This window comes from Burkholderia arboris (assembly GCF_038723655.1).
GTDB lineage: Bacteria > Pseudomonadota > Gammaproteobacteria > Burkholderiales > Burkholderiaceae > Burkholderia > Burkholderia arboris.
On record NZ_CP109821.1, the window covers coordinates 1,981,785 to 2,039,455 of the forward strand.

The following is a 57,671-nucleotide window of genomic DNA, read 5'->3' on the forward strand; positions in this document are numbered from 1 at the left end:
GCGCGCGACGCCCATGGCGCGTTCGTCGCTGCCGGCCCACACCGCGCCGCCGAGCCCGTACGGCGAATCGTTCGCGATGCGCACGGCTTCGTCTTCATCGCGATACGTGATGATCGACAGCACCGGCCCGAAGATTTCTTCCTGCGCGATCGTCGATTTCGGATCGACGCGGCCGAACACCGTCGGTTTCACGAAGAAGCCCTTCGCGAGTCCTTCCGGCAAACCGGTGCCGCCCGTCACGAGCTCCGCGCCTTCGTCGATCCCGCGCTGGATGTACGCCTGCACGCGTTGCTGCTGGACGGCCGACGCGAGTGCGCCGAGACGGGTTGCGTCCTGCCGCGGATCGCCCGCGACGTACGTTTCGGCCGCCGCCTTCGCGATCTCGCGCGCTTCGTCGTAGCGTGCTTCCGGCACCAGCATGCGCGTGTGCGCGGAGCAGGTCTGCCCCGCGTTCAGGTAGCACGCGTTGACCGTGCCCTTCACCGCCGTCGCGAAATCGGCGTCGTCGAGGATCACCGACGCCGACTTGCCGCCCAGCTCCAGCGCGACGCGCTTGACGCCCGCGGCCGCCAGTTCGGCCACGCGCTTGCCCGCGCGCGTCGAGCCCGTGAACGACACCATGTCGACGTCCGGATCGGTGGCCAGCACTTCGCCGACGACAGGCCCGTACCCGCACACGAGGTTGAACACGCCGGCCGGCAACCCGGCTTCGTGTATCGCTTCGGCGAGCATGAACGCGTTGAGCGGTGCGACTTCGGACGGCTTCAGGACGACCGTGCAGCCGGCCGCGAGCGCCGGCGCGACCTTCAGCGTGACCTGGTTCAGCGGGTAGTTCCACGGCGTGATCGCCGCGACGACGCCGACCGGCTCGCGCACCACGAGCGAGTTGCCGACCTGCGCCTCGAATTCGAACGATTCGGCGAGTTTCGCGTACGCCTTCCAGTTGTAGATCGGGCCGCCGACCTGGATCGCGCGCGACAGCTTGATCGGCATCCCGACTTCGCCGGTGATCGATTGCGCAAGCTCCTCGCTGCGCGCCTGCAGATGCTCGACGATCTTGCGCAGATAGCCCGCGCGCGTCGCGGCCGGCGTGGCGGCCCATGCGTCGAAGGCTGCGCGCGCCGCACGGATCGCGTCCTGCGCGTCGGATGCGACACCCTCCGGAATTCGCCCGATCACGGCCTCGGTGCCCGAGTCGATCACGTCGATCGTGCCGGTGCCGGCCGGTTTGCGCCATGCGCCGTCGATGTAGAACTGGTCGTAGATTTTCATCGCTTTCCGCCTCCAGGGAAGCCGACATTCTAGCGAGCGTTTCGGTTTCCCGGTGTGACGATTGACAGCCTTTCGAAAGGACCCGGACGCCGTCGGGCCGCCGCTTCGCCGCCGGTCGCGCGCGCCGGCACGGCATTCGCGTCCCGCCGCCGCGTCAGCATCTGCCCGGGTGCGCGGCCGGGCCCGCATCGTGCTATGTTTTTATTATCGGCACCGGGCCATTGCGGCCGGCGCCGCCCGGAATCGACGCATCTCGTGAGCGCTGCCATGTCCGACGCACCCCATACCCTCGGCTCGCAAGACCGCCTGGAGCTGCTTTGCTGGCTCACCTGCGGCAATCTCGGCGCGTTTTACCTCAACGAATCGTGGCCGGACGCCACGTTCCAGGTTCAGGCCGCGCACCGCTGGCTCGACCGCCATCACCGTCAGGCCGACTGGCTCGCGGTCGCGAAGCTCGCAGCGCTCGCGCAGGACATCGCGAAGCGGCATGCGGGGTTCGTCGACGCGTCGTGGGCGCGCGACGCAGTCGAGGAAATCGTCGATACCGACGATCTCGACTATCGCGCGAAACTCGTGCAATGGGTGTACGAAGACTGCTGCAAGGCGCTCGCGGACAAGCGGCTGGCCGATTGAGGATCGAGCCGTCCACGGCCCCGCGTGCGCGCGGGTCGCGGCATCGCTTGGCACGATGCCGCTTCGGCTGATACCGATGTAACGGCCTGAATGGCCGACGGGGGCAGTCCACGCGCGCCGCCCCCGGTGTGCCGGCACGCGCGATGCGTGCCGCGGTGCTTACAGCAGCGACTTCGCCTGTGTCAGCACCTTGTCGCAGATCTGCTTGGTCACCTGCTGCTTCAGGCCACCGCCGCTCAGGTCGAGCTTGCCGCCGTTGCCGGCGTCGAGGATCCCGCTCGCACCGCTCGTATAGCCGCTGTCCGACGACGCATTGCCGCCGAGCTTGCCCATCAGCGCGTCCTTCACCGACGCTGCGCCACCGCCGGACGCGCCGCCGAGATAGTTGTTCTGGATGCAGAACTGCAGCAGGCCCGCGACGTTGCCGGTACTGCCCGGCGTCAGCGACGCGCCGCCGCCGCCCGTCAGCGCACCGCCGAGGCCGCCGAGGTTGCCGAGCGCCCCGCCCGCGCTGCCGCCCGAATCGCCGCCGCCGCCGACCTGCTTCAGGACATCGCCAAGCTGCGCATGGGCCACCGAAAACGGTGCGAGCAATCCGATCAGCGCGCCGGCAACGGTCGCGCGGTATAGACGTGCATTCATGTGAAGCCTCCCGGTTGTGACTGCGTGAGTACCGCGAATTACCGCGAATCGAATCCAAGGATACTCAATCAACCGGGGCATGACAGCCTTCGCAGGCGGCCTGAAACGTCAGGCATCGTGATATCGCGGCGATTTGACAATGCTTGACGGCGTGCCGGCCGGCAACGCGGGCTCGAAATGCGATCGAATGCGCGCGCTTGCTCGCCATTCCGTGTCGCCGGCACGCACGAAGCGTCATAGAATCGTCGTCGCCGGCCGTTCGGCCGCTCCGGCCCCGTCTAACCTCGAACATGAAGGATGCTCGCGTGGCGCTCGCCCATCGATTTCTGCTGATCGCCGGTGCATCGGCCGCACTGATCGCCGGCTCCGGTGCCGCCGGTGCGGCGCCCCCGGCAGCGGCGACCGCATGCGCGTCGCCTGCGTTCGACCGCTATCCGGCACCCGCCGCCAGCCCGCCGCGCAAGCCGGCGGCGGCGCCCCGGCTCGCCGGCAAGGAAGCACGCCTGTACCGCACCGTCATTCGCGACGCATTCACGCAACCGGTCAATTTTGCCGGTCACTATCGCGTGGCGATCTGGGGTTGCGGAACGGATTGCCGGAATTTCGCGATCGTCGACAAATACACGGGCGCGACGTACACGATGCCCGGCGTGACCGCCATCTCGGGGGTGATGGGCAACGACGACGAGCGCGTCGACTTCCGTCCAGGCAGCACGCTGCTGATCGTCGCCGGCTGCTTCAACGACGCTTGCGACGACAGCAACGCGAAGGCGGCCCGGTTCTTCTACGAATGGACCGGCACCCGGCTGCGTCCGGCCGGCACCTGCCCGCTGGCGATCGCCCCCGTCGAATAGGCGGCCGGTTCGCAACGCGCATGCGACGACGATTCCCCCAGCGGCGCGCGACGCCGACGACGTTCGAGCGGATCCACGCTCGAACGCAAGCGGTTTCGCGTAACCAAGACCGTGTCATGCACGGCACGGCCGCGTTCGTATTTCGGCGCCTTCGTTCGCATGCCCCCGTTTCCGCGCGCTGACGCATCCTATCCTGCACGCATGTCCTTTGTTTTTGACGGAGCTCACGATGCGGACGACACGGGCAGCAGGCAGCGGATCGGTCGCGAACGCAAGTTCGAGTTCGAGCGAATCCGACGTCGATTCAAACCTGTCGACACAGGCCCAGCTGGGTGGCCGTGCGACGTTTGCCGATCAGCGCTTCGAAGCGCTGAACCGCCCGCAGAGCACGCGACAGGCCATCGAACAGCGCGGCTATACGCGCACCCTCGCCGGACTCGATGCGTTGCGTGCCGACGCCGACGGCACGAAGCTCGCGGACAAGGCGTTCGTGGCCAAGTTCGCGATGGATCAACTCTACTCCGCGGGCCTGAAACCCAAGCTCGGCGGCAGCCTCGCCAGCCACCTTCACGGCGCGCCGAAGGAGCCGAAGGACGTCGACATCGAAATGCAATCGGCCGCAGAACTCGACGCCGCGATCAAGCACCTGTCCGGCCGCTTCCACTACGAGGGCGAATCGATCAAGGTACGTGCGCACCAGGACGATATCGAAGAAGGCGTCGGCGCCCTACTCGACGTCAAGCTGGAGCGATCGGACAACCGCACGTCGTCGACGCACGTCGGCATCGATCTCGTCAACGAGAACATACCGGCATTCAACCGCGAGGTGGTCGCCCCCGAACGGACCGGCAGCCCCGCCGTCGGCACGGCCGACACCTTCCGCCTGGTCGTCAACGCCATCGATCGCCACCTGAACAAGCCGAATACCTCGGAAGCCAAACGCGACGCATCCACCGTCCATCATCTGCTGAAGAGCAAGGGCTACCGCGTGACCGACGCATCGCACTGGCAGGCGATCCACGACGGGGTCGCGTCAAGGATACGGGATCCTCGCGATGTGGCGGTTTATATGGGCGAATTGCGCGCGATGCTGACGGAATACGCCGACGAGCGCGGCAACCGTTCGAAGCATCACAAGACGCGCAAGAAAACCGACGGCTGCACGACGATGTAACGCGCGTCGAGCCGGCGCGGAAAAACACCGCATCGTGTGTGAATGCAGGCCGCCGGCTCGTCCGAATGCCTTGCTCGCGGTGACGGGCGCATGCGCGAGTGCCATGCCGATGGTCGTGGCCTGGAGAGCCCGTCGACGGATTGCGCTATCGTTCGGGTTTCACTCACACGGCGCGCCCCACACGCGATGTCCATCCGCCTCAGTTTCGACGACGGCCCGGGCCCGTCGACGCCGGCCTTGCTCGACGTGCTGCACGCTGCCTCGTGCACGGCAACCTTCTTCCTGCTCGGCAAGCACCTGGCGGTGGCGCTCGACGTCGCAGCGAGAATGGCGCGCGAAGGTCATCTGCTTGGCAATCACACGCATTCGCACGCGAGGCCGGGCGTACTCGCGGATCGCGCACTGATCGAAGAAATCGAAGCAACCGACGCGCTGATTCGCGACGCGTATCGCCGGGCCGGCAGGCCCGCGCCGGACGACATCCCGCTGCGCCTGCCTTACGGGCTGCAGCCGGAAGACCATCGCGCCGGCGTCCTTGCGCGCCTGCAACGCGAACACACCGGCTGGACCGCGATCCTGGATGACTGGCAGCGGCCGGCGCCGTCGCCGCAGGCGCTGTGCGACGCGATGTGCGCGCATGTCGATGCCAGCTTGGCGCAGCATCGCGACGTGCTGTTCTGCATGCACGACGGATCGCGGCATGGCGCAGCGCGGCCGAACACGGTCGAAGCCGTGCGCCTGTTCCTGAACCGGCAGCGCTGACGCGGCAACCGGCTAGCTTGCGGGCACCGCTGCGTCCAGCAACTGGCGCCAGCCGCCGAGGAATCCGATGCCGGGCCCCGGCATCCACAGGCCGCGCTGCGCTGCTTCGAGATGAATCAGCGTCTGATCCGCGCAGAACAGCAGCATCAGCGCGTCGTGGTTGTCGCGCATCCAGTCCGGCGCAGCGTCGGGCCGCGTCGCCGCATAGGCGTGCAGGCCGGCGTCCCATCGCCGCCGGTCGAATACGAAACGATCGTCGCGGCCCGCATCGCGCGACAGCGCGAACAACGCAAAGGCCGCCTCGAGCCATTGCGCACCCTGCCCCACATCGTCGAAATCCAGCACGCCGTTCACCGCGTTGCCGACATACAGCAGGTTGCCCGCGTGATAGTCGCCGTGCAGCCAATGCACCGGCCCCGTCAGCCACGGCGACGCCGCGTCGAGATGCATGCCGATTCGACGGATCACCGTGTCGTAGTCGCGGCGCGGATCGCCCGGCAACGACGGCATCGCCCGCGCCGCGACGCGCGCATGACGCGCCGACAACCACGCCAGCGGCACCGATTCGCTGGCGGGTACGGCCGCCAGCGCCGCATGCAGATGCGCCAGCGTGCGCATCGCATCGATCGCCCCCGCGTGCGCGTCGTGCGGCAGGCCGGGATTGCCGTCGATATGCTCGAACAGATGCAGCCAGCTTCCGTCGGGAAGCTGCACGCCGGATTGCGCATCGACGGTCGGCCGCAGACGCGGCAACACCGGCAATATCTGCGCGTTGCACGAACGGCCGAGATCGCCGAGTATCGACGCCTCGCGCTCCACCTGCCTGGCCGGCTTGCCGGACCACGACACGCGCAGCACCGTGCGCCCCGCATCGCACTCGACGAGGTACGTTTTGTTAGTATGGCCCGACGCCAGCGCCTGCATGCGCGCCGGCCCGATGTTCCAGTACCGGTAAAGCCACGGTTCCAGCGTTTTCACGTCACTCCTACTCGTTGCATTGACCATGTCAGAGCGTCCTTCGGCCCGCATGCGGGACATCAATATCGATTGGCTGACCCGCGCGGCCGAATTCGATCATCTGTTCCAGACCCGCTGGCTCGGCGAGCGCTTCTTTCACCTGCCGGGCGACATGCTCGCGCTCCAGGAACTGATCTGGCGCGAGCGCCCCGACTGCATCGTGCAGACCGGCATCGCGGCGGGCGGCGGTGTCGTGTTCTCCGCGTCGATGCTGGAACTCGCGGGCGGCAATGGCCGCGTCGTCGCGATCGAGCCGCGCCTGCGCGACGAAGTCAGGCAGCGCCTGCAAGCGCACCGGCTCGCCCATCGCATGACGCTGATCGAAGGCGAATCGTGCGCGGCCGACACGCTCGCATCGGTGCGCGCGCAGATCGGCGACGGCGCGCGCGTGATGGCGATCCTCGACCTCACGCATACGCATGCGCACGTGCTGCGCGAACTCGAATGCTATGCACCGCTCGTGACGCCCGGCAGCTACGCGATCGTGATGGATACCATCATGGAGTACCTGCCCGAGTCGATGTTCGACGGCAAGCCGTATGGCCGCGGCAACAACCCGGCCACGGCCGCACACGAGTTTCTCTCCCGCGACGACCGGTTCGAAGTCGACCACGACATCGAGGACCGCGTGCTCATGACGCTGTCGCCAGGCGGCTTCCTGAAGCGAGTGCGCTGATCAGCCGGGCAGCCTGCGCCGAGCCGTCTTGCGCGTAGCTGTCGCGGATCCGCGCCGCGTGCTCGCGCAGCGAACCGGGACGCAACAGGCGCTCGAGCGCCTCGGCGATCTCCGCGACGCCCGCCTGCTGCAGGTCGAGCACGCACCCCGCGCCGGCCCGCTCGACGAAGTGCGCCGAATGAAACTGGTCGTTGCAGAACGGCGACAGCAGCATCGGCACGCCGGACGCGAGCGACTCCATCACCGAATTCGCGCCGCCGTGGCTGACGAATGCATGCGTGCGCCGCAGCAGCGCCAGTTGCGGCGCATAGCGCACCGCGATCACGCGTGCGTCGCCGGCCGGCAGCCGATCCGAATCGACCAGTTCGCCCACCGACAGCACCAGTTGCGCCGACGTCGCGCGCGTCGCGTCGATCACCTTCGCGAACAGATCCGGGTGGTAATAAAGCTGGCTGCCGAGCGACATGTAGACGAGCGGGCGATCTGCGTCGATACGTTCCCACGGAAACGCCGTCTCGTCGCCGCGCGGGCCCGACGGCATCGCGGGGCCGACCAGTTCGACACCGGGCGGCGGCGTACCCACCAGCGCATCGGTCGTGAACGCGAGCGTCAGGTGCGGCGACAGCACGTCACAGCCGCGAAAGCGCGCATCGAGCCCGTAGCGCGCGAACAGGCTTGCGCGTTCCGGCGCGAGCCATCGCACCGTGCGCAGCAGTTCCGAATCGAGATCGTCCGGCAGCACCGGATTCAGCGAATTCGACATCGATACCCACGGCAGCCCTTCCAGCTCGGCGGCGATCGCGGCCGCATACAGCAACGGATCGATCACGACCACGTCGGGCCGCCAGTCTCGCAGCACCGCGCGGATGCCGTCCACCTGCGACGGGGCAAGATCGATCAGCAGCGTGCGGATCCAGTGCCGCAGCCAGTCCGCATCGCGAATGTTCGCGGCGAAGCTCGCGCCGCGCGACAGGTCGTGGCGTTCGGGCGTTTCGCGCGGCCCGACGAACGCGAAATCGCCGGCGCCGTCGAGCTGGGCACTGATGTCGGCCGGCGCGTAGAACGCGACGTCGCAGCCGGCCGCGCGCAGATGCTGGGCCGGGCCGATGCACGGATTGACGTGGCCCTTCTCGGGCACCACGCAGAACAGGATGCGTTTCATGAGCAGCTCAGGTCGGTCGATGCGCGGCATCGAGGTGAAGGTGCGCGAGATGATCGAGGATCAGTGTCAGCGTCGTCCACAGCACGCGTTCGGTATCGGCCTGCAGCGTGGGGACGGCAAGGCCCAGCGTGTCGGCCAGCGCCTGCGTGCGGTCGCGATCGAGCAGCGACGCGAGGTCCATCGCCGGTGCGAGCCGCCCGCGCTTGGGGCCGTGCACGAGACGGTCCGGCAGGTTCAGGCGCGCGCCGAGATCGCGCAGGCATTGCTTGTTCGGGTCGGGCGCGATGCTCGTCAGATGCGCGACGACCGCCGTATCGACGAACGGCGGATGCAGGTCGACCGACGCTGCGTCGAACAGCGCATGACACAACGGCAGATAGTTGGCCGACCGGTCGCGGCGCAACACCTGATCCGCCCCGTCGCCGGTAATCGCGACCTCGATGCCGTCCGCCGCCATCGCCTCGGCCAGCAACAGCTTCGCGACCGGATGGAGGTTGAACATCGGCTCCTCGACCGCGTGGGTCGTTCTAGGCAGCGCCGCGACGAAATCGGCCTCGTTCGCACGCACGATCTTCACGTTCGCCTGCATCTGCGTGGCGAGTTCGAGCGCTGCGTCGAGTTCGCAGTAATCGGGCATGTCGGTCGCAAGGATGTAGGCCGTCACGTGCGGCAGTGCGCCGAGTTCGCGCAGCAACGCAAGCAGCAGCGCCGAATCGAGCCCGCCGCTCAGCGCCAGCGCGACGCGCTTGCCGCTGTCGAGCGCGCGTTGCAGCGATGCGTGCAGCACGGTGTCCAGATCGGCGTGCTGCGGCCGTTCGGGTGCCGGCTGCACCGTCAAGCCTTGCGGCGAACGGATCAGCGCGTGACCGGGCGGCACCGCGAACACGTCGCGCAGCACGGTGCGGCCAACGAGGCGCTCGCCGCTCAGGTAGCCCGCGATGGCGGCCGTGTCCGGCGCACCGGCCGGTTGCCCCGACGCACGCAGCACGGCACGGATGCCGGACGCCGACGCGCCGCTGCGCGGATGGTAGTGCAGACGATCGAAACCGAACGGGTCGCGGGTGCCGACGATCATGGATAACGAGCCTTCAAGGTGTCCACTTCAATGCGTTTCAGGATGCGATGCGGCGCGACGGGTGCGCTGCCGCCCTGGCAATGCAGGCACGCTTCGAGCGGCGCCTCGCGTTGCAGATACGCGAGCATCGCGTCGAGCAGGCCCGCGTCGTCGCTCAGCGGCAGGCCGTCGGCCTGGAAATCCTTCTCGCCCTTGTAGAGCGTATGGAAATGCGCGGGACGCGTGCACGTGTAGAACATGCCGTCGCGAATCATATGGCAGCGCTCGCGGATCCAGCAATCGTGATAAAGGCGCTGCGCTTCATTGCGGTCCGTGCCGGGCTGCGCCCGATTCATCGTCGTGAATACGTCCTGCACCTTCCAGTTCAGGCGCACGTCGAAACGCGCGGCCTGGCGCTCGACATACGCGATCAGGTCGGGCGAAAGCGCCGGCTTCGGATAGCGCGAGATCGTCAGCGCATCCACCGCCTGCCAGAACGCGTCCGGCATCTCGCCGAGCTTCAGCCCGTTCGTCGTGACGGAGATCACCGGCGCGATGCCCGTCGCGCGCACGCGTTCGATCAGTTCGACGAGAGCCGGATGCAGCAACGGTTCGCCACCGACCAGCTTGAACATGCGCGGGCTCAATACCTTCGCGGCCATGCGCAAATCGGCCTCGATCGATTCGGGGCTCGCGTGCCACTCGGGCAGCAACGGCGACAGCGAGCAGCATTCCGCGCAGGTCAGGTTGCAGTGATCGACGATATGCGCTTCCAGCGAGCGTGTCCGGATGCGGCCATTTTCGACGCGGTAGTCGCGATCGAGCGGCGGCGGAAAGACATGCTGCCGCTCGCCGGACGGCGGCGGATTCGGGATCGTGTTCGGATTCGCACTCACTTCAGGTCTCACTTCAGGTTCCTGCTTCGACGCAACGGGAAAAGAAATCGACCAGACGGTCGCGCGCGTCCACCATCGCGGACGCCATCGTCACCGCGCCATTCAGGTGCGACGCGGAGCGCGACGGATCGTCGAGCCAGCCTTGCACGATCCAGAGCTTGAGCGCGTGCTGCAGGCACGCGGCATCGACCGCCCATGCGATGCGGGCGGGATTCACCGAACGCACCCCCTGGTATCCGCGCACGAACGCTTCCGCCAGCTGCGGCGCTTCCAGCGGCAGATGATTCAGGCACCGCACCAGTTCGTATTCGCGCGGTGCGCCGATCGACGCTTCCCAATCGAGGATCAGCGGCGGCAGCGTGCCCGTGAACAGATAGTTGAACTGGTTGTAGTCGTTGTGGATCGGGTGCTGCGGATCGTCGGCGGGAAACCTTTCGATGCTGCCGGGGTAGTAGCGGTCGAGCATGCGCAGCGCGAGGTCGACGTAGTGGTACAGGTTCGCGGCGCTGTCGTTCGAGCGTGCGCGATTCAGTGCGTCGAGCAGGCTGCGGCGTACTTCATCTGCGTCGATCGCAGTCAACCGCGCACGGATCGTGTCGAGCGATGGCAGATGCAGCTGTTCGAGGCTCAGGTGCAACGCGGCCAGGCTGGCGCCGAGCGCATCCCATTCAGCCGGCGAAAACGTGTCGTACGTTCTGAACTGCCCGGCTTCCCAGCGCGTCAGCATCGCGTGCGAACCCTGCCCCGTCCATAGCGGTTCGCCGGATGTCGTGCGCTTCAGCGTCTGCACGTGGAACCGTGCGTCGACGTGCGTTTCAAGGTGCGCCAGGACGGCGGCCTCCTTGATCGCGCGTGCATGGTGTTCGGACGCGTAGAGCTTGACCGCCACACCACCGCCTCCGTCATTCGGCAGATGCCACACGCGTTCGCTGACCCGGCGCGGCGCGGCGCTGCGGCCAAGCGCATAGGCATCGCGAATCTCGTCGAAGGTGACGGCGAGCGAGCCCATTCAGATATGCTCCGCCGGCCCGTGCCGATACGGATGACCGGTCAGGAACGTGTTGTGCCCGACATAGCGCAGCTTGTACATCGCAGGCCGGAACAGCACCGAAGGATCGTTGTTCGCGATGCCGAGCAGCGGATACAGGTCCTGTCGCACGAAGAACGCGTTGTTGCCCATGTCGTCGCAGCAGACGAGTTCGTAACCCTTCTGCCGGCCGAGACGAACGAGCGATTCGAGGCTCGCGCCGTAATAGGTCGAGCCGTCCCATTCGTGGTCCGGATTGAAGCACATGACCCAGCGCTCGGGCGGCGTGTAGTACGGGTTGTACTCGATCACGACGATGCGCGGCTTGAACGCCTGCAGGCCGCGCCAGACCCAGTAGTCGTTGCCGTCGATATCGATCGACAGCAGGTCGAAGTCGAGCGGCGTATTCGCATCGGCGAGCAGTTGATCGACCGTGTCGGGCTGGATGCGGTCGTGGTGCAGGCGCACGCGCTCCGCGCCTGCGTAGTGCGCGGCAAGCTTGCCGAACCGGTATGCGCTGCCTTCCACCAGCACGCCGGCCCAATCCTGCTCGCGCAGCAGCCGCGCGGTGTTGCTGTTGCGCAGCCCGTCGCTCGCGCCGATATCGACGCAGAAGCGGTTGGTCGGCACGATCCGCTCCATCAGGCGCGACAGGATGCTTTCCTCGGTGCCCTGCGCATACAGGCTTTGCGCAAGGCCGGACAGGTCGAGCGGGAGAGGATGGTCCGGCATTGAGGAGCGGCTCCGGGTCGAAATGGGGAATGATGATTGGCGTTCGGTGGGTAATTTACCCGAAGTCGATTGAGCAGACGAAACGGGAATGCGCGATGCGGGCGGGCATCGCCGCAAGCGGAAATGAAAAAGCCCGCCAAGTACAACTTGGCGGGCTCCCGGATACATCGGCTCAGGTACGACTCAGGACACTTATTCCTGCCCCTGACTCGTCAGGAACTCCTCGTAATTGCCGCCGAAGTCGAACAGGTTGCCGTCCGTCTTCACTTCGATGATCCGGTTCGCCAGCCCGCTCACGAATTCGCGGTCGTGCGACACGAAGATCAGCGTGCCTTCGAACTGCTCGAGCGCGATCTGCAGCGACTCGATCGACTCCATGTCCATGTGGTTGGTCGGCTCGTCCATCAGCAGCACGTTGTGGCGGCCGAGCATCAGCTTGCCCCAGATCATGCGGCCCTTCTCGCCGCCCGACAGCACCTTCACCGACTTCCTGATGTCGTCCGACGAGAACAGCAGGCGGCCCAGCGTGCCGCGCACCATCGTTTCGTCGTCGCCGTCCTTGCGGTACTGGTCGATCCAGTCCATCAGCGTGATGTCGTTCGGGAACTCCTCGTACGTGTCCTGCGGCATGTAGCCGACATTCGCGTTCTCGGACCACTTCACCGTGCCGTGCTCCAGCGCGAGCGCGCCGAGCAGCGAACGCAGCAGCGTCGTCTTGCCCGCACCGTTCTCGCCGATGATCGCGATGCGCTCGCCCGGCTGAACCGACAGGTTGAAGTTCTGGAAGATCGTGCGCTCGTACTTCTTCGTGATGTCTTCAGCGACCACCGCGACGTTGTGCAGCTTCTTCTCGAACTCGAAACGGATGAACGGATTCTGGCGCGACGACGGCTTGAATTCCTCGATCTTGATCTTGTCGATCTGCTTCGCGCGGCTCGTTGCCTGGCGGGCCTTCGACTTGTTCGCCGAGAAGCGGCGCACGAAGTCCTGCAGTTCGGCGACCCGCTCCTTCGCACGCGTATTCGCCGCGGCCTGGCGCTCGCGCGCCTGCGCCGATGCGAGCATGTAGTCGTCGTAGTTGCCCGGCCAAACCTTCAGCGTGCCGAAGTCCATGTCGGCCATGTGCGTGCACACCGAGTTCAGGAAGTGACGATCGTGCGAGATGATGATCATCGTCGAGTTGTACTCGTTGAGCGTTTGCTCGAGCCAACGAATCGAGTTGATGTCGAGGTTGTTGGTCGGCTCGTCGAGCAGCAGCACGTCCGGCTTCGAGAACAGCGCCTGCGCGAGCAGCACGCGCAGCTTCCAGCCCGGCGCGACGTCGCTCATCGTGCCGCTGTGGAACTTCTCCTCGATGCCGATGCCGAGCAGCAGCGCGCCCGCGCGTGCCTCGGCGTCGTAACCGCCGTATTCGGCGAACTTGCCTTCGAGTTCGGCGGCGTGCATGTAGTCGTCGTCGGTGGCTTCCGGGTTCGCATAGATCGCGTCGCGCTCGGTCATGGCGGCCCACATTTCGGTGTGGCCCATCATCACGACGTCCAGCACGCGCACGTCTTCGTACGCGAACTGGTCCTGGCGCAGCTTGCCCAGGCGGACGTTCGGCTCCAGCGCGACGTTGCCGGCGCTCGGCTCGAGGTCGCTGCCGAGGATCTTCATGAACGTCGACTTGCCACAGCCGTTTGCGCCGATCAGACCGTAGCGGTTGCCCTCGCCGAATTTGACCGAGATATTCTCGAACAGGGGCTTTGGCCCGAATTGCATCGTGATGTTGGCAGTAGAAAGCACGGCAGGTCCCGTTAAGAGAGAAATCGACGGAAAACCGTGTATTTTAGCAGGTGTCGGAGAAACTGCCGACCGCACCGCCCGGGCAACGTATTCCAGGCCATCTGGCCCTCCGCCCGGCGGCCCGCCAACACGACGACACGCGCCCCATCGCCGCCTACCGGAATCCCGCATGCCAGCCAGCCCGCTTCGCGAACAACTCGTCGGCGCATGGCGCCTCGTATCCTACGAAGTCCGCCCGCGCGACGGCAGCCCGGCCGTCTATCCGCTCGGCCGCGATGCGCGTGGCTGGATTCTCTATACGTCGGACGGCTATATGTCCGCCCAGCTGATGGCCGCCGGCCGGCCGCCCTACGCGGACGGCGACCCGCACCACGGTACCGACGAAGCGTGCGCGGCGGCCGCCCGCGGCTACATCGCCTATTCCGGCCCCTTTCAGGTAGCCGACGACGGCACGCTGACCCACGAAATGGACGTCAGCCTGTTCCCGAACTGGGTCGGCAACGTCCAGCAGCGGGTCGCCGTGCTCGACGGCGATCGCCTGCAGCTCGGCCCCGCCGCACCGGTCCGGCTCGACGGCCGGGAGGTCGACGTCCTGCTGCTGTGGGTGCGCGCGGGCCGCTGACGCCCGTCACTTGCCGGCCTTCGCGGCCGCCTTTTGTGCTGCCTTCGCGTTGATCTGCCCGAACAGCTCCGAGCACGGCACGTCGCGGTTGTTGCTCGGCGCGATCAGCGGAATCAGCGCCGCGAACGGGTTGATCAGCCCGAGCCCGACCATCGCGCCTGCGCGCAGCGCGAGCGCGCCCGCGTCGACGCCGACCTTCGGGTTCTTGAACGTGCCCTTCGCATACAGCGGCGAGCGCAGCGAGAAGATCCGGAAACCCTTCGTATGCGGATGGATCTTCAGGTCGAGCGATTCGTCGCGCAGGTTGATCGGCCCGTCGACGTTGATCAGCGCGTCGTCGGTGTCGAGCGCGAACACCTTCGGATTGAGCATGCCGTTGGTCGCGACGAAGTCGATCGCCGCGCAGTTGATCTTCACGTCGTTGTTGCCGAACAGCTTCTCGTAGACGACGTTGGCGACGTTCAGCCCCGCCGCTTCCATCAGCAGGCGGCTGATGCGGCCGTCCGTCACGAGCGCCTTCACTTCGCCGGTCGAGGTCGCGGCGAGCGCGGCCGGCGAGTTGCCGGTGGCCGACAGCGACGCGTCGCCGTTGATTTCGCCGAGCGCCGACTGCATGACCTTCTGCGTCGGGAACAGTTGCTTGAGCTTCAGGTGCCGCGCGGCCACCGTGAAGCGGCCCTTCAGCGGCGTGCCGCTGCCGTCGAGATGCGCGGTCGTCGCGAGCGTGCCGCCCGCGACGCCGAACTGCAGCGGTTCGAGCGACAGCACGCCGTCCTGCATCACGATGTGCGTGTACAGGTTCGTGATCGGCAGGTTCGAACTCTTGACCAGCTTGCGGCCCGTGAACTTGACGTCCGCGTCGAGCGCGCGCCAGCGGTCGGTACGGAACGTCTCGACCGGCAGCACGCGGTCCGGCGGCTGGCGCGTCGTGTCGCCGCGCTTGGCCTTGCTTGCGGCCGTATCGGCGCCGATCACCGGGGCAAGATCGGAGAACTGCAGCAGGTTCGACACGAGTTCGCCCGACAGCTTCGGCCGCGGTTCGCGCTGCGCATACGTGAGCGTGCCGCCGAGATCGCTGCCGCCGACGCGGCCGTTGAAATTCTCGTAGCGGAACGTGCTCGCGTGCGGCTTGAAGTTGCCGATCAACCACCCTTCGGTCGCATAAGGCGGCGTATCGGGCAGCGTGATGCCGGTGAGCTGGTAAAGGTGCGACATCGACGTGCCCTGCAGCCACAGCCGCAGGTCGAGCGCCGCGAGATGCGTCGGATCGGTCAGCGTACCGACGATCGCGAGCCGCGTGTCGCCGGCCTTCACGTCGGCCTGCAGCGGGAACGGCCGCGACGTATCCTGGATCGCGAGCACGCCGCCGAGCTTGCCGGTCCCGTTGATCGGCACGTTCTTGTAGCGGCCGTCGACCTTCAGCCCGAACGCATAGGTCGGACCGGACGGCTTCGCAGGCGCGGCAGCGCCGCTTGCGCCGGCAGCCGTCGATGCGGAAGCAACCGAAGAAGCGGACGAACCAGGCGAACCGGGAGCCGCCGACGCAACCGAGGTTGCAGCCGATGCGCCCGACGACGCTGCCGCGCTCGCCGCCTGCGCCGCGGAAGCACTCGACGCGGCTTCCGCATTGGCCTTCGCGCTCAACTGCGCGGCGCCGCGCTTGCCGACACGCTGCGCCGATGCCTCGCGCGACGTCTGCTCCTGTTCCTTCAGCACGTCGCCGAGCGGAATCGGCTGGCCGAGCGTATCGATCGCGACGGTCAGGTCGGCCTTCGCGATCGCATCGCGATACGTGACGGTGCCCTTCGCGAAGCCGAAGCTGTCGAGCCGCACCTTCCACGGCGACGGCTGCGACGATTGCTTGAACTGGAAGGTCCACGTGTTGCGTCCGTCGGCGAGACGCTCGAGGTCGACGGCCGGATTCACGACGTCGATCGACGGGATGACGATTTCATGCGCGAGCAACGGCAGGATCGCGAGATCGAAGTGCGCGGCATCGAGCGTGACGAACTTGGGCGTCTTCGCCCAGTCGGGGTTGCCGATCTCGAGCTGGGTGGCCGAAAAGCTCGGCCAGGGCACCCATGCGCGCCAGCCGGTCTCGCCGTCGGGGCGGCGCCAGCCGACCTTGAGATCGCCGTTGATCGCGAACGGGCGGCCGAGTGCGGCACTCACCTGTTCGTTGACCCACGGCTTCGCGCGGTTCCAGTCGAACGTGAAGAGAAAGACGCCGGCCGCCGCGATGAGCACCGCGACGATACCGACAATCCATGCAGCCGATTTGCCGATGGCTCGGGTTAGCGTCATGGCGGTTCCGTTGTTGTTCTGAAATGTTGCCGCACCATGTCGGGCCGCTTGCGTGGACGAACGGCACACGACACCCGCGGCTTTTCAATCGGTATTATGACGCACGCCATGGCGACCTCTCGGCGCTATTAACGCTTTTTTTCATTTGTGACATGACAGCCCCCACCGGCCTCATCGATGCGCAGCGCATTACCCGCCGCGACGCCAGCAATGGCAAGACCCTGCTCGCTCCGACCGATTTCAGCCTCGCAGCGGGATCGCGAATTGCTATCACCGGACCGTCAGGGTCAGGCAAGAGCGTGCTGCTGCGCGCGCTCGCGCTGCTCGACCCGCTCGACGGCGGTCGCATCCTGTGGCGCGGCCGCGGGATCCGGCGCAGCGCGATCCCGCGCTACCGGCGCAGCGTCGCGTACGTGCGCCAGCGCCCCGCTCAGATGGACGGCACCGTCGAATCGCAGTTGCGCTATCCGTATTCGCTCGCGATCTATCGCGACGTGTCGTTCGATCGCGCGCGGGCCGAAGCACTCGCCGCGCAAGCGGGCCGCGGTTCCGACTTTCTCGACAAACGCGCGAGCGACCTGTCGGGCGGCGAAGCGCAGATCGCCGCGCTGCTGCGCGTGCTGCAGCTCGATCCCGACGTACTGCTGCTCGACGAGCCGACCTCCGCACTCGATCCCGAATCGGCGCGTGCGATCGAGACGCTCGTCGGTGCGTGGTTCGACGCGGCGCCCGACGCCCGGGCGTACATGTGGATCTCGCACGACCCGGCCCAGGCCGCGCGAATCGGCACGATGCGGCTCGTGATGCAGGCCGGCGTCATGCATGTCGCGAACCCGATGGAGGCTGCGCAATGAGCCCGGCACTGCAGGACCTGAGCCTCGTCGACGTCGGCATCGCCGCCGCGCTCGTCGCCGTCAACGGCGCGCTTTCGGCGGCCTTGTCGCTCGGTCTCGGCCGCAAGCTTGCGCTCGCGGCCGTGCGTACCGTCGTGCAGCTGCTCGCGATCGGCTACGTGCTCGGCTGGGTGTTCGGCCATCCGCACTGGTACGTCGTGTTGCCGCTCACCGCGCTGATGACGCTGATCGCCGGTTTCGCCGGCGCGGGGCGCGGCAAGCGCACCTATCGCGGCCAGCGCATCGACAGCATCGCGTCGATCTGGTTCAGCAGCTGGTTCGTCGCGGCAGTCGGCCTGTTCGTCGTGATCCGCATCCATCCGTGGTTCGCGCCGCAATACGCGATTCCGATCCTCGGGATGATTCTCGGTAATACGCTGACGGGCGTGTCGCTCGGCGTCGAGCGGATGATGGAAGAACTCACGGCGCGCCGCGACCGCGTCGAAACGGCGCTCGCACTCGGCGCGACGCGCTGGGAAGCCGCACAGGACGCCGCGCGGCAGGCCGTGCGCGCGGGCATGCTGCCGACGCTGAACCAGATGGCCGTCGTCGGCGTCGTGAGCCTGCCGGGGATGATGACGGGCCAGGTACTGGCCGGCCAGTCACCGTTGCAGGCCGTGCGCTACCAGATCGTGATCATGTTCCTGATCGCCGCGGCGTCCGCGCTCGGCACCGTCGGCGCGGTGCTGATGACCTATCGCCGGCTGTTCTCGGCGGATCACCGCTTTCTCGCATCGCGGCTCGAAGAGCGCGCGCACTGACACGCGGCGGCGGTGCGCGGCGTGCGCTCAGTGCGCTCAGTGCGCTCAGTGCGCGCTGCGTCGCTTGCCGATCGCCTGCCGTAACGCGGCCGCGATGTCGGCGCCGGGTGCGAGCCCGTCGACCGACGCGACGAGCCGCACCGCGCGCGGTGTCGTCACATAGGCCTGTGCACCGACATAGCCGCCGCTGCCTGCCGAACGCGTCGTCACGACGAGCGCCTGCGGCGCACGTGCGCCGAGGTCCGCCGTAAACGCATCGGCGATCGTGCCGTCGCGCGCATGCAGCACGCCCGTCACGTAATCGTCGGTATCGAAGCCGGGCGCGGCATGCGCGGTCGAATACACGCGCACCGCGTAGCTGCCGGTCGAGCACGGTTCGAGTGCGCCGCTCGATACGACCGCCACCTGCTGCCGCGTCGGCAGCTCGACCTTCTTCACGAAACCGCAATCGTCAGCCGCGTGCGCGTGCACGGCGACGAATGCAATCGCAGACAGCAGCGCGCGCATTCGGAATTTCATCGGGATGGGGTGACGGAAAGGAAAGAATGCGGACGAGCATAACGTGACGTCTGCATGACGTCACGCACCGCTGCCGCACGGCAGCGGCACCGTCCCGCGAAGAAGGCGGCGGGAAAATCTCGCGATGGCGGCGCGCATCGCTCACGTGCCGCCCTGCTCGCCCCGCCTGCCGAATCCGTTGCGCGCGCACCGGACCCAACGCCGGCCCGCGCGCGCCGCTCAGCGCTTGATCGACACCGTCACCTTGGTGCCGTCGCTCATCGTCACGGACTTCGACCCGCCATTGGTCGGGATCGACACCCACTTGACCTGGCTCACCGACACGACGTCCGGGCATTGCAGCGACTTGCCGCCGGCCGTCACGCTGCGCGTGCCCTTCGGCGCGGCCGCCTGGAAGCTCATCTGCACGTTGGCGACGCCCTTCGCATCGACCGACGGCGCGAGCCGCACCTGGGTCTGGCGCACCATCGCGCCGTTCGCGTCGCGCGGCAGGTTGTCCGCGTTCGGACAGCCGTCCGGCATCGCGACCGCGCCGCTCGGCGGCACCGATTTCCAGTTGAAATCGTCCGTCTCGCCCGAGCGGATCTTGCGGGTCTCCTGCGTATTGCCGTAGGTCTTCGAGTCGACCTTGACGGTGTATTCGAGCTGTCCCGTACCGCCGCCCTTCAGGCTGCCCTTGACCGGCGGCGCCGCGAATACGCTCGCGCTGACGCACGCCGCCGCGAACACGACCGACCACGATGCGGCGACCGACAAGCTGCGTTGGCTCATGCTGACCTCCTTGTAATGCGGCGGCACGCGCGTGCCGCGCGGTTTTCGATGCATGATGCGCTGCCAGTCTACCGCCAAGCGGGATGCAATGCGCCGCAAACGCATCGGGTGTTACCCCGCTTGCGTTCGCGGCGTCGCAACCTTACGCGAGTGACGGCTTCAGAAACCGCTCAGCACGAGCTTGCCGATCGAGCGTCCGGCCTCGAGCAACTGGTGCGCGCGCCGTACGTTCGCCGCATTGATCGTGCCGAGCTGTTCGCCAAGCGTCGTACGCAGCGTGCCGCCGTCGACGAGCCGCGCGACTTCGCCGAGGATCCGGTGCTGCTCGATCATGTCCGGCGTCTCGAACATGGCTCGCGTGAACATGAATTCCCAGTGAAACGCGGCGCTCTTCGCCTTCAGCAATTCGACCGGCACCGGTTTCCCGTTCTCGACGATCGTGCAAATGCCGCCCTGCGGCCGGATTACTTCCGCCGCGGCAGGAAAATGACGGTCCGTGTCGTTGAAGATCAACACATAGTCGACGTTCGGATGGCCGGCCTCGCGCAGTTGCGCCGGCAGGTCGCCGAAATGGTCGACCACCGCATCCGCACCGAGCGAACGCACCCAGTCGGCCGACGCCGGCCGCGACGCGGTCGCGATCACGTACAGCTTGCCGAGCGTCTTCGCGAGCTGGATCGCGATCGACCCCACGCCGCCCGCACCACCGATGATCAACACCGACTTGCCGGCGTCCGCGCCCTGCGGCGACACGTGCAGCCGGTCGAACAGTGCTTCCCACGCGGTCAGCGCCGTCAGCGGCAGCGCGGCCGACGCCGCGAAATCGAGCGTGCGCGGCTTCAACGCGGCGATCCGTTCGTCGACCGTGTGGAATTCGCTGTTCGCGCCGGGCCGCGTGATGCTGCCCGCATAGAACACTTCGTCGCCGGGCCGGAACAGCGTCACGTCGGCGCCGACCGCGACCACCGTGCCGGCCGCATCCCAGCCAAGCACGCGCGGCGTCTCCTCGACCTGCGGCTTCGGCGCGCGCACCTTGGTGTCCACCGGGTTCACGGAAATCGCCTCGACCTTCACGAGCAGATCGCGCGGGCCCGGCGCGGGCTGCGGCAGTTCCACGTCGAGCAAGGCTTGCGGGTCGTCGATCGGCAGATAGCGGGTCAGTCCAACGGCTTTCATCTCGATACTCCTTTCAGGGAATCCGGGCGGGCCGCGGCGCAGCCCCATGAACGTCATCGTAGGCAACCCGATCCTTCGAGAAAACCGCTATATTTCCTGAAACATTTTCAGGAATTTCAGAACAATGGTGCCCGATCCGATTCCGGTTCCCGACAAGCCGCTCGATCTGCTCGACGTCGCGCTGTTCGTTCGCGCGGCGCTGCTCGCGAACGTCACCGCGGCCGGGCGCGAGTTCGGCGTGTCGGCCGCGGTTGCCAGCGCGCGCATCGCGCAGCTCGAACGCCAGCTCGGCGCACGGTTGCTGCACCGCACCACACGCCGCATCAGCCTCACGCAGGACGGCGAAGTCTTCATGGCACGCGCCGACGCGCTGCTGTCGGCCGCCGACGCCGCGCGCGCGTCGGTCGGGCACGGCCGCAGCGAGCCGTACGGGCGGCTGAAGGTGTCGATGTCGTCGTCGTTCGGCCGCCAGCACGTCGCGCCGGTGATTCCCGCATTCCTGCGCCGCTACCCGTCGGTGTCGCTCGACCTGCGGCTGTCCGACGAGATCGTCGATCTCGTCGACGACGGCTACGACGTCGCGATCCGCCTCGGCGCGCTGAAGGACTCGACGCTCGTCGCGCGCAAGCTCGCTGCAAACCGCCGTGTGCTGTGCTGCTCGCCCGCCTATCTCGCCGAACGCGGCACGCCGCGCCATCCGGCCGACCTGACCCAGCACGAGTGCGTGATCCTCGGCGACCAGCGCGACTGGTCGTTCACGACGCCGCAAGGTCCGCTGACCGTGCGGGTCGGCGGCCGGCTCGTCGCGAGCAACGGCGAGGCGATCCGCGAAGCGCTCGTCGACGGCTTCGGGATCGCGATCAAGTCGACCTGGGACGTCGGACCGCTGCTCGCGAGCGGCGCGCTCGTCACCGTGCTCGACGATTACCCGTTCGCGGAAGCGGTCGCGATCTGGGGCGTCTATCCGAGCCGCGCGCATGTGCCGCTGAAAACGCTCGCGTTCATTTCATTCCTTGCCGAGCATTTCGGCGATCCCCCGTACTGGGATCGCGCGAACGGATGACAACCGCCGCACCGCGCACGGTTTCGATCCGGCCCGGTCGCCATGCGCGGCCAACCGGCTACAATGGCGCGTTCGCGACGCAATGGCCCGCAGCCGGACGGGGCCCGCGTTCGCAGGCGGCCGCCCGTTGGCCGCGCATGCCATTCATTCGCCTCCCAACCATCCCGTCATGACCCACAATCTCGTCATCCAGAGTCTTGCGCCGCTGTCGGACGCCCATCACAAACCGCTGCTCGCGCTGTCGCGCGGCACCCGCATCGTGCAGACCGACGATCACGCGCTGCGCATCGAAAACGCGAATCCGGCACAGCGCCTCGACATCGACGCGTACTGCGGCACGCATGCGCTCGATTTCGCGTTCGTCGAAGCCGGCCGCACGCTCGGTGATTTCGGGCTCGCCGTGATGGACATGGATTCGACGCTGATCACGATCGAGTGCATCGACGAAATCGCCGATTTCTGCGGGCTGAAAACGCAGGTCGCGGAGATCACCGAAGCATCGATGCGCGGCGAGATCCGCGATTTCAACGAAAGCCTCACGCGCCGCGTCGCGCTGCTGGCCGGGCTCGACGCGCAGGCGCTCGAACGCGTGTACGAGGAACGGCTGCAGCTGTCGCCGGGCGCCGAGACGATGCTGGCCGGCGTGAAGGCGGCCGGCATGAAGACGCTGCTCGTGTCGGGCGGCTTCACGTTCTTCACCGAGCGGCTGAAGGCGCGCCTCGGCCTCGACTACGCGCATGCGAACACGCTCGAGATCGTCGACGGCAAGCTCACCGGCAAGGTGCTCGGCGAGATCGTCAACGCGGACGTGAAGGCGCGCCTGCTACGCGAGACGTGCGCGTCGCTCGGCCTCGAGCCGAATCGCGCGATCGCGATGGGAGACGGGTCGAACGACCTGAAGATGATGGCCGAAGCCGGGCTGTCCGTTGCGTTCCACGCGAAGCCGGTCGTGCGCGACGCGGCGACGGTCGCGTTCGACCATGTCGGCCTCGACGGGCTGCTGCGGCTGTTCTGATCCCGCTGCACCGCTCATGAAAAACGCCGGCGCGATTCAACATCGCGCCGGCGTTTTGTTTTTACGCGAGGCCTTCGCGGCCTGCGATCAACCGAGTACGTCCTGCATCGCGCGTTCGATGTCCGCGCGCAGGTCGGCTTCGTCTTCCAGGCCAACGTAGAAACGCACCAGCGTGCCGCGATGCGGCCAGTCCGGACGCATCGACGCGACGTCGTAAGGCATCGCGAGACTGCACGCGCCGCCCCAGCTCCAGCCGATCGCGAACAGTTCGAGCGACTCGACGAAGCGGTCGATCTGCTCCGCGCTGTAGCGTTCGTCGAACACCACCGAGAACAGCCCGCCCGCGCCGGTGAAATCGCGCATGAACGACGCGTGCCCCGGGCAATCGGCGATCTGCGGATGCAGCACTGCCGCGATCTCCGGCCGCGCCTTCAGCCATTGCGCGAGCGCGAGCGCGCTCTTGCTGTGCGCATCGAAGCGCACCTGCATGCTCGGCAGGCTGCGCAGCACGAGCGAGCAATCATCGACCGACACGCCGATCCCGCAGCGCATCCGCGCGAGCTTCAGCTGCGCGTGAAGTTCCGCGTTCGCGGTGATCGTCGCGCCCATCAGCACGTCGCTGCCGCCCGACTGGTACTTGGTCAGCGCCTGTACCGAGATGTCGACGCCGTGCTCGAACGGCTTGAACGCGAGCCCGGCCGAGAACGTATTGTCGATCGCGGTGACGATGCCGCGCGCCTTCGCGGCCGCCGCGATCGCCTGCACGTCGGGCACTTCCATCGTCACCGAGCCCGGCGACTCGATCCAGATCAGCCGCGTGTTCGGCTGGATCAGGTCGGCGATGCCGGCGCCGATCAGCGGATCGTAGAAGCGCGCAGTGATGCCGAAATCCTTCGCGAGCCAGTTGCCGAAATCCGCGTTCGGGCCGTACACGTTGTGCGGAATCAGCACGTCGTCGCCCGCTTTCACGATCCCGAAGTAGACGTTCATGATCGCCGCGAGGCCCGACGGCTGCAGCAGCGCGTGCGTACCGCCCTCGATCTCGGCGAGCCGCTGCGCGAGCGCGAGCGACGTCGGCGTCGCGTGCAGCCCGTAACGCCACTGGTTGTCGTTGTGCCAGACGAGCGCGCGCATCGTCGCGAGATCGGGAAACACGACCGTCGACGCACGCGCGACCGGCGGCACGAACGACCGGAAGCCTTCCGGAATGACGTCGTCGGGTTGAACGATGCGGGTTTGCAGGGCGCGCTTGGGAGAGGATGCAGTCATGACAGGAAGCCGGGCACGAGGCCGTTCGGTTGCGGAATATGTCGCTAGATTAGCCAAAATCGGCGCGGTTGGCCCGGTACAATGCGCGCCGCGCGCGCCAAGCCAGCGTGCTCAGTCGTCGGTGCGCAGGTTGACGACGCCACCCACCGTCTCGATTTCCTGCACGCGGCCGTCGCGCACCTGCAGCGCCGCGCGCTTGCCTGGCGCCAGGCGCAGCACGACCGGCTGCGGATCCGACTCGTCCGAGTTCATCCGGTCGGCCTTCAGGTCGCCCGTCGTGTCGAAGCGCCCAACCCACACGCCCGTGATGTTCGTGCCGTCGTTCGATTCCTCGATCTCGAGCGTGTCGCCGTCGCGATCGCCCGCGAGCAACACGACCTCGCCCGTATCGGCGAACTGGTACTCGCCGTGCACGCCTTCCTCGTCCGTCTTCGGGCCGAGATGCACGACGATCGGTCGATCGCCAAGCGTGCCTTCGTAGCGCGGCAGGCGGGCGAACTCGGGATTCGGCTTCAGCGGCCGCGCCGCTGCCGGTTCATCCTGCTGCACGCCCGGCGCGACGGCCTGCGCCGCGACCACGCGCGGCATCGCGAGGCCCGCTGCCAGCGCGCCTGCGACGACGAGCGCCCGTTGCCATTCCGAATATCGACCCACCTTGTATTGCTCCTTGCTTCAGATTCGCTCGAAAATCGCGGCGATGTCCTGCGGGCCGTGGCCCGCGTGCGGCGTTAGCCGTGCATCAGGCGTTCCACTGCGTCGCGGTGTGGAATCGGCGCGACCGCACCGTAGCCCGTCGTCGACAGCGCCGCCGCTGCGTTCGCATAACGCGCGGCCGCGAACGGATCGTCGCCCGCGACGATCCGCGCGACGAACGCGCCGCCGAAGCAGTCGCCCGCGCCCGTCGCATCGACGGCCTCGACCGTGAAGCCCGGCACGACACGCCGCTCGTTCGGCGTCGCAACGTACGCCCCTTCCTTGCCGAGCTTCAGTGCAACGACCTGCGGCCCGTGCTCGAGCATCACGTCGACGATCGCGTCGCGATCGTTCGCGCCCGTGAGCGCCGTGACATCGTCCCAGCTCGGCAGGCAGATGTCCGTCTGGCGCAGTGCCTCGCGCATCACCGCGCGAGCGCGCGGCAGCGGCCACAGCTTCAGGCGCAGGTTCGTGTCGAAGCTGACCTTCGCGCCGTGGCGGCGTGCGTGGTCGATCGCCGCAAACGCCGCGTCGCACGCGGCCGTGCTGATCGCCAGGCTGATGCCCGACAGGTGCACGGCCTTCGCGGCCGCGAGCGCGTCGAGCGGCAGGTCGCCCACCGCATAGCGGCTCGCTGCGGAGCCCGCGCGCAGATAGTCGAACTGGTGACCGTCGGCGCCATGCGTGACGAAATACACGCCGGTCGGCGCCGCGCGGTCGATCCGCACGTACGTCGTGTCGACGTGTTCCGCCTGCCACATGTCGGCCAGCAAGCGGCCGAACGGATCGTCGCCGATTGCCGACACGAAGCCCGTCGACGCGCCCTGGCGCGCCGCCGCGATGCAGAAGTTCGACGTGTCGCCGCCGAAGCCCTGCAGGAATTCGGGACGGCCCGGCTGCGACTGGTTGAATTCGATCATCGCCTCGCCGAGCGCGAGGATCTCCGGAAATGCGGCGGCCATCGCTTACACCTCGCCCCACAGATCGTGACCGTCGGCGCCCGTGATCTTCACGGACACGAAATCGCCGACCTTGTAGCGCTTCGATGCCTTCGTCGCCGGTTCGACATAGACGACCCCGTCGATTTCCGGCGCATCGGCTGCCGTGCGGCCGATACCGCCTTCCTCGCTGACTTCGTCGATCAACACCTTGAGCGTCTTGCCGACCTTGCGCTGGATGCGGTTCGCCGACACTTCCTCGGCCACTTCCATGAAGCGCGCACGACGCGCTTCACGGACGTCGTCCGGCAGCGCGCCATCGAGTTCGTTCGCGGTCGCGCCTTCGACCGGCGAATAGGCGAAGCAGCCGACACGATCGAGTTCCGCCTCGCGGATGAAGTCGAGCAGCGTTTCGAACTGCTCTTCCGTCTCGCCCGGGAAACCCGCGATGAACGTGCTGCGGATCGTCAGGTCCGGGCAGATCTCGCGCCACTTCTGCACGCGCTCGAGCACCTTCTCGGCGTTCGCCGGACGCTTCATGCGCTTCAGCACTTCCGGATGCGCGTGCTGGAACGGCACGTCCAGATACGGCAGCACGTGGCCCTTGAACGGCCCTTCTGCCATCAGCGGAATCACTTCGTCGACGCTCGGATACGGGTACACGTAGTGCAGGCGCACCCACGCGCCGTACTGTGCCGCGAGTTCGCCGAGCGCGGCGACCAGGTCGGTCATGCGCGTCTTGATCGGCTTGCCGTTCCAGAAACCCGTGCGGTACTTCACGTCGACGCCGTAGGCGCTCGTGTCCTGCGAGATCACGAGCAGTTCCTTCACGCCCGACTTGAACAGGTTCTCGGCTTCCAGCATCACTTCGGCGACCGGGCGCGACACGAGGTCGCCACGCATCGACGGGATGATGCAGAACGTGCAACGGTGGTTGCAGCCTTCGGAGATCTTCAGGTACGCGTAGTGACGCGGCGTGAGCTTGATGCCGGCGGCAGGCACGAGATCGGTGAACGGATCGTGCGGTTTCGGCAGGTGCGAATGCACGGCCTGCATCACTTCGCCCACCGCGTGCGGGCCGGTGACGGCGAGCACCTTCGGATGGACTTCCTCGATCAGGTTCGACCCGCTCGCGCTCGACTTCGCGCCGAGGCAGCCGGTGACGATCACCTTGCCGTTCTCGGTCAGCGCTTCGCCGATCGCGTCGAGGCTTTCCTGCACGGCTTCGTCGATGAAGCCGCAGGTGTTCACGACGACGAGGTCGGCGCCGTCGTAGGTGCCGGAGATTTCATAACCCTCGGCGCGCAGCTGCGTGATGATTTGTTCGGAGTCGACGAGCGCCTTGGGGCACCCGAGGGATACGAACCCTACTTTGGGGGATTGGGACATCTGGAATGTGAGGGCGTGGCAGCAAAAGCGTGAGTTTACAGCGATTTAGGGTCCAGCAGCCTAAAACGAGTGGCCAGGGTGGCACAGGCCTTCGGCTCGGATGTGCCGCGTGGCGGACTGCGGTGCGCGAGGTCGAGCTTGATACGACCCTTTCACTACGTGACGAAGGGTATTCCGCCTACCATAAGCGACGTCTGGAAAGGGGCACTCAACGTGTTCGTGCAGGCAGATCGGGGATGGTCAGGTACAAGACGGTCTGCGCGGATTGTCGGGGGCCTGATCGGCCGGAGTCGCGCCGACGCTTATTCCGCCATTGGCGCAACCCACGTAGATCGCGAATACCACGATTACGGTCGACGCGGCCAGCGACAGCCTCGCGGCGAAGGAACGCAACACGGTTCTGCCGGTGCGCGCTCCGTACATCAGGCATCAGTGTGCGGAAGAGAAACTCGGAGGCGACCAGTTGAACGCTTTGCTGTTCGTTGCCGAGCCAAGCACGAGAATGACACCGTCGTGACAGATGCGAAATTGTCAACCGCTGATTGTCGTCGTTCATCAATACAATTTGCCTACGCTATCGCAGCGGTAAGCCATCTTCGACAGTCATCACCGACGGCGCCCCCGCCGCGTAGCGACCGCTTGCTGTCACTCCACAAGCCACCCAGGCTCGCCCTCGACCAAGGTGCCGCCATGGCTGGTGGTGTCACCCTGACGCGCCGCCGGCCGACCTTCGATCTCCGTGCCGGGTGAGCCGGTTTGAATCTCCGCTCCGCAACTGATGCGGTCGCCCACGCGCGCGATCGCTCGGCCGTTAATGGCAGCGGACTCGGCGCCGCTGACGACGGTTCCGTCACCGTGGACGGGACAGCTGTGTCGGTGACCGACGAGTACGATAGGTCGCATATCAAGCTCCTTATGGTTTGTACTACTTCTGAATATCCTGGCGCTTACTAGCGAGCAGACGGAGACCACCGAAGATGCCGATCGCCAAGGCAGGTAACGAGGCCAGGGCGAGTTTCATAGTCACGACGGCGATGGCGAGGCCCAGACAACTGACCACGATCAGTGCGCCGAGCACCTTGGCCAGCCACGTGCCCTGGAAATGGCTCTGCTTGATCGGTACCATTGGGTGGTGCGACCGCCACGTCGCCATGGCAGGTCCAAGCGCCGCCGCGAAGGCCTTGTAGCCGGACGTCTTGCGGTTACCGAGCAACGCCAGCGTTGGCTGCTGCCGGCGCGTGAGCCGGATCAGTCCGTCCAAGGTAGATGCGGTGATACTGTCAAAGGTGACGGTTCCATAGCGCTTGAAGACCAAGGCGTCGGGTGTAATGTGCACCACGTCTTTGGCAGGTGGGTACACCACGTGGGCCAAGATCAACGGGGTGGCGATGCAGATGACTATCAGCACCGCGATGGCAAGAAGATGTCCGTCGGTGCGCAATGGGAATAGCACGAACATCGACACGACTAGCAGTGGAGAGAATAGCGCCGTCAACAGGGCGGCCTGGTGCCACCGAGTGTAAATAACACGTTAGGTCGGTCATTGCCCCCTTTGATCGCCGTTTCGAGGCTGGGATTGGTCATGCGAGTGCACTCCAGAAAATAATTGATCGGCCGCTTCGAGACCGATGGGACTCCGCTCAGGCGCTTTGTGCACGTAAGCACGACGCCAGAAGCCGTGCTGCTACCACAATGCCTCGGTCAGTTCGAGGGCTGGGTAACTGCCCTATCGGCCTTCTCGGCTGAAACCACTGCACGAGGCAAATCACGCCGCCGTGCCCATGCCCCACGCGCGGTGCGCGCCGTAGCAGGCCATGGTGACGACGCTGATCTCCAGCGCGTTTCCGGTCATTCGACGTGCGGATGGCCAGTGCCACGCCGGGTCGCTTCTTTCTGGAAAATCGCAACGCCATCTTCATCGATTCAACGCGCCAAGGCTTCCGCCGGCGGCGGTGCGCTCAACGCACCTCCTTTGGGATCGGGTTTCCGGGTATCAATTCTCCCCTCCGTCCCATACGCCATCGCAAGCGTCGATGAGTTCCTTTGGCCATTTGCGGCGCGGAAGGATGCGGTCAAGCCACATATAGAAGATGTCGCCCAGCGCTATGAGCCATAAGAAAGGTGCGACGACAGGAAAGAGCACGGGTGCCAGCAGGCGCTTCCACCAAGTGCGTGTCTGGAACATACCGAACGGATTCCACGCCTTGATGCACTCTCGCATGCTGGTGGCTCGATAGTTGTCCAGTGCCGAGGAAGGCGGCAGGGCATCCATGCCGTCTTGCATGTAGAGGCGGATGTATTCCCACACCATTGCTGCACCGTAGATGCCACGATTGAAGAAGGCCTCGTCGGCATCCTTCGTCGCAGCGATGCCGATGCGCAGACGACCATCAGCATGTGACCTCTCCGGGTCGGCGCAGGGAAAGGCCAGGGTCAGCACACCCTCATTGACTGGCGCGCCGCCTACTGCAAAGGTGGTGACATCCTTGATATAGGCTTCCAGATGGTCCCATGACTGGCTAACTGATTTACCCTGAATGACGCAGATCACTTGACGCGTCCTTCGATTGAAGATGATGGGCAACTGAGTGCGCCAGGGAATGAAAATCCAGGAAAAACCCAACAAGGCTAGAGCAGTCATGCCAACCGTGTGGTCCAAGCTCCCCAGATAGTGCGTCAGGGCTCCAGCGGTGTATCCCTTATGGTCGCGATCATCGACGTAAGTCAAATATTCGAAAATGGAGAACATTGCGAATGTAAAAGGAATCATTACAGCGGCCCACCAACTCATGCTACGTCTTCCACCATATATGCTGCCGAAGGCTGTACGCATGAATAGGCAGTGCTCGGTGACCTTCATAACGTTGTTGTCAGCAGCAGGCTCCACACCTAAGGGCGAGTCACCCGGGCGCAGGGCGTCAACGCGTGCGAAGAAGATGCTGCGCTCTGCCTTGGGAACTTGGTGTCGATTCATGGTCCGTTATTTCTGGTAGTAGAACGGGGCATCGCTCGCATCGATATCGCATCGCGTTTGCAACGCTTCTTGCAGGAGCGTCGGCGTATATGCGGCGATCAAGGTCAAGCGGTCGGCGGCCTTTTTGCTGAGGCCAGTCACCGCGTAGGTGCGAACCACGCCCCCTCCGTCCAGCGGCCTCCCTTTACCGTCTTCGGTCAATGTTGGCGCCGCCCCGCCGACTCCGCTGCTGGCATGAGTGATGGTGGGCGGTTTCACAGTGCCATCTAGCGGATAGACAATCGTCAACACCAAGCGTGGCTCGTATGTAAGGTAGACACCGCTGCTGCTGGGCAGCGGTATGGGCGAGTGCTTGGCGCCGACAACCTTCCACTCGCTATCCTCTAACTTCGGCGCACAGACAGCGTTTACATATGCCCTGTTCTCATCATCGAGGGTGGTGTATGTCTCCCTAGAAGCCCGTCCCAGCAACTCGCGCTTACCAAAAGTCCCGTCGTTAAGCCAAAAGCCGAGCGGAGTGAATTGGGCCTGCTCAGCCTGCCACACCCACCATATGCCCATTCCCAAAAGAATCACACCGGCGACAAGCCAACCCCCTACGGGTAGACCGGCTACGACGCTCGCCATTGTCCCGCCCGCCGCGAGCACACCACCGCCCGTGGTCAAAGCTGCTCCTCCCAGCCCCAGACCGACGCCGGCCAACGCATACGCTTTGGCTGCCTCGTGGTTCCCAATGCTCTTTTGATCAGCTGCTTTGAACCAGTTTGAAAGCGCATCAAACAGAGCTCCCGCATAACCGAACAACCGTAGTGCTCCGGCACCGGCGAGACGTTGCAACAGAAATCCGGAAATTGATGCCCGCGAGTAAACAGCCGGCATCAGTGCCCTTGTGTTCATAAGAACTCCGTTCGTTGCACTTCCGATACCCATGAATGCGGCCATCAAATTCCATTGCGCTCCATAGCTCTTGTCCGAACGGAAAGTAATAGCGGCATTTTTCAGGTTAATGAGACTAAAGAACGCCACCCCACCCGCTACTCCGCGCTCAAACACTTGCAGGAACGGATTGGCGACGCGTGTCATCGGCGTCAACCGCTGGAACACGGCAAGCTCCATGGTGTCCCCTGCCCCCATGGCAATCGATCCTCGCGCCACTGTGCCGCGAGGAAATCCTGCCGCGTCATCCAAGGCATCCGCCGCTTCCGGGAGTGTCAATCCGCGCACGATCACGCGGTCCTGATAGCGTGTTTCCACCATGTTCACAAGACGATTGGCATCTTCCACTGTGCCCATGCCAGCCAATTGATGGACGCGGTTCGCCACTGCGTCACGTGCCGCGCCGTGCCACGGGCGAGTCTGAGTCCCCGCCCTCGGGAATCGACTGAGCGTGTAGACACTCACCTGCTCCATCAAGAAATGCAACGCCACGTAGCGCATAAGCTGTCCCAGACCCTTGCTGAACGCGGCATCCGTGGCGACATCTTTCTTGTTCTCCCAAAGCGTGTCCGCAAACCCCTTGTCATGGTCAATATTGATCAGAATGGGATTGGTCTTCCACGGCAGTTTCCACCACCGCTCGAACAACTCGCGCTCGTTGTCCTTCTTGCCAGGCGGCGTCGTTTCGGTCCCCCAGATCATGCTCTCGATGCAGATAGCAAATGCGAGCGCGTGACTGGTGGACGAATTCGGATCCTCGGTGTCATAGCGCAGGAATGAGGTACCCATATCGTTCGCGGACTTTGTTGTCTGGTAGCTCTCCAACCATTTGCAGCGGTCGTTCTTGTGGTCCAGTACCACTCCATGGCGCTTTCCGATTTCCTTGGCAAACTCCTGCATGAACTTCACACGATCCGCCTCCCGGACATGACGGGCATAGAGCCCGGCCGCGTTCGACAAGACCGCGGAGCGCTGGCCAATCGGTTCGATGGGCATGGCATCGAGTTGCCGACGGGCATTGGGGTACGAGGACGGGCGATGCCGGGCCGGTTCGCGCTCGATGACGGCCAGGTTGTCGGCAAAGCGTTTGCGGATCCACTCTCGCTCGTCGATATCCCGTTGCAGGGTGCGGTCAAACTCTTCCCGATTCTTGCCGGCCAAACCCTTCTTCTGAGCGTATGCGGATTCATAGATGCGCTCGATCAACTCGGCGATCAGCATCTTCCGAAATCGTTTCACGTCGCCGTACGTGCTCGACTTGTCTGGCGCGGAGTTGTAGCTCTCCATGGCCTGGCGCGCTTGGAAGAACAGGCCGCCAAGGTCCTGCACCAGCGCGATGTTGTCGCGCATGACCACGGCTATTTGCTTGGCAGGCGCAACGGCTTTCATGCTGGTGAGCAGTGCCTTGGCTGTCGGGATGACGTTTTTTAGTTTCCACGGCGAGAAATCGAGGTTGGTGCCTTTGAATTCCTCCACCAGGTCGCCCATCCCTTCGGCGGCGAAGGTGTGTTTCGCTGGTGCGTCGGCCTGCCAGGCCTTGATGTCGATGGTGGTCGCCAACTGGGTGCGAATGCCATCTTGGTCGGACTGGATGGCGCGGATTTTCCGCTCAGTCAACAAGGTGTCCGTCAGCAAAAGATGAACGACGGAGCACTCCCGCGCCCAGATATGGCGAACGGTGTGCCCAGGCTTGTAGTCTTTGAGCGCGCCTTCCAGGGAGCGGTGCTTGGATTGCAGCTCGATGAACTGTCCGCTCTCTTCATTCACTCGCCAAACGAAGACGTCTCCTTGCGTCTCGTCGAACAGGTAGATAAAACCGCCACCGATGCAACGCAAGCCATATTGGGCATGATCTAGCGCTCTGAAGCTCCGGTCCAGCGAGGGCAGCTCGTAGGGATAGAGTGAACCGCCTTTCGGTTTAGCATGAGCGGAGTAGCGCAAGGGAAACAAGGGGATACGAGCGTGGCAGCTTTCGCGAGCGCTGGCGTATGAGGTCGTTCCGGCCATGCTCAGGCTCCTTCGGTAAGCAGATGGTTCAACGCCCCGGTCGCACGAGCGCCCGGTGTCAGGTTTGCGTCGCCCAACAAGGCGACGACGGCATGCGCGTGCGCCAGATAGGCGGGGTGGCGGAACGCCTCCATCGCAGTTTCCAAATGGTGCGGCTCCTGGAAGCCCCATTGGTAAAGTTGCTCCAGCCAGATCCGTGTTTGCTGGCGAGCGCTATCGCGGAAGCTATGGGGGGCGCCCAGTGTGAGCGCCGTCTGCTTGCGCAACTGGTAGTCGGCCAAGCCAGCATCGATGGCAGCCATCTCAGGGGCGGAAAACTGGAAGCCCCCCTGCACCTGGTAGCCACCTGCAGACTGCCGATAGCGCCACCATTGGTGGTCCGGGCCCAGGTTCTCCCGCCACTGCAGTTCTTGCACCGGGCCAAGCAGTGTGCCGGCACGATGCGGGTCCAAGGCTTGCAACACGCTAGCCAATGCCGCCGTTTCCTGAAGACGAAAGCGTGCCTTCTTGCCGTCGGGCATGTGCACGAAAAGAATTTCGCGCAGGTGGGCCAGCACGGTCTCCATGGGTTCGGGCGTCACCAGGAGCACGGCGGCGCCGGTTGGCGACCATACGTCAATGAAGGTGCTCGCCAGAGCCGAACCCGGTCCGTACTGGACCAGCATCGGCCCCCGGGTGTCGTAGTCGTGGTATTCGGTTTCACGCCACACCCAGCGTTGCGTACAGGTGAAATCCAGCGAGCGCACTGTATCCGCGATGGTGTGCTCTTCCGGCGTATTGGGTTGCGCCAGCAGCCACTCGTCCAGTATTTCGCTCTCCAGCAACAGGTAAGTCGAAGGAGAGGTATCCGTGGTCGCTGGCAGTATCGGTTGCTCCAGTGCCTCAAGCATTGTCAGCCTCCCCGGAAGTTGCCGCATGGGCAATCGGAGCGTGGGCAACTCCCGTCACTGCGCTTCATGCAGAGCACATCAAACGGCAGGCCCTCGGCAGGGACGCCCACTGGGGCGGGTACCGTACTTGTGCCCCCACTGCTCTGCGTCATTGGTCCCTTTACTCGAATCGCCACGCCTTCCAGCGTGATGCCACCGCCGTCGATGCGCACGGTGCCGCCCGGGCCTTTGACCTCCAGAACCTCGGCCGCACGGATTTCATAAACTTTGGTGCGATGCCGAATTGCTTGCCCCGCCTCCAGTTCGGCACGGCCCTGCACGCGCTGCGTTAGATGCCCACCGATATCCACCGTGTGATCGGCAACGGTCTTGTCGCAGCGATGGTTGCCGACTTCCTCGGTTCGATCCTTGCCGGTGTGGATCGTGTGGTTGCGGCCGATAGCCTGGAAGTCGTCCTGCACGATGTCGTGGCGCCGGTCCTGACCGATGGTGACCTGCTCGTCGCGACCCACGGTTTCTTTGCGATCGTTGCCGATGGCGATCGTTTCGTCGTGCTCGACCTGCTCGCTGCGGTCGTTGCCCACGAAGGTGGTTTCGTCGTGGTTGACGTGGATGTTCTGATCCCTCTGCGCGTGGACGTAGATTTCCTCCTGGTCCTTCTCGTCCTCGAAGCGCAGTTCGTTGTAGCCCTCACCCTTGTGCGTCTGGCTCTTGATCGTCATCCGCGTCTTGTGTCGCGGCAGTTCGTACGGCGGCAACTGCAGGCGGTTGTACGCCCGCCCAATGATGAGCGGCTGGTCCGGATCGCCATCCAGGTTGACCACGATCACTTCCTGCCCGATGCGCGGGATCGCCATATGCCCCCACGTCGCGCCAGCCCAGTTCTGCGCGACCTGGATCCAGCACGAGCTGTGCTCGTCGTGCTTGCCCTCGCGATCCCATGGGAACTGCACCTTCACCCGGCCGAATTCGTCGGTGTAGATCTCTTCGCCTTCGGGGCCCACCACCGTTGCCGGCTGCGGACCGTCGATACGCGGGCGCGGCAGCGGCTCGGCGCGCCATTCCGCGTCGTCGGGCACCAGCACCGCTTCGTAGCGATAGTGCGTGCCTTGTTGCGCGTCGGCGCTCTCCTCCGCCTGACTGGCGTATTGCTTGCCGTGATGCACGATGCTCACTGACCGCCAGCCGCGGTTCATGTCCTCACGTGGGTGACCGGTGAGGTCGAAGGCGAGGCCCGGTTGCAGGCGCGCGTCGTCGCCGCTAACCAGTGCGATACGCGCATCGCGGCGGTGGCCGCGCAGGCGGTCCTGCGTGAATGCCTTGCCGCTGGGCTCGTGCTTGTAGCGGCCCGGATAGTCGTAGCGCGCGTAGCCGCGGCCCTGGTGATCCAGGTCCGCGCCCTTGCGCGGGTATTCGTGCGGATAGCGTGGACTCTTGAACGTGTAGTCGCGCTGCACCTGGCGCGCGGTGCGCACGTTCTCGGTGTACGCGAAGGTGCGCAGGCATGGCTGCGGCTGGTCGCCACCGGGCGTGGGGTTGTACAGCACTGGCTCGCCCTGCTGGCGACCGAAAATAAAGAGGCGATCGCAATGGATCAGGCGATGCCCGTCCGCCTTGTGCTGGAACGCGTAGAAAAAGCCCTCCTCGCGCAGCATGCGTTCGATGAAATCGTAGTCGGTGTCGCCAGCCTGCACGCAGTACTCGCGCGCCAGATGCTCGTTGGTGACACGCTGTTCATAGTCCAGCGTTTGATGGTGTGCCTTGAGCACGGCCGTGGCGATCTCGGGCACGCTCAGGGTCTGGAAGATGCGTCAGTCGGAGGACAGCTTCAGGCGCGCCAGGCGCGGCTCAACGACCGCGGAGTACCGGGTACGTCGAAAGCCCGTGTCGCCTTGCACGAAACTTGACACCGCGCCGTGCACGTAACGCACGGGCACGCCGCCTTGCCAGATCGTGAGCAGGCCGTTGCGGTCGAGCACCTGACCGAAGTCGATGGCGGCGTTGGCGCTGGCCAGTTCCACCCGCAACAGGAAGGTCTCGGACAGGCCCTCGTGCAGGGTGAACTCGACGACCTCGAATGATTCGTCGCCGGCGGTGAAGGTAAAGCGCAGGTCGGATTGCGTAGGCATGGTCGCTCCCGTGGCCTGGGTTACGGTTTGAGGATGTGATCCAGCGATTGCAGGACCTGGTCGGTGGTGGCACCCAGCCTGATCGAGAAGAACAGGTAGGCGCCGACCAGTACGGCAAACGCGATCACCCAGGGTGTCCAGAGGGGCATCTGGCGCTTGAGGCGGTACCTGTACGTGGCGACGGTGGGCGCATCGGTGAGGCGCTCGGGCGTATCGCCGCGCAGCGGCCGCAGGATGCGGTGAAGCTTGACGATGATCGCGTTGAGCACGTCCTGCTGGTTGTGCTGTTGGCCGTATTTGCCCTGAAAGCCCAGGCAAAGGCAGAGGTATTTGAATTCCAGGACGTGGTGGTATCGCTCCGGCTCCATTTGCATGCGCGCGAGCACGGTGAAGAATTTTTCGCCGCCCCAGGTTTCGTTGTGGTGGTAGCTGAGCAGCGAGCGATTGCGCCAGAGCGAGCTGTTTCCCCAAGGAGTGGCCATGACAGCTTCGTCGATGAAGGTGCACAGCGCGTAGCGATAGGCCAGTTGGGTGGCGCCGTCGTAGCCGAGCTGACGCACTTCCTCGGATAGCGCGGTGATCTGGTCACGCACGCTGGCGTAGAGCTTGGAGATGTCATCGCAGCGGTCGAGGCGACGCAGGCGGATGACTAGGCCAAGCAGCGGCTGCGCAGCATCCACCAGGGGGTTGAGGCTGTGGCCGCGCAGCTGGAATTGCAGGTCATCGTCGTGGTCGATACGAAACACCGAATCGAAGAGCATGCGGCCCTTGTCTCCGAGCGGGGCGACTAGCGGGGTGCGCAGGAAGTCATCCGACTGGGCTTCCGGCAATTGCCCTGACGGTTGAGGCACCGGCTGCTGTGCCCGCGACTGGGACTCGAGATCGATCTTGTCGTTGCCGATATCGACGGTAGTGTTCATGTCATTGACTCCGAATGGCCCAGAACTGGAGTTCCAGTTCCGGGAAGTCGCCGGTGATATGGAAGCCGAAACCGTTGGCGCCCTTCTGCATCAACCTCTGCCAGTTCGGATGCGTGCGATCGAGTTGGAAGTAAGTGAAGCCGGCATGGAACGGCAGGTGGCGCGGCGCCACCGGCAGCGGACTGAGCGGAATGCCGGGCAGTTGCAGACGGATGAGATCGAGCAACGTCTGCTGGGAGGCAACCTTGGCCTGTTGCAGAAAGAGCTGACGCAGCTGGTCCAGCGGCATGCGCGCGCGCACAGCGAGAATGAATTCCGCATTCTGCATAAGACTGGGGTCGTTGACCTGGGCGGTGAGCACGCCATGGCGCTCCTTGACCAGCGGCAAGGACACGGCGCGCGGTTGCAGCACGGTACTGAGCACGCGTCGCAGGGTCTCCTGCAGCAAGTGGAAGGTGGCCTGCGGGTTGTCATGCTGGTAAGCCGGAAACTCCGGCGGCACGCGCGCCTCGTCGGTGAAGGTGACGAGTTCGCCGCAGGCCTGGCCGCACGCGAGGTAGGCGTCGAGCGGATGCACGTCGCTGTCGCGCGCCAGATGGCGGAACAGGTGCTGCCAACGGTTGAGCGCTTGCAGCAGGTTGAAGTCGGTGACGTCGGCAACGCCGGCCTGGCCAGGTGAACCAATGCGCTCGGCGATGCTCTTGGCGCGCTCGTGCGCCAGCGCGGCGATTTCTTCCATGAAATGCGCGAGCTGGCTGATGGCTCGCAGGTGCAGGCCGGTGATGTGGAAGCCGCTATCCATGAGCAGGCTGCCATCGGGACGCCGGTCGAGAATGCGCCCGATGGCCAGCCCTGTAAAAGCGCTGCGGTCGTCCCGTTCCAGCGCCAGTTGCAGGTTGGGTACTGCCATGGTTACGGCGACGTGGTTGCCCTGATGACTGTGGGTGTCACGCACGTCTTCACTGCGCGCGACGTACCGCGCATTGGCGTAGGTGTCCGGCCAGCGGATTTCGGCCATGCCGTCGGAACGCAGCGGCAGCGTGAGATAGACGGTCTGGTTGGCGGCGGTGGCATCGGTGATGTCCAGCGGCTCCGGCGGCGGCTGATCGTGCGGAATATCGAAGGCGGTGCCGTCGGGCAGGATGCCGCGCGCACGCACGATTGCGATCTTGCCGATGGCTAGGAAATCCTGGTTCAACACCAGCTCGGCGAAACCGTAGCCGTACTTGCGCCCCAGACGGACGTTGACGTAGTGCTCGAGGTAGCGACTGGTTTGCTGGAAATGCTGGGGCTTGACGAAGAGCCCTTCGTTCCAAGCGACGGGATTACGGGTGGTCATGGTTGCTGGCTCGTTTGGGTGGCCGCCTCGCGGGACAGTCCGCGGGACAACTGCTGCGGACGAGAGGCCGGCTTGCGCAACAGGCCCGGCGCGCTGTCGGTCGGTTCGCGCAGCGGGTCCCGTGCGCGATCGGTCGGTTCGCGCAACGGGACCGGCGCGCGGTAGGCTTCGTCTGTGATGGTGACGCGGGTGTCTTGCAGGGTGACCAGCAGGGCGTATTTGCGCCCGCGCGGTTCGAGCCGGAAAACTTCGTACCGGCGGATCGCATTGACAGCGTGGAAGGCGGCTACGACAGCCACATAGCGAGCCTTGTCCTCGACGGGACTGAAATCGACGTACTTGAACTGGCCCGGTGCGAGGGTGTAGTCGTCCGCGGCAATAAAGGTACTGCCCAGCGCCTTCTTGGGGCTCTTGCTGACGAGATCGAGGTCGGCGTTTTCCAGCATGCTGTCGTCCTTGAGCTGGAGTACCTGGAAGGCGATAGGTGTGGCGGCAGTGCTGAACGCTGGCGCTGTTGACTTTGGTGCCAACGCCAGTGCGCTCGCTGCGGCCAAGCTGTCGCCCTTGCGGTACTGGCCCAGGTTTGGCTCGACGCCGGGCGTGTCCGCGAGCGGCAGGCTGCGGCGAAACCGCCCGTCCGGCGGCAAGGGTGGCTTGCTGGTGGGCGTGACGGTGAGGGAATTCGGAAGCGGCCGCCCAGTGCCATGCGTCGGCAGTGGCGCCACACCCTCCTCGCCCTGCAAATGGTCCAGCAAGGCGCGCAAGCCGCTGATGAGCTCGCCCTTGGTGGCGCCGTTGAAGCTGACGGAATACGGGCCCTCCCCGACCAGCTTCTCCTCGGTCGGTTCATCGATCGCGGCGGCGCTGTCGGCGACCGACGCGCTGACAGGGTTGGGATTGACGTCGGCGCTGGCGTACAGGCTGAGAGCGATCTGGGTGGGCTGATCGTCAGGTGCGCCCACCGGGATGGACGGGTCCATCAAGACCCTGCCCGTCTTCTTGAACACATTGCCCACGGTGTTGCAGCCGGCGAGCAGTGTGCCGGCGAGCAGGAGCGCGAGGCTTCGCTTCATGGCGCCTCAGCACGCAAGGCCTGATCGTAGGCCTGATCGAAGACCTCCCAAAACAATTTGTCGAAGCCTTGCTGGCGCCCGGAGATCAGCTCCTCGTAGTAGTACCCGTACATTTGCCAAGCCCAGCCGTCGCTATTCGCCTGGCCTCCCTGCGGCGGTCGGTAACGAGTGAAGCGCCGTTGCAACTGCTCCGGTGAGAAGGCTTGCAGCAGCGCGCTGAGACCGGCGGTGATGGCCTGCTGGGTGGCCCGCTGCTGGAGCAGAAGCTGCGCCAGCGATTCCTCGATGGCTGCCGCCGGCGACAAATGAACGACGCTGCGGTCGGCGGCGAACATGGCGCGTACGGTGTCCGGGTAGCTTTGCCCCAGACGCAGGGGGTTGTCTTCGATGGGTTGCAAGGTGCGCTGGCGCTGTCCGTGCGCGCCGCCGTGCAAAGCGCTCAGGCCGCTGATGGCCGCACTGAGGCTACGGCCTGCCTCATGGAGAAGCGCGTAGGCTGTTTGCGCATCCAGCGCCCCCACCGGTGCGCCGAGCCCTTCGATCAGCGGATTGACCAGGCCGGCCGGATCATGGCCGTTCGCTTGCTGGGTATGCAGCCACTCGCGGGCGGCCGGGTTGTGGCTGTCGGACTCCGACATGATGGTTTCTCCTGACGCATGGATGGGCCAGCCGTAAACGGCTTCCTGAGCCGTGGCGGCAAGGTCGGCTTGGGCCGCCAACGGCGAGAGTCCGTAGTGATGGGGGTCGAGCGGATCGAGCGAGGCGCGCTCGGCTGTACCCGCACTGCGCTGTGCCGCAAGGTCCAGCGCGTGCAGCGGGTCGAGCTGGCCCTGCGGCTGTGGCGGCTCGCTCAAGGCCCGGAAAGCGACCCAGTCGGGATTCGGCGCAACGGGAGGCTGCCCTTCGGGCGCCGCGTCGGGCAAGCCGTCCAGGTAGTCGTCGTGCAACTGCATCAACTCCTCGACGTCGTGCTGGGCCAGCACGCGGGACGGGTCCGGCAACGCGTGCTGCTCCTCGTCCAGGTGCACCGCTATGCGATACGGCCCCACGTGCAGGTTGTCCGCGTCACGCAAGCGCGCGCTGGCGTGCAGGCCCAGGGGACGGGTCTGCTCGTTCAGCTGGGTGTAGCCGCTGCGATCGATGACGAGATAGCCGCCATCTTCGAAGCGGATTTCGCAGTGTTGAGGCTGCACCCGGCCGGCACGGTCGTGCAGCAGCCAACTGGCACCCTGCGAGCCGATGGTGCCACCGGCGGGGTCGAAGCTGTAGTGCGGCGCCGTGCCTTGCTGCAAGGCTTCCGGGTTGGCGACGACCAAGGCCAGGCGGGGCTCGGTGGATACCGTATTCATGCGCGTACCGTCAGTTGAACACGAGGCGGTCGGCGCAATGCAGGCTGTTCCAGAAAACTGGTCCAACCCAGTTCGGTGCCGACCTCGCCCGAGAGGTTGAAGGAAGGAATTTCGTTTTCGCGCAGCGCCAGTTCGAGGTCGCACGGGGTTTGGTCACGCAACAGGAAGGCAACCAATAAACGCAAACGCTCGAAGTTCTCGCCGTGCGGAAGAAATTCGCGGAACCGCTGCTGGCTGAGGTTGGCGATGACGATGGTGAATTTGGCATGGCGCGTGCGCACGCTGTCGCCCACGCGGAAGCTCTCGCCGAGTTGGCCATTGAGGCAACCGAGCTGGACGCGATCGCCGGGGTCGATGTCGGCGTGGCGCAGCTCGAAATCGCGGATGTCGACGTCCTTGAGGTCGAAGCAGTGCGCGACCAGTCCGGCGACCATCGCGGGCGAGCGGCTGCGATGCACTACGGCACCGGCAAAACTGAGCAAACGGCTCCAGGCAATGGGCGTGTCACCCCGGGTGGCGGTGTTCTCCAGACCGATCAGCGCGAACAGGCGCTGCGAGAGCGGGTCACTGGCGCCGGGACGGAAGCGGATGTAGTGCCGGTACTTGCGCCATGCCTGGTGCAGCAGCGTCAGCAGGCGGTGATGGAATACGTCGAAGAACGCCGGACGGATGCCGATGCCCTGGCCGGCCTCGTATGCCAGCCGCTCCACGTAGTAAGACGGCAGTGGCGAGTCAGGACCATGCAAGCCGAGGAATGTGGCCTGCACTTCGTACTGGTGAGGCTCGCCCTGCGCCACGCGCCGAGCCAGCGACACGTCCGAGGCCGGGAAGCCCATGCCGGCATAGTTGCTCAGCTTGATGCGCTGACGTTCGGGATCGTCGCTGTCGGGCGATTCGAGGTCGTCGCCATGCAGCGCATGCAGCCGTTCCAGGACCAAGAAGAAGTCGTGGTTTCTCGCGCCCACCAGCAGCTTTTCGATCAAATCAGGGCTTGGGTTCCGCTGCGCATGGGCCATGCGTAGTGCTCCTGATTGGTGATATTGATCGCCTCCATTACGTGGAAGGAAGAAATGCTGCTGTACAACGCCAGGAAATGGCTCAGCACCGTGCCGAACAGGTAGAGGTCGCCTTCGCAGGAAAAACCCGCCTGATCGAGCTTGATCACGCTGCGGATGCCGCGGATCGGCAGCGCCTGGAACATGCGGTCGACCGGCGTGGTAACGACTTCCAGCAGCGCATCCAGGCGCTTCTGCGTGGCGCGGCGCCGCTGGATGTCGTGGTGAGCGGCAAAGTCGTACGCGCTGATGACGGCCTTCAACGGCTCGGCGGCCAGCAGCGACAGGTAGGTCGGCGATAGATTGGAGATGAGCCGCCACTGCAGGTTGCCGTCCAGAACGGGCCGATACGATGGGGTGGGCGCCGTCAGGTTGCGACTGCCGACGAAGGTGGGAACGTCGGGTGTGGGGATGCACACGTCCCCCACACCCAAAGCTAGTGGCAACTCGCGGTTGGTGCAGGTCAGCGACACCGAGACCGTCTCGTCGCGACCGATGTAGTCGTGCTCGTCACCACGCACGAACGAGACACGGTGCTCGACACCGGCGGCGGTGAGCGACGGTTCGATGCGGGTGCGGTAGTACAGCGTGGTGTGGCCGCGCTCGTAGTCGATCTGGTGGCGCAGCGACTCGAAGGGATGGTAGGTGCGCAACCATTCGCCGGACTTGCCACTGCCTTCGCCTTTCCAGCCATCGACGCTGTCGATACTGAAGATTTCGTAGGCGTCGGTCCGCTGCCCAGCGGGTTGCAGGCGATAGTCCACTGCTTTGCCGGTCAGCCGAACGGGCTCGGCCTCGTGTTCGAACAGGTTCACGGCAGGCGTGCAGTACAGCGCCAGGTCGCCCGTGCGAATGCGCACGTCCTCGGGCATGGGCCGAGTGAAAACGAAATCCAGGCGGATCTTCCCGATCTGCTCAGTGGGCCAAAGCGAACGTAGCCCGCGTATACCGAAGAAGAAGAACCGGCGTGGCAACAGGAAGTACTCCTGCAAAATACGGTAGCCGTCCAGTGCATTCTTCGGGTATGGAAGCAGCGCCTGATCGGGGGCGAAGCCGTGGAACAGCACTTGGCTGGCGGGGATAAAACGCACCTGCCCCGCAACCTCCATGCGGATTTCGCGGAGGTACTCGGCCAGCCACAGATAAAGCGTCATCGCGGTGTAGTCGTTGCCGCTCAGGTAGAAATCGAGCTGGTCGCAATCGTAGGTACTGGGCGGGCTTTGGCTGAGCGTGGCCAGATCCACGCGCACAGTCGATTTCTCCAGCGAGTGAGCATCGCTGACCTGATCGATCCGCAAGGGATAGATGGCCATGTCTGCACAGGTGCGAAACTCGCAGGAAATCCCGTCTACCTCGCGAGCGCGCATGCGTGTCCCCTTGGGAATCACATGGCGTCCCGTGATGGCGCGGTCCATCGGCAGGAACTGCACGATCGTGGCGCTGGGCAACGGACGCAGGTAGTTCGGCCACAGCAGTTGCAGCAACGGGTGGGTCAGCTCCGGAAAGTCATCATCGATCTTCAGGCGCAGCTTGGCCGTGAGGAAGGCAAAACCTTCCATCAGCCGTTCCACATCGGGATCGGTGGCCTCCTCTCCCAGGTATCGCGCGAGCTGCGGATTGTTGCGCGCGAACACCTGGCCGAGGCGGCGCATATAGTCGAGCTCTTCGCGAAACTTTCGCTTCAGTGGCATCAGCCCTCCTGGCTGGGTACTAGATCACGTCGATCCAGCGCTCCCGGTGCTGGACGAGCAGATCGATCTGCACGTCCTCCGTGCTGTCGTTAACTGGCACCAGGCAGTGCAAACGAAAATGCAGCGGACCCGCCTGGCCGTATGCGGTGACGGGATGAACGTTCAGCACCTGGACTCGAGGTTCGTAGGCCATGACCGCGGCACGGACGTCCTGGCATACCTGGTGGCGCAGGTCCATCTGGCTGGCCGCGGCGTCGTTCAGATCCCGCAAGCCGAAGCCAGGGCAGCTTTGCGAGCTGCCCTGGCGGCTATTGAGAATGCGCTCGAGGTGATCCTTGATGGCACCGATGCGCTCCGACGCCAGCGCCTGCCGCGTGCGCATGCGGCGCGGCGGCAGGTCTGGATCAAGCCGTTCAAACAGGCTGCCCTGGCCGGGGGAACGCGGCATGCGTCATCCTGTCCGTCATTCCTTGTCGAGCCGGCCGACCAGCGACAGGTCGAAGCTCGCGCCCATATACTTGAAGTGCGGGCGCAACGACAGGGAAATCTGGTACCAGCCGGGGCTGCCCGTCGCGTCCGTCACGACGACCTTGGCGGCACGCAACGGACGGCGGCTGCGCACGTCGGCGGAGGGGCTTTCCTGGTCCGCAATGTACTGACGCAGCCAGTTGTTGAGTTCGCGCTCCAGGTCCTGGCGCTCTTTCCAGCTGCCGATTTGTTCGCGCTGCAGCACCTTGATGTAGTGCGCCAGACGGTTGACGATGAACATGTACGGCAGTTGTGTGCCGAGCATGTAGTTGGTCTGTGCGGCCTGGCCTTCGGGCGTATTCGGAAAAACTTTGGGCTTCTGCACCGAATTGGCCGAGAAGAAGGCGGCGTTGTCGCTGTCCTTGCGCATCGCGAGCGGAATGAAGCCTTCCGCCGACAACTCGAACTCCTTCCGGTCCGAAATCAGCACTTCGGTCGGAATCTTCGCCTGAAGCTGGCCAAGCGACTCGTACAGGTGCACGGGCAGATCATCCACGGTGCCACCCGATTGCGGACCGATGATGTTCGGGCACCAGCGGTACTTCGCGAAGCTGTCCGTGATGCGGTTGCCCAGCAGAAAGACCGTGTTACCCCACAGGTAGTTGTGGTGCTGGCCGTCGATGGTTTCGCGATAGGCAAAGCTGCGAACCGGATTCTCCAGCGGATCGTACGGTTGGCGCAGCAGGAAACGCGGCATGGTCAGACCAAGGTAACGCGCGTCTTCCGACTCGCGCAGGCCACGCCATTTGGCGTGACGCGGGCCTTCGAAGATGTCCTTGACCTCTTTGAGGTTGGGGATGTCCTGGAAGGAATCCAGATTAAGCATCTCGGGGCCGGCGGCCGCGAGGAACGGTGCGTGTGCCATGGCGCCGACCGAGGCGACGTAGTTGAGCAGCTTGATGTCGGGTGCGGAGGGGCCGAATGTGTAATTGCCGACGATGCAGGCGACGGGCTTGCCGCCGAACTGGCCGTAACCTGCCGTGTAGATGAGCTTGTAGAAGCCACTGCGAGTGATGTCCGCGGCGCTCTCGAAGTCTTCCAGCAGTTCATCCTTGGTGGCGTGAAGCACGTCGATGAGAATGTTCTCGCGGAAGTCGGTGCCGACCACCAGTCGATGAAGTCCACGCCAGGCCGATTCCAGCTCCTGCAGGGCAGGCTGATGGAGGATGACGTCGATCTGCCTGCCGAGCTTCGCGTCGATCTGGGCAATCATTTGGTCGACCAACTGCTTGTTCACCGGCTGTTCGCGCGCATCGGTCTTGAGCATCTCGGCAATGAAGGCAGCCACGCCGCGCTCGGCAACGGCATAACCCTCCTGGGCGGGCTGCAGGCGAGTCTGCGCCATGATCTGAGCCAGCAGGCCCTCCTGTGCCAGCGCGTCCTGCTTTGGGACTGCAGCGGTTTGTGCTTGTGTCATTGTTATGTCCTTTGCAAACGGGAAGAGGAACAGCGCAGCATCAGGCCTCGCCGGGTTCCAGCAACTGCTCCAGTTCCTTGGCCAGCTTGCCGCGGGAGGCTTCGTCACCAAGCAGAACCTGCAACTGCTTGCGGAAGGCCGGGATATTTCCCATCGGCCCCTTGAGCGCCACGAGCGCCTCGCGCAACTCGAGCAACTTGCGCATCTCCGGCACCTGGCGTGCGATGACATCGGGACTGAAATCCTCGATGGCGCTGAACTTCAGGTGGACGGGCAACGTGTCGTTCTCGCCACCCTCTTCCAGTACGGCCGGCGCATCCATCGTCAGGTCCAGGCCGAACTCGGACATCACGTTGTTGAAGTTGTCCTTGTTGATGCTGACAGCGGTACGGTCTTCGAGTGCGACGTCGCCCTCGCGCCCCTTGAAGTCGCCCGTCACCAACAGTTTCAACGGCAGTTCGACCTCCTCCTGCTCGCCGCCCGTTGCGGGAACGTAGCGAATGTTGATGCGTTCCTTCGGTGCGACCGATCCTTGCTTTGCCATAAGCCACTCCCATTCGAATTGAAGTCTTTGCAGCGCGAGATTCGATAAACCCCGGCGCATAGCGCACCCAGGTATATGCAGCGCAAGCGGAAGCGTGCCGGCCGAGCCAAGCCACCCTCTATGGCATGCCGAAAAATCGCTTTCCGCCGCAAACGACGAGGCTAGACGTTGATGGCGATAATTGAAATAAGACAGGTCTCATTTTTATTCAAAAACATCCCGTATTAGTTCGAATGCATAATCCATGAAAATATCCATCATTAATTTTCAGACAAATCCCATGGACGAATAAGTTATTGCCGTGGTTTCCTCGCTAGCTTGGCCATGCGCTTATTTCAGGTGAATTGAAGGCGCTCTCACCAACCGTATTCAAATTCCATGGCCGATACATTCGTTTGCATTATTAGCAATACGAAAACGCTTTTTCCAAGAAAAATCTTTCCTGAAAAGGGGAGCTCGATTACATGATTGCGGTAGATCTCCCGGCGCTCATCGAGCGTCTTAATGTGTTGTGTCGGCATGCCTTGGAAGAAGCTGGAAACCTCTGCATCGGGCAGCGTGGTGCCGAAGTCACGGTGCCCCATCTGCTGTTCAAGCTGCTCGATCAGCCTCAGTGCGACGTGCGTATCGTGTTGCGTATCGCGGGGATTGAGGTGGACAGCGCGCGGTACGCGCTGTCCACCGCATTTCCCGAGGGGGATAGCGGGCACAATCAATATCCTTCCTTCTCCCCGTTGCTGGTGGAACTGTTGCAGGAGGCATGGCTGCTCGGTTCGGTTGAGCTGGGACAAGCCGAAATCCGTAGCGGCGCGCTGCTGCTCGCCGTGCTGCTCAATCCTGGGCGTTACCTTCCGCTGGCGGCGATACGCCTGCTGGATAGCGTGAGCCGGGAACCGCTGCGCAAGCGCTTTGGCGAACTGTTGGCCGGATCGACGGAGGCTGCCGATGCGGCGTCCGCCGGCAACCGCGAGCGTCCTGCCAGTGGAGCCGACAGTGCGCTGACCCGCTTCGGTCACGACTTCACCGCACAGGCTCGCGAGGAGCGGATCGACCCGGTGCTGTGCCGCGACGCCGAGATCGACCTGATGGTCGACATCCTGTCGCGCCGCCGCAAGAACAACCCCATCGTGGTAGGCGATGCCGGCGTGGGCAAAAGCGCGGTGGTCGAAGGGCTGGCATTGCGCATCGTGCAGGCACGCGTGCCCGAGCCGCTGCGCGACGTTCACCTGTGGGGGCTGGACCTGGGCGCGCTGCAAGCCGGCGCGTCGGTCAAGGGCGAGTTCGAGAAACGGCTGAAAGCAGTGATCGACGAAGTGAAAGCTTCGCCGCAGCCGATCATCCTGTTCATCGACGAGGCGCATACGCTGATCGGCGCAGGCAACGCCGCGGGCGGCAGCGATGCGGCCAACCTGCTCAAGCCGGCGCTGGCACGCGGCGAACTGCGCACCGTCGCCGCCACCACCTGGTCCGAGTACAAGAAGTACTTCGAGAAAGACCCCGCACTGGCGCGGCGCTTCCAACTGGTGAAGCTGGACGAGCCCAGTCCGGAAGAAGCCGTGCACATCCTGCGCGGCCTGCGCCCCCTCTACGAACAAGCGCACAAAGTCTATATCGGTGACGATGCCCTGCAGGCCGCCGCCGCGTTGTCGGCGCGCTACCTGTCCGGCCGGCAGTTGCCGGACAAGGCGATCGACGTGCTCGATACCGCTTGCGCGCGCGTCGCCACCGCGCTCGCCGAGCCGCCGCGTCGCTTGACCGTGCTCGAAAACGAGCTTCGGCAAATCGATGCGGAAGCCGAACATCTGGTGCGTGATGCCAGGTCCGGCCGCGCACCGTCGACGCAACGACTGGACGACCTGCGCGATGCGCGGAAAAAAGTGGAAGAGCGTATCGCCGAGTTGCACCAAGCCTGGGAACAGCAGAAATCGGTCATCGATACGATTGTCAGCCTTCGCGGTCACGATCCTGACGACGACACCGCCCGGCTGCTTTCGGGCTGGGTGACCCGCCTGACCGAACTGCAACGCGAAGGTGCCCTGCTGCATGCCGACGTGGGCGCCGAGCAGATTGCCCAGGTGATCGCCGACTGGACCGGCATACCGGCCACCACCATCAACAGCGATCAACTGACGCGTCTCGAACAGTTGCCGACTACCTTGCGCGAGCGCGTCAAAGGACAGGACGCGGCGCTGGAGGCGTTGAACCGACGCCTGCTCACGGCGATGGCCGACCTGCGCCGGCCGGGCACGCCGATGGGTACGTTCCTGCTGGTCGGCCCCAGTGGCGTGGGCAAGACCGAAACGGCGTTGGCGGTGGCCGACGCGCTGTTCGGCGGCGAGCGCTTCCTGACCACGATCAACATGTCCGAGTATCAGGAGCGACACACCGTATCGCGCCTGCTGGGCGCGCCACCCGGCTATGTCGGCTACGGCGAAGGCGGCGTGCTCACCGAGGCCATTCGTAAGCAACCCTATGCAGTTGTGTTGCTGGACGAGGTGGAAAAAGCCCACCCGGAAGTACTGAATGTGTTCTACCAGGCCTTCGACAAGGGCGAGCTGGCCGATGGCGAAGGTCGCCGCATCGACTGCCAGAACATCCTGTTCTTCCTGACCTCCAACCTCGGCTTCGATCAGGACGATCCGTCACTGTCTGACCTCGACGTCGACTGCCTGCGGCAGCACTTGATGCGCTTCTTCAAGCCGGCCCTGCTCGCGCGCATGCATCTCGTACCCTATCGCTACCTCGACGAGGCCGTGTTGGGCGACATCGTGGACAGCCGCTTGCAGCGCCTGCAGCAGCAATTCACCCAGCGCTACAACGCCGCGCTGGAAGTGGCCGACAGCGCACGCGACGAGCTGCGCTCGCGCTGCATACGGCACGCCAATGGCGCACGCATGCTCGATGCGAGCATCGACGGCGAACTGCTGCCGCCGCTGTCGCTCGCTGTCCTGTGGCAGCAGGCCAAGGGAGAGCCATTCCGGCGCGCGGACCTGTGCTGGCAGGAGGGTGCCTTCCTGGCCACGCTGCACTGAGTGGAGCACAGCATGGAAACCGTGAGCGTCGTCCTGCTGGCGCGCGAACTCGCGCAAGCGAGCACCATGGCCTCGCTGGCGGCGGCCTGGCTGCTCGCCGCCTGCGATGGCACCGGTATCGAACAGGCGCTTTGCTACTGGCACGAACGCCCCGGCGACAGGCTGCTGCCGATCGCCCACGCCAATGTGGCCGACGCCGCTGGCCTCACCTCGATATCGTTGGAAGAGCTGGACAATCCGCTGGTGTATTGCCTGACCAGCGCCAAGCCTTGCCATGTCGCGCGACTGGATGCCTTGGTCAAGGTCGGCGCTGGCTTCGATGCCTTGCGCGAACATCTCACCGCCCGCGCCGCCCTGCTGGCGCTGCCGATCCATGGCCCACAGCATGAAGTGGTGGGCATCTTCGCATTGATTGGCGCCGAGGCGGTTCTGCGCGCCTGGCAGGCAAACCCGATCTGGCACGAGCTGGTCACGCTGCATCACGTGCTGATGGCGCGCCTGCTGGCGTCGTCCGACATCCACCGCATCGAAGAACAGCGACGAAACGAGATCGCCCAGGACCGGACACGCGCCGCCCGCTTGCTGGCCGCGGACTTCGTCGGTGTCGGGTCGACGGCCCGCCAACTGCGCGAAGACATGCTGCGGCTGGCCGACTCGTCGCTGTCCTTGCTGATCACCGGGGAGACCGGCTCGGGCAAGGATCATGCGGCTTGGCTGATTCACCAGGCCTCGTCCCGCCGGGGCAAGTTTGTACCGGTGAACTGTGCGGCGATTCCGAAAGACCTGATTGAAGCCGAATTGTTTGGCGCGGTACGCGGCGCCTACACCGGCGCCACTCAGGCACGCACCGGGTTGGTGGCCGAGGCGGATGGCGGCACCTTGTTTCTCGACGAAATCGGCGATATGCCGCTGGAACTGCAAGGTACGCTGCTGCGCCTGCTCAACGAGAAGACCTACCGACCGATAGGCGCCACGCGCGAGCAGGCGTCCGACTTCCGCCTGATCTGCGCCACCCACCGTCCCCTGCCCGAACTCGTGCGCGACGGCGCGTTCCGCGAGGATCTGTATTTCCGCATCCGCCAGCGTGTGCTGCGCATCCCGCCCCTGCGCGAACGCCCTGAAGACATTCCGGCACTGGTCGCGCACGTGCTGCTGCAACACAACCGTGAATGCCAGGGCAACATCGCCGGCATTTCCGCGAGCGCGCTGGCACGCCTGCAAGCGCACTCCTTTCCAGGCAACGTGCGCGAGCTGCGCAGCCTCGTGCTAGCCGCAGCCGAGCGCACAGCGCCCGGCAAGCACATTCGCGGCGACCTGCTGGCCGACCTGGAAGAAGACCTGCCGCTAACGGCGAGCGCGGCGCCGTCGACGACAGCATCAGCGCTGCAACAGCTCCTGCACACCGACAACTTGCCGGAAGCCTTGCTGGACTTCGAACGCCTCGTGGTCGGCGAACGGCTGCGCCAGGTCGAGGGGTCGCGGCGCGAGGCGGCGCTCAGCCTCGGCATACCCAAACGCACGCTGGCACGCAAATGCCTGGAGTGGAATTTGAATGGAGAGGAACGCTCATCATGAAATCGATCAGCCTGGCATTGCTGTTAGCGGCAGCACTGGCCGGTTGCGACGGAGAACACTCCGCCGTCGCCGCGAACAGCGACTGCACCACCGTCGTGTCACCGCAGGAACGGCTGGCCTGCTTCGACGCCAAGGCAGGTACCCCACCACCGGCCACATCGCCACCGGCCGCACTCCAGGCCCAGGCATCCGCGGCCGCGCCAACGCCCGCCACCACGCCGGCCAGCGCGAAGCGCCCGGACATCACTGACCTGGTCCAAGCCAACGAGGCCAAGCGCCATGCCGACGACACCGGCTTGCTGCTGATGCGTACGCCGGAAAAGATTCCCGGCCAGGACAAGGTCGTTATCTCGGCTCCGGCGCTGGGAGGCTCGACACCCGCCCCGACACTCGCGATCAGTTGCCTGCAAAACATCTCGCGCCTGCAACTGCTGACCGCCGACGCACTGCCCTTCAACCACGCCAATCTACGGCTGCTGCTGGACGGCCGACCCGTGTCGACCAGCCAGCCGTGGCAGGTCCTCGATGACGGTACGGTCACCGACGCGGGACGCGGCCTGGTGGCGATCGAGCAGCTGCGCCACCTGGCCCGGCCAGCACAGCGCCTGCAGATCGAGAGCGACCAGGCCCCCTTCGACGGACTTATCTTCGATGTCTCTCGGCTCCATGAGCAACTGGTCCAGCAGCGCGAGGCATGTCACTGGTGAAACTGCCCGCCCCACTGGACCTCGATACCTTGCTGGCGCCGCTCGACCCGCGCCAGCCCGCTGGTGTGTTCGATGACGAAGACGACGCTTACCAAGGCATCGATCACGAAATGGTCAAGCTCGGCAGCCTGCAGGAAGCGACCATCGATTGGCCCTATGTCGACGAAGCCGCGCAGCACTACCTGCGCAACCAGTGCAAGCACCTGCGCGTTGCCGGGCATCTGCTGACCGCTCGCGCGCACACACGCAGCTGGCGCGGCTGGGCCGAAGCCACCGGCGTACTGGCAGGCATGGTCGAACGCTACTGGGAAACCAGCTATCCGAAACCGGGCGCCACCGGCTACCTGGCCAAACGGAGGTTGGTGGGGCAGTTGCTGGAGCGGCTGGCCGACAGCTTGGCCGCGTTGGAAAGCACCGGATACAGCGAGGAGTTCTACAAGGCCGGCCAATCCGCACTCGATAGCCTGCAACGCTGCGCTGAAAGCGCCCAGCTCGACGTGCCCACCCTCTCCAGGCTGGAGGCGTTGCTGCGACAAAAAGCCGAAGTGTTGCGCGCGCCAGAGCTGGCCGACGCCAAACTCGACCCGCCCGCGCGCGGCGAGGTGCTGTCGGACGCCTTCTTCACGCCGGTTCTGCCGGCGCCTGGCAACGAGCGCGAGGGCCGCAAGTCGCTGCTGGCCGCGGCCGAGATCATCAACCAGCAAGACCCCTACGACCCCACCGGCTACCTGCTGCGGCGGTTTGCCCTGTGGGCCCACCTGACCAATGCGCCGTCGGCGCGCAAACACCACCAGACCGAACTGATGGCCGTGCCCGCCGACGTCGCCGAAGGGTATGCGGACACGCTCAGCGCCAACGCTGTCGACCCGGCGCTGTTGCAACGTGTCGAACGCAGCGTCACGACCTCACCGTATTGGCTGCGCGGCAGCTACCTGGCCGCCGGCATCGCCCGGCGCCTGGAGATGCCGCTGGTAGCCGAGGCCATCCGTCAGTCGACCGAACGCTTCGTCACCCGACTGCCCGCGCTGAGCAAACTGGAATTTGCCGATGGGCGTCCGTTCGTAGATGGAGAAACCCAGGCCTGGATCAGTGGCGCACACGCGGCCGGCGCCATGGCCGCCGCCGGCCATGACTACGTCGGCGTGCGCGACGAACTGCACGGCCTGCTCGAAGCGCAAGGTGTCGAGTCCGTGCTGCGTCGGCTCGAAGCGATCCAGCAGGAAGCCGCCGACTTGCGGCACCGCTGCCACGTCATGGCCATCGCTGCCGAGCTGCTGCGGCCACGCGGCCTCACCTGGCTGGCGGATGGTTTGTTCGTCCGCGCATATCGGGCCATGCAGCACGCGTCGGCGCCCGAGTGGGAGCCCGACCTCTTCAGCCTTCTCGAACGACAACAGCCGGATGCCTCGGGGCACAAGGATTAAACAGGGAGCATCGTCATGTGGAACATCTGGTCCAAACTACAACGTTACGGCCGACTCATCTTGCGTTGGGGGCGGCAAGGCGCGCCCCTGCTGCAACTGCTGCTACTGGTGCTCGCGCTGGCCACCATCTGGTGGTTGGGACCCAAGTGGAGCTGGGGCGAGCATCGCCCCCTGGCCAGCCTGTCCGCGCGGGTACTGGCAACAGTCGTCGTGCTGATCGTGCCGCTGCTGATCTGGGCGCTGCGCCTGCGCAAGCGCGCCATGCGCCTGGAGGCCGAGCAGCACCATGTGGAAGAGCAACAGACCGACCCATGTCTGCGTTACGTCGAAGCGCAGGAGCGCGCACTCGATCACAGCCTCGAGATTCTGCAGGCCAACCTCAAGGGCCGGCAGGCGCTGTACCAGTTGCCCTGGTACCTGGTGCTGGGTCAGGAAAACTCCGGCAAGACCAGCTTCGTCAACCGCTCCGGCCAAAGCTTCTCCCTCACCGGCGAAATGAAGGCCGGCAGCCGGCGCCTGCAAGACGATCCCGACAAGCTCTACGCCATCGACTGGTGGATGGGCGACCAGGCCATTCTCATCGACCCACCGGGTGAACTGATCAGCCAGCCGCGGATCGAGCCGGTCGCCACTCCCGGCGACGCGGAAAACGAAAGCGCGCCCGTGCTGCCCGCGCGGCTGGCCCGCCACAGCGCGCTGCCCGAAGACATCCACGCGCGGCTGTGGGACAGCTTCGTCGGCTGGCTCGGCCGCAACCGCAGCCGCCGGCCGCTCAACGGGGTGGTGCTGATGGTCAGCCTGGAAACCCTCGCGCACCAAGCGCCAAGCGACCGCAAGGCGCTCGCCGCGGTGCTGCGTGCGCGCCTGGCCGAACTGAGCCGGCAGCTCGGTACACGGCCGCCGCTGTACGTGGTGCTCAGCAAGTTCGATCTGCTGGAAGGCTTCGAAACGCTGTTTGCACGGCTGCCCAAGTCGGTGCGTGAAGATCTCTTCGGTTTCAGCTTCACCCTGGATGCGATCCAGCGCTATGACGCCTGGCTTGACGAACTCGGCACGAACTACGACGCCTTCCTTGACCGCCTGAACGAGCAGGTGTTCGACAGCCTGGCCGACGTGCCCGACGTAGCGCAGCGCGAAGCGCTGTACTCGCTCACCCGACAATTGAGCGGCCTGCGGCCCCTGCTGCTGAGCTTCCTTGCCGACGTGCTGGGCAGCGATCGATATGTCACGCCGGCACTGCCGCGCGGCGTGTTCTTCTCTTCGGTCTATCAGCAGGGTGTACTCAACAATGCCTTCCTCACCACCGCTTCGCATACCTATGCATTGCATGGACCGGTCAACTACATGCAGCCCAGCGGGCGCTCTCTGGTTTACTTCGCCCAGCACCTGTTCCAGCGCGTCATCTACCCCGAATCCGGTCTGGCCGGCGACAACCCCAGGGTCATCGCCGAGAAGAAGCACGCGCTGACCCTGCGCTTCGGCGTAGCGTCGCTGGGCAGCGCGCTCGTGATCGGCGCGTGGTACCACTACTACGCGATGAATCGCGACAAAGCCCTGAGCGTGCTCGAGCGCAGCCGCGCGTTCAGCACCCGCGCCGTCGACGGCACGCTCGACCCTACCGGCCGCAATTTGCTGCAACCGCTGGACCAGATCGGGAGCGTGGTCGCCGTCTACGGCAACTACCGCGATGCTTGGCCGGTCGTGGCCGACCTCGGCCTGTACCAGGGCCGTACCATCGGCCCCAAGGTCGATCAGGCCTACCTGACCCTGCTGTCACAGCGCTTCCTGCCGGCGCTGGCCAGCGGCGTGATGAAAGAGCTGGACGGCGCCGGGACGGACAGCGACACGCAACTGGCCGCGCTGCGCGTCTACCGCATGATCGAAGACAGGCCCAATCGTCGGCCGCCCGTGGTCGAAAACTGGATGGCCGCGCACTGGCAAACGGCCTTCCCGGGCGAGGACGGCGTACAGCGCGCGCTGATGCGCCACCTGGACTACGCCATGAAGTATGCCGACACGCGCCTGCCGCAATACCAGGAGCGTGTCGCAGCCTTCCAACGCGAGCTGCGCACCATCCCGCTGCCGCAGCGCGTCTACATGACTATGCGCCGCCAGGCCGGCGCCGCGCTGCGTGCGCCGCTCGACCTGCGCAACGAGATCGGCCCGGCGTACGACATCGTGTACGAACCCGAAGCCGGCGCGGGCGGCAAGCAGGAGACACCGCGCGCCAATGGCCGCATCGACGCCCTTCTCACCGCCAAGGGCTACCGCGGCTACTTCGCCCCGCACAGCCAGGACATTGCCGAGCTGGCCATGATCGATCAGTGGGCCCTCGGCGAGCGACGCAACATCGACTACTCCGAGGCCGACAAGCGCGCGCTGGCCGATCGCATCCGCTCACTCTACAGCCGCGACTACGTCGACACCTGGCAACGCAACCTCAACCAGATCGCCGTGCGCGACTTCCAGGACATCGGCCAGGCCGTCACCATCCTGGGCAGCGTCACCAGCCCGGCCGCGCCGCTGCGGCGCCTGGTCGAAACCGTGCGCGACAACAGCGAACTCGGCACCCCGCCCGCGACCACGACCAGCGCCGTCACCGAAACCTCGCAAATCAAGGCCGCCGCGCTGGCCGACAAGGTGGACAAGCTCAGCGAGTCCGACGCGACGCCGCTGCCGGTCATCACCATCGCCCACGCCTTCGCGCCGATCAGCCAGTTGCTCGAAGCCAAGGGCGAGCGGCCCCCGTATCTCGACGAAACCATGCAGGCCATCGGCGCCGTGCAGGACAAAGTGCGCGCCGTGCATGACAGCCCGGACCGCGGCAAGGCCGCGCTCAGCGTCGTGCTCGAACGATTCGGCCAGAAAGGTCCCGATCCCGTCGCCAACCTGCAACGCATCGCAGGCGGCCTGCCCGAGCCGTTGAGTCATCAGGTCGGCAAGCTGGCCGACGAGTCGTCGCGCATCGTCCTTGTGGAAGCCCTGCGCGAGCTGGAAAAACGCTGGGATGCCGACGTGTACCGCTTCTATCACGAGCGCCTGGCCAACCGCTACCCGTTCAACCCGACCAGCCGCGAAGAAGTCTCGCTCGACGACTTCACTGCCTTCTTCGGACCGCAGGGGCGCCTGCAACAATTCCGCGACAAGTACCTCAACCTGTTCATCGAGGACAATCTGGAGGCCCTATACTCCGAACGCCTCGGCGGCTATTTGGTGCGCAACGACGTACTCACCCAACTCGAAGCTGCCAACCGCATCCGCGACGCCTTCTTCAATAGCCGCGGGCAACTCGGCGTGCAGTTCTTCGTCGAACCCCTGGGCCTGGCCGCCAACAAGCGCAGCAGCTCCCTCAGCGTCGAGGGACAGCTGATCTCCTACAACCACGGTCCCACCATCAGCACGGCCGTGATCTGGCCAAACACCCTGGCGCCCAGCAACGAAAGCCGCATGACCCTGGTCCACGCCGGCGGCAGCAGCAGCGGGCTGATCTACCGCGGTCCGTGGTCGCTCTACCGCCTGCTCAGCCAAGCGCGCCTGAACGGCGCCACGGCCACCAGCGTCGACCTCAGCTTCGCCGCGGCGGACGGTGGCATGCGCTACCGCATCAGCACCGAGAAGGCCAACAACCCCTTCACCCAGCCGCTGTTCAAAGGGTTCGCGCTACCGCGTACGCTGCTGCAGGACGAGCGGCGCGCGGATGCGTCGGCGAGTGGACAAGGTGAGGTGGAGCTGAAACAGATTGCGCGTCGGAACAGTGTCTGACCACACGCGGGCCGCGCGGCGGCCCGCCCTCTGCTCATCGTGCCCGACCGATTCGGTACGGTCGTTGGCAATGACGATGGTTTCATCGTGATTGGCCGCGCAAATGGTCCTACGTAAAAGCCTCGCCGCTGGCTTCGTGCTTGTAACGGCCCGGATAGTCGTAGCGCGCGTAGCCGCGGCCTGACGATCAAGGGCCGTGCCGTCGCGCAGGGTGAATTCGACGACCGCGAACGATTCGTCGCCGGTGATGAAGGTAAAGCGCAGATCAGCTCAATCAACCCTGTGCACTCCTTACCAGCCCGTTACCGGGCCGGCAATCTACATGCTGAGTTGAGCGACCGGCGCTAGCGCCGGTCGCACGGAGTGACCCGGGCTCAGGCTTCCTGGGGCTTGCGCCAGTCGTCCGAGGCTTCGGTGCCGGCGATGGCGTGGGTCCAGGTGATCTTGCGGTAAGCCATAGCGACCTTGACCAGTTGGGTGTACTCGGCCTTGGTCGCGTCCTGCGCATGCGGCAGCACGGTGTTGATGGTGACGATGGTGGCGTCTTCGAGCTTGGTGGTGAAGAAGTGCTCCTGCTTGCCCTCGGTCGAAGTGCGGTACCACTTCACTTCCACTTCGGGGAGCATCTCACCAGAGGCCAGTGCCTGGTACAGCAACGGCGTGGCCTTGTTGAGCGGCGAGGTGAAGGTGAACGGCTTGTGCACACGCTGGCCCGACGGCTGGCCGCTCTGCGGGTCGGTCGGGGTGGCAATCAGGTGTTCGACTTCCTGGACGAGGATCTGGTCTTCGTGACCCTCCTGATAGACGTTGCCTACGGAGTCGGCGGTGAAGGCGCCTTGCGTGATGTTGCCCTGGGTCTTGCCATGGATACTGATATAAGCGGGAGTCGGCATGAATGCAGTCCTTGTTGTTGGAATCGACACGGCCCTCTGACCGTGTTGCCATCGGTGATGACAGACTGGGTAATGCAATGCCCGTGCCAACCATCTCAAGTCGCGATTTAATCCCTTGATATCAGCACATTAGCGGCGATGCCCGGCATTTCGGACAAGCGCCGAGGAAAGCCAAACCGCGAAAATCGATTTTTTCAAGGGAAAATCGGGCCATTCGTGGCCCGCTCAAAATCAACCAATTGAAAATAAAAGAGATTTGCCGGGCCATTTTTGGCCCGACCGAGCCACGAATGGCCCGATCGCTCGCTGGGCCTATTCGTTCGGATA

Annotated in this window: 47 protein-coding genes and 1 pseudogene (1 of these 48 only partly in view); 15 read left to right on the top strand and 33 right to left on the bottom strand. The window is 65.0% G+C overall.

The genetic code is table 11. The features are described 5' to 3' along the window. Positions 1–1,272: the 5' portion of an aldehyde dehydrogenase family protein gene (locus OHZ10_RS09335; RefSeq protein ID WP_059234079.1), read on the bottom strand. It extends 165 nt beyond the left edge of the window; the window shows 1,272 of its 1,437 coding nt (coding positions 1–1,272); it begins with the start codon at positions 1,270–1,272; its stop codon lies beyond the left edge, outside the window. Positions 1,273–1,539: 267 nt separating this feature from the next. Here OHZ10_RS09335 and OHZ10_RS09340 point away from each other — a divergent pair, with 267 nt between their 5' ends. Beyond that, positions 1,540–1,905 (top strand): hypothetical protein, encoded by a 366-nt coding sequence (locus OHZ10_RS09340; protein ID WP_059234078.1) that lies wholly within the window; start codon positions 1,540–1,542, stop codon positions 1,903–1,905. Between the two features lie 159 nt (positions 1,906–2,064). On the opposite strand, the gene OHZ10_RS09345 is transcribed toward OHZ10_RS09340, so the two are convergent. Then, the gene (locus tag OHZ10_RS09345; protein ID WP_174991542.1) at positions 2,065–2,547 is read right to left on the bottom strand and encodes a DUF2501 domain-containing protein; all 483 of its coding nucleotides are present in this window, start codon (positions 2,545–2,547) and stop codon (positions 2,065–2,067) included. A 305-nt stretch (positions 2,548–2,852) separates the two neighbouring features. Here OHZ10_RS09345 and OHZ10_RS09350 point away from each other — a divergent pair, with 305 nt between their 5' ends. From OHZ10_RS09350 to OHZ10_RS09360, 3 genes are all read left to right on the top strand, one after another. After that, positions 2,853–3,401 carry a hypothetical protein gene (locus OHZ10_RS09350; protein WP_342702195.1) on the top strand — a complete coding sequence of 183 codons (549 nt, stop codon included), beginning with the start codon at positions 2,853–2,855 and terminating at the stop codon, positions 3,399–3,401. Positions 3,402–3,630: 229 nt separating this feature from the next. Next, positions 3,631–4,575: a hypothetical protein gene (locus OHZ10_RS09355; protein WP_155627135.1), complete on the top strand. Its 945-nt coding sequence runs from the start codon at positions 3,631–3,633 to the stop codon at positions 4,573–4,575. 186 nt (positions 4,576–4,761) lie between these two features. Continuing rightward, positions 4,762–5,337 carry a polysaccharide deacetylase family protein gene (locus OHZ10_RS09360; RefSeq protein ID WP_342704397.1) on the top strand — a complete coding sequence of 192 codons (576 nt, stop codon included), beginning with the start codon at positions 4,762–4,764 and terminating at the stop codon, positions 5,335–5,337. Positions 5,338–5,349: 12 nt separating this feature from the next. Here the strand turns inward: OHZ10_RS09360 and OHZ10_RS09365 are convergent, their stop codons facing one another. Continuing rightward, positions 5,350–6,342: a phosphotransferase gene (locus OHZ10_RS09365; protein ID WP_342702196.1), complete on the bottom strand. Its 993-nt coding sequence runs from the start codon at positions 6,340–6,342 to the stop codon at positions 5,350–5,352. Between OHZ10_RS09365 and OHZ10_RS09370 the strand changes: the two genes are divergently transcribed. Then, on the top strand, positions 6,341–7,030 hold the full coding sequence (locus tag OHZ10_RS09370; protein ID WP_059234073.1) for a cephalosporin hydroxylase family protein: 690 nt from the start codon (positions 6,341–6,343) through the stop codon (positions 7,028–7,030). The genes OHZ10_RS09365 and OHZ10_RS09370 overlap by 2 nt on opposite strands. Here the strand turns inward: OHZ10_RS09370 and OHZ10_RS09375 are convergent. The 6 genes from OHZ10_RS09375 to OHZ10_RS09400 form a co-directional block, all read right to left on the bottom strand. After that, entirely contained in the window at positions 6,987–8,192 is a 1,206-nt protein-coding gene (locus OHZ10_RS09375; protein WP_342702197.1) for a glycosyltransferase, read from the bottom strand. The two genes, OHZ10_RS09370 and OHZ10_RS09375, sit on opposite strands and share 44 nt — an antisense overlap. A gap of 7 nt (positions 8,193–8,199) precedes the next feature. Next, positions 8,200–9,267 carry an asparagine synthase-related protein gene (locus OHZ10_RS09380; protein ID WP_059234072.1) on the bottom strand — a complete coding sequence of 356 codons (1,068 nt, stop codon included), beginning with the start codon at positions 9,265–9,267 and terminating at the stop codon, positions 8,200–8,202. After that, positions 9,264–10,142 carry a radical SAM protein gene (locus OHZ10_RS09385; protein WP_342704398.1) on the bottom strand — a complete coding sequence of 293 codons (879 nt, stop codon included), beginning with the start codon at positions 10,140–10,142 and terminating at the stop codon, positions 9,264–9,266. The genes OHZ10_RS09380 and OHZ10_RS09385 overlap by 4 nt, the downstream gene beginning before the upstream one ends. 13 nt (positions 10,143–10,155) lie before the next feature. Continuing rightward, positions 10,156–11,151 carry a phosphotransferase enzyme family protein gene (locus tag OHZ10_RS09390; protein WP_342702198.1) on the bottom strand — a complete coding sequence of 332 codons (996 nt, stop codon included), beginning with the start codon at positions 11,149–11,151 and terminating at the stop codon, positions 10,156–10,158. Then, on the bottom strand, positions 11,152–11,901 hold the full coding sequence (locus OHZ10_RS09395) for a hypothetical protein (protein ID WP_342702200.1): 750 nt from the start codon (positions 11,899–11,901) through the stop codon (positions 11,152–11,154). A 192-nt stretch (positions 11,902–12,093) separates the two neighbouring features. Next, positions 12,094–13,686 (bottom strand): ABC-F family ATPase, encoded by a 1,593-nt coding sequence (locus OHZ10_RS09400; RefSeq protein ID WP_059234068.1) that lies wholly within the window; start codon positions 13,684–13,686, stop codon positions 12,094–12,096. A gap of 169 nt (positions 13,687–13,855) precedes the next feature. Between OHZ10_RS09400 and OHZ10_RS09405 the strand changes: the two genes are divergently transcribed. Continuing rightward, positions 13,856–14,308, top strand: a complete 453-nt coding sequence (locus OHZ10_RS09405; RefSeq protein ID WP_342702203.1) for a lipocalin-like domain-containing protein — start codon at positions 13,856–13,858, stop codon at positions 14,306–14,308. Between the two features lie 6 nt (positions 14,309–14,314). On the opposite strand, the gene OHZ10_RS09410 is transcribed toward OHZ10_RS09405, so the two are convergent. After that, positions 14,315–16,612, bottom strand: a complete 2,298-nt coding sequence (locus OHZ10_RS09410; protein WP_342702205.1) for an AsmA family protein — start codon at positions 16,610–16,612, stop codon at positions 14,315–14,317. A 152-nt stretch (positions 16,613–16,764) separates the two neighbouring features. On the opposite strand from OHZ10_RS09410, the gene OHZ10_RS09415 reads away from it, so the two are divergent. Both OHZ10_RS09415 and OHZ10_RS09420 read left to right on the top strand, forming a co-directional pair. After that, complete coding sequence (locus tag OHZ10_RS09415; RefSeq protein ID WP_342702206.1) at positions 16,765–17,466, top strand: ABC transporter ATP-binding protein; 702 nt, start codon at positions 16,765–16,767, stop codon at positions 17,464–17,466. Next, positions 17,463–18,266, top strand: coding sequence for an ABC transporter permease (locus tag OHZ10_RS09420; protein ID WP_174991554.1), 804 nt, complete (start codon positions 17,463–17,465; stop codon positions 18,264–18,266). Before OHZ10_RS09415 ends, OHZ10_RS09420 begins: the two co-directional genes overlap by 4 nt. A gap of 45 nt (positions 18,267–18,311) precedes the next feature. On the opposite strand, the gene OHZ10_RS09425 is transcribed toward OHZ10_RS09420, so the two are convergent. The 3 genes from OHZ10_RS09425 to OHZ10_RS09435 all read right to left on the bottom strand — a co-directional run bounded on the left by OHZ10_RS09425 (position 18,312) and on the right by OHZ10_RS09435 (position 20,732). Then, the gene (locus OHZ10_RS09425) at positions 18,312–18,785 is read right to left on the bottom strand and encodes a PliI family lysozyme inhibitor of I-type lysozyme (RefSeq protein ID WP_340624156.1); all 474 of its coding nucleotides are present in this window, start codon (positions 18,783–18,785) and stop codon (positions 18,312–18,314) included. 219 nt (positions 18,786–19,004) lie between these two features. Next, complete coding sequence (locus OHZ10_RS09430; protein WP_059236731.1) at positions 19,005–19,556, bottom strand: DUF6013 family protein; 552 nt, start codon at positions 19,554–19,556, stop codon at positions 19,005–19,007. Positions 19,557–19,715: 159 nt separating this feature from the next. After that, the gene (locus OHZ10_RS09435; protein WP_256084945.1) at positions 19,716–20,732 is read right to left on the bottom strand and encodes a zinc-binding alcohol dehydrogenase family protein; all 1,017 of its coding nucleotides are present in this window, start codon (positions 20,730–20,732) and stop codon (positions 19,716–19,718) included. Positions 20,733–20,856: 124 nt separating this feature from the next. Here OHZ10_RS09435 and OHZ10_RS09440 point away from each other — a divergent pair, with 124 nt between their 5' ends. Further along, complete coding sequence (locus OHZ10_RS09440; RefSeq protein WP_342702209.1) at positions 20,857–21,795, top strand: LysR family transcriptional regulator; 939 nt, start codon at positions 20,857–20,859, stop codon at positions 21,793–21,795. Between the two features lie 169 nt (positions 21,796–21,964). Beyond that, positions 21,965–22,810, top strand: a complete 846-nt coding sequence (serB, locus tag OHZ10_RS09445) for a phosphoserine phosphatase SerB (protein WP_059234060.1) — start codon at positions 21,965–21,967, stop codon at positions 22,808–22,810. An 87-nt stretch (positions 22,811–22,897) separates the two neighbouring features. Here the strand turns inward: serB and OHZ10_RS09450 are convergent, their stop codons facing one another. The 19 genes and pseudogenes from OHZ10_RS09450 to tssB all read right to left on the bottom strand — a co-directional run bounded on the left by OHZ10_RS09450 (position 22,898) and on the right by tssB (position 45,951). Further along, complete coding sequence (locus OHZ10_RS09450) at positions 22,898–24,079, bottom strand: cystathionine beta-lyase (protein WP_059234059.1); 1,182 nt, start codon at positions 24,077–24,079, stop codon at positions 22,898–22,900. 111 nt (positions 24,080–24,190) lie between these two features. Then, entirely contained in the window at positions 24,191–24,733 is a 543-nt protein-coding gene (locus OHZ10_RS09455; protein ID WP_059234058.1) for a hypothetical protein, read from the bottom strand. A gap of 74 nt (positions 24,734–24,807) precedes the next feature. Continuing rightward, positions 24,808–25,734 (bottom strand): sugar kinase, encoded by a 927-nt coding sequence (locus OHZ10_RS09460; protein WP_342702212.1) that lies wholly within the window; start codon positions 25,732–25,734, stop codon positions 24,808–24,810. Positions 25,735–25,737: 3 nt separating this feature from the next. Continuing rightward, the gene (rimO, locus tag OHZ10_RS09465) at positions 25,738–27,099 is read right to left on the bottom strand and encodes a 30S ribosomal protein S12 methylthiotransferase RimO (protein ID WP_124457073.1); all 1,362 of its coding nucleotides are present in this window, start codon (positions 27,097–27,099) and stop codon (positions 25,738–25,740) included. A 645-nt stretch (positions 27,100–27,744) separates the two neighbouring features. Beyond that, on the bottom strand, positions 27,745–28,002 hold the full coding sequence (locus OHZ10_RS09470) for a PAAR domain-containing protein (RefSeq protein WP_081051822.1): 258 nt from the start codon (positions 28,000–28,002) through the stop codon (positions 27,745–27,747). 22 nt (positions 28,003–28,024) lie between these two features. After that, positions 28,025–28,564: a hypothetical protein gene (locus OHZ10_RS09475; RefSeq protein ID WP_342702214.1), complete on the bottom strand. Its 540-nt coding sequence runs from the start codon at positions 28,562–28,564 to the stop codon at positions 28,025–28,027. A 528-nt stretch (positions 28,565–29,092) separates the two neighbouring features. Further along, positions 29,093–30,073 (bottom strand): hypothetical protein, encoded by a 981-nt coding sequence (locus tag OHZ10_RS09480; protein WP_342702216.1) that lies wholly within the window; start codon positions 30,071–30,073, stop codon positions 29,093–29,095. A 6-nt stretch (positions 30,074–30,079) separates the two neighbouring features. Beyond that, positions 30,080–33,016, bottom strand: a complete 2,937-nt coding sequence (locus OHZ10_RS09485) for a toxin VasX (protein ID WP_342702218.1) — start codon at positions 33,014–33,016, stop codon at positions 30,080–30,082. 2 nt (positions 33,017–33,018) lie between these two features. Beyond that, positions 33,019–33,906 (bottom strand): DUF4123 domain-containing protein, encoded by an 888-nt coding sequence (locus OHZ10_RS09490; protein WP_059234051.1) that lies wholly within the window; start codon positions 33,904–33,906, stop codon positions 33,019–33,021. A gap of 2 nt (positions 33,907–33,908) precedes the next feature. Further along, a pseudogene (locus tag OHZ10_RS09495) lies at positions 33,909–36,035 on the bottom strand (type VI secretion system Vgr family protein). A 20-nt stretch (positions 36,036–36,055) separates the two neighbouring features. Next, positions 36,056–36,955, bottom strand: coding sequence for a type IVB secretion system protein IcmH/DotU (icmH, locus tag OHZ10_RS09500; protein WP_342702219.1), 900 nt, complete (start codon positions 36,953–36,955; stop codon positions 36,056–36,058). 1 nt (position 36,956) lies between these two features. Beyond that, a complete protein-coding gene (gene tssK / locus OHZ10_RS09505; protein WP_059234049.1) occupies positions 36,957–38,294 on the bottom strand; it encodes a type VI secretion system baseplate subunit TssK in 1,338 nt (445 codons plus the stop codon). Then, positions 38,291–39,367, bottom strand: coding sequence for a type VI secretion system lipoprotein TssJ (gene tssJ / locus OHZ10_RS09510; protein WP_342702221.1), 1,077 nt, complete (start codon positions 39,365–39,367; stop codon positions 38,291–38,293). The genes tssK and tssJ overlap by 4 nt, the downstream gene beginning before the upstream one ends. Beyond that, the gene (tagH, locus tag OHZ10_RS09515; RefSeq protein ID WP_059234047.1) at positions 39,364–40,716 is read right to left on the bottom strand and encodes a type VI secretion system-associated FHA domain protein TagH; all 1,353 of its coding nucleotides are present in this window, start codon (positions 40,714–40,716) and stop codon (positions 39,364–39,366) included. The genes tssJ and tagH overlap by 4 nt, the downstream gene beginning before the upstream one ends. Further along, the gene (tssG, locus tag OHZ10_RS09520; protein ID WP_059234046.1) at positions 40,713–41,732 is read right to left on the bottom strand and encodes a type VI secretion system baseplate subunit TssG; all 1,020 of its coding nucleotides are present in this window, start codon (positions 41,730–41,732) and stop codon (positions 40,713–40,715) included. The genes tagH and tssG overlap by 4 nt, the downstream gene beginning before the upstream one ends. Continuing rightward, complete coding sequence (gene tssF, locus OHZ10_RS09525; protein WP_342702222.1) at positions 41,696–43,462, bottom strand: type VI secretion system baseplate subunit TssF; 1,767 nt, start codon at positions 43,460–43,462, stop codon at positions 41,696–41,698. The genes tssG and tssF overlap by 37 nt, the downstream gene beginning before the upstream one ends. A gap of 19 nt (positions 43,463–43,481) precedes the next feature. Then, the gene (tssE, locus tag OHZ10_RS09530) at positions 43,482–43,910 is read right to left on the bottom strand and encodes a type VI secretion system baseplate subunit TssE (RefSeq protein ID WP_174991570.1); all 429 of its coding nucleotides are present in this window, start codon (positions 43,908–43,910) and stop codon (positions 43,482–43,484) included. A 15-nt stretch (positions 43,911–43,925) separates the two neighbouring features. Continuing rightward, a complete protein-coding gene (gene tssC / locus OHZ10_RS09535; RefSeq protein ID WP_174991571.1) occupies positions 43,926–45,407 on the bottom strand; it encodes a type VI secretion system contractile sheath large subunit in 1,482 nt (493 codons plus the stop codon). A 40-nt stretch (positions 45,408–45,447) separates the two neighbouring features. Then, positions 45,448–45,951, bottom strand: coding sequence for a type VI secretion system contractile sheath small subunit (tssB, locus tag OHZ10_RS09540; RefSeq protein ID WP_174991572.1), 504 nt, complete (start codon positions 45,949–45,951; stop codon positions 45,448–45,450). A gap of 464 nt (positions 45,952–46,415) precedes the next feature. On the opposite strand from tssB, the gene tssH reads away from it, so the two are divergent. The 5 genes from tssH to tssM are packed head-to-tail and all read left to right on the top strand — an operon-like array spanning position 46,416 to position 56,451. Beyond that, complete coding sequence (gene tssH / locus OHZ10_RS09545; protein WP_342702224.1) at positions 46,416–48,983, top strand: type VI secretion system ATPase TssH; 2,568 nt, start codon at positions 46,416–46,418, stop codon at positions 48,981–48,983. A gap of 12 nt (positions 48,984–48,995) precedes the next feature. Continuing rightward, a complete protein-coding gene (locus tag OHZ10_RS09550; RefSeq protein ID WP_342702225.1) occupies positions 48,996–50,558 on the top strand; it encodes a sigma-54 dependent transcriptional regulator in 1,563 nt (520 codons plus the stop codon). Further along, positions 50,555–51,265, top strand: a complete 711-nt coding sequence (gene vasI, locus OHZ10_RS09555) for a type VI secretion system-associated protein VasI (protein WP_342702226.1) — start codon at positions 50,555–50,557, stop codon at positions 51,263–51,265. The genes OHZ10_RS09550 and vasI overlap by 4 nt, the downstream gene beginning before the upstream one ends. Continuing rightward, a complete protein-coding gene (tssA, locus tag OHZ10_RS09560; RefSeq protein ID WP_342702227.1) occupies positions 51,253–52,689 on the top strand; it encodes a type VI secretion system protein TssA in 1,437 nt (478 codons plus the stop codon). Before vasI ends, tssA begins: the two co-directional genes overlap by 13 nt. Positions 52,690–52,704: 15 nt before the next feature. Then, positions 52,705–56,451, top strand: a complete 3,747-nt coding sequence (gene tssM, locus OHZ10_RS09565; protein WP_342702228.1) for a type VI secretion system membrane subunit TssM — start codon at positions 52,705–52,707, stop codon at positions 56,449–56,451. A 374-nt stretch (positions 56,452–56,825) separates the two neighbouring features. On the opposite strand, the gene OHZ10_RS09570 is transcribed toward tssM, so the two are convergent. Then, positions 56,826–57,344: an Hcp family type VI secretion system effector gene (locus OHZ10_RS09570; protein ID WP_342702229.1), complete on the bottom strand. Its 519-nt coding sequence runs from the start codon at positions 57,342–57,344 to the stop codon at positions 56,826–56,828. Positions 57,345–57,671: the final 327 nt, after the last annotated feature.

Coding starts and splice junctions, on each gene's coding strand:
- OHZ10_RS09340 (WP_059234078.1), top strand. CDS start 1,540: ATGTCCGACGCACCCCATACCCTCGGCTCGCAAGACCGCCTGGAGCTG.
- OHZ10_RS09345 (WP_174991542.1), bottom strand. CDS start 2,547: ATGAATGCACGTCTATACCGCGCGACCGTTGCCGGCGCGCTGATCGGA.
- OHZ10_RS09355 (WP_155627135.1), top strand. CDS start 3,631: ATGCGGACGACACGGGCAGCAGGCAGCGGATCGGTCGCGAACGCAAGT.
- OHZ10_RS09360 (WP_342704397.1), top strand. CDS start 4,762: ATGTCCATCCGCCTCAGTTTCGACGACGGCCCGGGCCCGTCGACGCCG.
- OHZ10_RS09370 (WP_059234073.1), top strand. CDS start 6,341: ATGTCAGAGCGTCCTTCGGCCCGCATGCGGGACATCAATATCGATTGG.
- OHZ10_RS09365 (WP_342702196.1), bottom strand. CDS start 6,342: ATGGTCAATGCAACGAGTAGGAGTGACGTGAAAACGCTGGAACCGTGG.
- OHZ10_RS09375 (WP_342702197.1), bottom strand. CDS start 8,192: ATGAAACGCATCCTGTTCTGCGTGGTGCCCGAGAAGGGCCACGTCAAT.
- OHZ10_RS09380 (WP_059234072.1), bottom strand. CDS start 9,267: ATGATCGTCGGCACCCGCGACCCGTTCGGTTTCGATCGTCTGCACTAC.
- OHZ10_RS09390 (WP_342702198.1), bottom strand. CDS start 11,151: ATGGGCTCGCTCGCCGTCACCTTCGACGAGATTCGCGATGCCTATGCG.
- OHZ10_RS09395 (WP_342702200.1), bottom strand. CDS start 11,901: ATGCCGGACCATCCTCTCCCGCTCGACCTGTCCGGCCTTGCGCAAAGC.
- OHZ10_RS09405 (WP_342702203.1), top strand. CDS start 13,856: ATGCCAGCCAGCCCGCTTCGCGAACAACTCGTCGGCGCATGGCGCCTC.
- OHZ10_RS09410 (WP_342702205.1), bottom strand. CDS start 16,612: ATGACGCTAACCCGAGCCATCGGCAAATCGGCTGCATGGATTGTCGGT.
- OHZ10_RS09415 (WP_342702206.1), top strand. CDS start 16,765: ATGACAGCCCCCACCGGCCTCATCGATGCGCAGCGCATTACCCGCCGC.
- OHZ10_RS09420 (WP_174991554.1), top strand. CDS start 17,463: ATGAGCCCGGCACTGCAGGACCTGAGCCTCGTCGACGTCGGCATCGCC.
- OHZ10_RS09425 (WP_340624156.1), bottom strand. CDS start 18,785: ATGAAATTCCGAATGCGCGCGCTGCTGTCTGCGATTGCATTCGTCGCC.
- OHZ10_RS09430 (WP_059236731.1), bottom strand. CDS start 19,556: ATGAGCCAACGCAGCTTGTCGGTCGCCGCATCGTGGTCGGTCGTGTTC.
- OHZ10_RS09435 (WP_256084945.1), bottom strand. CDS start 20,732: ATGAAAGCCGTTGGACTGACCCGCTATCTGCCGATCGACGACCCGCAA.
- OHZ10_RS09440 (WP_342702209.1), top strand. CDS start 20,857: ATGGTGCCCGATCCGATTCCGGTTCCCGACAAGCCGCTCGATCTGCTC.
- serB (WP_059234060.1), top strand. CDS start 21,965: ATGACCCACAATCTCGTCATCCAGAGTCTTGCGCCGCTGTCGGACGCC.
- OHZ10_RS09450 (WP_059234059.1), bottom strand. CDS start 24,079: ATGACTGCATCCTCTCCCAAGCGCGCCCTGCAAACCCGCATCGTTCAA.
- OHZ10_RS09460 (WP_342702212.1), bottom strand. CDS start 25,734: ATGGCCGCCGCATTTCCGGAGATCCTCGCGCTCGGCGAGGCGATGATC.
- rimO (WP_124457073.1), bottom strand. CDS start 27,099: ATGTCCCAATCCCCCAAAGTAGGGTTCGTATCCCTCGGGTGCCCCAAG.
- OHZ10_RS09470 (WP_081051822.1), bottom strand. CDS start 28,002: ATGCGACCTATCGTACTCGTCGGTCACCGACACAGCTGTCCCGTCCAC.
- OHZ10_RS09480 (WP_342702216.1), bottom strand. CDS start 30,073: ATGAATCGACACCAAGTTCCCAAGGCAGAGCGCAGCATCTTCTTCGCA.
- OHZ10_RS09485 (WP_342702218.1), bottom strand. CDS start 33,016: ATGGCCGGAACGACCTCATACGCCAGCGCTCGCGAAAGCTGCCACGCT.
- OHZ10_RS09490 (WP_059234051.1), bottom strand. CDS start 33,906: ATGCTTGAGGCACTGGAGCAACCGATACTGCCAGCGACCACGGATACC.
- icmH (WP_342702219.1), bottom strand. CDS start 36,955: ATGAACACTACCGTCGATATCGGCAACGACAAGATCGATCTCGAGTCC.
- tssK (WP_059234049.1), bottom strand. CDS start 38,294: ATGACCACCCGTAATCCCGTCGCTTGGAACGAAGGGCTCTTCGTCAAG.
- tssJ (WP_342702221.1), bottom strand. CDS start 39,367: ATGAAGCGAAGCCTCGCGCTCCTGCTCGCCGGCACACTGCTCGCCGGC.
- tagH (WP_059234047.1), bottom strand. CDS start 40,716: ATGAATACGGTATCCACCGAGCCCCGCCTGGCCTTGGTCGTCGCCAAC.
- tssG (WP_059234046.1), bottom strand. CDS start 41,732: ATGGCCCATGCGCAGCGGAACCCAAGCCCTGATTTGATCGAAAAGCTG.
- tssF (WP_342702222.1), bottom strand. CDS start 43,462: ATGCCACTGAAGCGAAAGTTTCGCGAAGAGCTCGACTATATGCGCCGC.
- tssE (WP_174991570.1), bottom strand. CDS start 43,910: ATGCCGCGTTCCCCCGGCCAGGGCAGCCTGTTTGAACGGCTTGATCCA.
- tssC (WP_174991571.1), bottom strand. CDS start 45,407: ATGACACAAGCACAAACCGCTGCAGTCCCAAAGCAGGACGCGCTGGCA.
- tssB (WP_174991572.1), bottom strand. CDS start 45,951: ATGGCAAAGCAAGGATCGGTCGCACCGAAGGAACGCATCAACATTCGC.
- tssH (WP_342702224.1), top strand. CDS start 46,416: ATGATTGCGGTAGATCTCCCGGCGCTCATCGAGCGTCTTAATGTGTTG.
- OHZ10_RS09550 (WP_342702225.1), top strand. CDS start 48,996: ATGGAAACCGTGAGCGTCGTCCTGCTGGCGCGCGAACTCGCGCAAGCG.
- vasI (WP_342702226.1), top strand. CDS start 50,555: ATGAAATCGATCAGCCTGGCATTGCTGTTAGCGGCAGCACTGGCCGGT.
- tssA (WP_342702227.1), top strand. CDS start 51,253: ATGTCACTGGTGAAACTGCCCGCCCCACTGGACCTCGATACCTTGCTG.
- tssM (WP_342702228.1), top strand. CDS start 52,705: ATGTGGAACATCTGGTCCAAACTACAACGTTACGGCCGACTCATCTTG.
- OHZ10_RS09570 (WP_342702229.1), bottom strand. CDS start 57,344: ATGCCGACTCCCGCTTATATCAGTATCCATGGCAAGACCCAGGGCAAC.